Source organism: Calothrix sp. UHCC 0171 (genome assembly GCF_034931845.1).
Lineage (GTDB): Bacteria > Cyanobacteriota > Cyanobacteriia > Cyanobacteriales > Nostocaceae > Brunnivagina.
Window position 1 is genome coordinate 1 of record NZ_JAYGHN010000030.1, and the last position, 57671, is coordinate 57671.

Below are 57671 nucleotides of genomic sequence, written 5' to 3' on the forward strand. Positions count from 1 at the left end.
ATAAGCTGTTTTACATTTAAATTGCGTGATGTTGTGGGCAAGCCTGCCAGTAGGGTAAAAGCGAAGAGATAACCGTACTGACAAGATTATAGGTTTTTGCACAGACAATTTAGATATTGTTAACTTGCTCTCTCTACAAATACTAACTTTTTCAAAATTAAATGGATTCATCGAGAAGATATTCTGTATTCTTACTCCTGTGCCATTTATATATATATATATCTGTTTGATTTGGCAGAGAAAAATAATTAGCCAATGACTTTCTTTTGTATTTTTTGACTGAAATTTTCACTTTTGATTTTTATTTCCAACAATATTTTTGTAGGCTTATACTCATGAACAATAACTTTCTTAATCTTGATTCCCTGATTAATTTACAGCTTACAGATGCGACAGAATGGAATATTTCCGAAGCGATTTTTAACGCAGCACACTTACATCATCAAGAAACAGTATTTACTATTGGTAATGGCTATTTAGGGACACGTGGAACATTTGAGGAAGGTTACTTAGATGAAAATCCAGCCACCTTTATTCATGGGGTTTATGATGATGTCGCTGTTGTCACAACCGAACTTGTGAATGTTCCAAATTGGTTAAATTTAAACATCACAATTGCCGGAGAGACTTTCCAGTTAGATACAGGAAAAATCATCAACTATAAACGTAGCTTAGATATGCGTTTAGGTTTATTGAGTCGGGATATTCGCTGGCGATCGCCCAAAGGGCATACAATAGATTTACACTTTCAGCGTTTTGCTAGTTTAGCGGAACAGCATATTGTCGCTATTCGTTGTGAAATTACAGCCATTGATGCGATTTGTGATATTTCAGTTACAACTAGTTTGGATGAGAATACCACAACTCAAGGTATCAAACACTGGCAAACCATAAATCACAAGATTAGTAACAATATTATTGGCTTACATAGTCGGACTATTAATTCTGGGATTCAATTGGGTATGGCTACCAAGCTAACACTTGCAGAAGAAATTCCCGGAGAAATTGCAAATAACAATTCCACTCCCACATCAGAGAAGAAATTAACTAAAAACTTCACCTGTGTACCGGGAAAAAGCATATCCTTAGAGAAAATTACAACTATATTTACCTCGCGGGAAAGCGAAAATCCTCTAGAGTCGGCAGTGGAGAAATTATCCACAGCACCCAACTTTGCACACTTACTCGCTGCACATATCGCCGCCTGGGAACAAGTTTGGCAAAATAGCGATATTGTGATTGAAGGAGACATCCAAGCACAACTTAGCGTTCGCTTCAGTTTATTTCAACTTCTGGCAGCCACACCTCGCCAAGACGAAAGAGTCAGCATTCCCCCCAAAACCCTCTCAGGATACGCATATCGCGGGCATATTTTTTGGGACACTGATATTTTCATCATGCCCTTTTTAACCTTCACACAACCGCAATTAGCACGCAATCTGCTTGCATATCGCTATCACACCCTACCAGGAGCAAGACGTAAAGCCTTAGAAGCCGGATATCGGGGTGCGATGTATGCGTGGGAAAGTGCTGATACCGGAGATGAAGTGACACCACGTTGGGTGGAAACCTCCACAGGTGAAATCGTCCGTATTTGGTGCGGAGATATCGAAGTTCATATCAATACTGATGTTGCCTATGGAGTCTGGCAATATTGGCAAGCCACAGGCGATAATGATTGGATGCGATCGCGTGGAGCGGAAATCATTCTCGATACTGCGGTTTTTTGGGAAAGTCGCGTCGAATGGAATCAAGAGCGTTGCGGTTACGATATCCTGGATGTAGTTGGACCCGATGAAAACCATGATCGGGTTAATAATAATGCCTTTACGAATATTATGGTGAGGTGGCATTTACAGACTGCATTGCAAATATGGGAATGGTTAACGACAAATTATCCCGACACTGCTACTGAACTTACACAAAAATTAAGCTTAACAGATATTAGACGCGATCGATGGACAGAAATTGCCCAGCGTTTATTTGTGAATCAAGATGCTGAAACTGGTTTAATTGAACAATTTGAGGGATTCTTTGATTTAGAAGATATCAATTTGGCAGACTATGAACCCCGCACCAAATCAATGCAAGCGCTGCTAGGAATTGAAAGCACAAATCAAAAGCAAATCCTCAAGCAACCAGATGTGTTGATGATGTTGTACTTATTACGGAGTGTCTCTCCGCAAGTATCGTCAAATCTCCACTACAACCACAAAACCCTACTAGCTAACTGGAATTATTATCACTGTCGCACCGATCATAGTTACGGTTCTTCCCTAGGTCCAGCAATTCATGCAATTCTAGCTTGTGAGTTAAACCAGCCAGAGGAAGCCTACAACCGCTTTTTACAATCAGCATTAGTGGACTTAGCAGACACACGCAAAAATGCCCACGAAGGCATTCATGCAGCAACTGCGGGAGGAGTTTGGCAGGCTGTGATATTTGGCTTTGCGGGGATTCGCATGACTAAATTTGGTCCCCTAGCTTGTCCCAATCTTCCCCCAAGTTGGCAGCGACTCAAATTCAAATTAACGTGGCAAAATCATGACTACGAATTTGATTTAACCTCGGCAGATATTAGCCAAGAACCAGCAACAAATTCTCTTTCTCTGACTGTTTCTCAATTTCAGAATTGATGCGTTGTCTGTTTCTGTGCTGCAAAATAATTATGAGTAGAATAATTAGGCTTGTAGTTATGCTTTACCCATGCAATCAGTATTTGCTGTTAAAGTACAACTACAAACCTATATTTTATTAATTACTCATTATTCTGGTAATTCAAATTTTGGAGCACCTGTTTCTTCGGAAACCCGCTCAATTTCAAAATTTTCAATATTGCTTTCAAAACGATTAAATGTAACGCGAATTTCATGATAACCAATAGCGCTAGAAGCTCCTCTTGGGGTGCTGCATTTAATTCGCATCAAAGTTTGAAAACCACCAAATTCATCATTAATATAAAATCTGCGAGTACAATCAAAACCAATAAAGTTTTCTAGTGCTACTTGATTTAGAGCAGCTACTCCCATACGACTATTAATTAATGATTTAATTTCATCTACCTCTTGTTGAGGTGTCATCTTGCGCCATTTATTTTTAGACATATTATTTCCTAGCAATTCATTTAATTTAGACCAAGTTTTGGCACCAACAATTCCATCAGCGACTAATCCATGAGAACGTTGAAATCTAATGACAGCATCTTTGGTGGCAGCACCAAAAATTCCATCAATCGCACCCGCATAAAAATTGAGTTTTTTCAAACCTTCTTGCAGTTTGACAACTTCCTGTCCTCTAGAACCTTCTTTTAGCACGGTAGAAGTAGCGTTCATTTGTTTCTCCTTTAATACTTTAGGACTGTAAAATTTATTTGTATTCTGTGTATCTGTATTTAGAATCACTCTCTAGATTATTAATTCCGCAAACACAAGCATCAAATTTAGTAATTTTTTTGATAAATCTCCTTGCCGCAGAGCAGGGCTGTACAACAAATAACCTTCTAATCCTGCCAGTGAGTCTCTTGGAGATGATGTACCTCACACATTGGCAATACTACATTAGTTCACTTGTTGCATAAATTTGTACGGCAGTAATAATAGATTTATAACAGCAAATAATTAGTATATACCGATGAAGAGTTTAATCCGAATTATTGCCTCTACTGCTTGTTCCTTAATGGTTATCAGTTCGATTCATTCAACCAGCTTCGCCGTCAAATCGCATCTTGATGTCGCCACAGCAGCATCAGTCAAAGCTAGTAAAAAGAAATCCACATTACCAACAGTTGGTACGGTTAAAAAACTTGTCAACGGCGACTTAGCATGTTATGTAACCCTCGTTGATGACAAAGGTAAATCCTATAATCTTTACGGAGACTTTCGCTTTTGTGGACAAGAGAAAACTTACTTGAATAAAAAAGTCCGCTTAACTTATAAATTAACCAATATCGACAGTCCCCAATGTCAAGGCAGAGTACCCTGCAACAAAAAGCAAAGAGTAAATCTGGTTTCTAAAATGGAAGTTATTGGCGCTAAAGTTGGAACAAGTACAACTCTACCAAAAATTGGCACAGTGAAAAGAATTACAAACGGTGATTTGCTGTGTTATGTGTCGATTGTGGACGAAAAAGGAAAACAGCACGAACTTGGTGCTGATTTTGGTATTTGTGAACAGGAAAAAGCATACTTAAATAAGAAAGTACGTTTTACTTATGGATTAGCAAATGTAAACGATTGTCAAAGTGCCGAACCTTGTGGAAAAACTCGTCAACAGCAAATTATCGAGAAAATGGAATTAGTTCGCTAGGTTAAAATTAAAGTGCGATCGCACTTGATTATACATCAGCAAGCAATATTTTATCTATTCTAATCTAGTTGTTGGTCATTTTTTTGATGAACTACGAGATTAAACTGAATTAAAGGCGATATTCGATGAAGAAAGATGATTTAATGTTTTTTCGGTTGTTTACTTCATTATTTATTGGCATTGGTAGTGTATTTGCGATCGCAGGTATAATTATTGGAGTTAATATTAACTCACATATTCGTAATTCTCTGATTACACAAGGAACTGTAATCGATTACGTGCAATATACATATAAAGATGAAGATGGTATTTCTGTAACAAATTACCATCCGATAGTGCAATATACACCTATTAATGAGGAACCATTAGTATTTGAAGATGCTTCCAGTAGCAACCCACCAGCATATAAAAAAGGTCAAAAAGTCGAAGTCATCTATAATCCTAAACTAATAGAAGTAGCATCAATTCACTCTCGCTTCAACTCATGGTTTTTGCCTTCCATATTTACTGGCATCGGTACAATTTTGATATTGATTGGCTTGATTCCATTATTGAGAAGGTTTTTGCGTCGAAATTAATCTGGTGGCGCGGAATATTTTACCTTGACTATACTCAATTCAAAAACTAAAAAAATTAAACTATTTATAACTACTTCTCTCTACATTGATTCGTTTTGAATTTTTGGATAACCTCAGTTGGCAGAGAAGAATCTAACTTCGGAATACCATTGGAAGCATATAATTGCAAATTCTGTTTACCAATCGCAATTCCCAAAAATTCCATATCCCCAACAACATTATTTTTACTAATCAGAGATTTATGTAATCGCAACTTACCCTGTTGTCCTTGTCCCCGATTAATCTTCAGGGTAGAAAATCGTGGTATTGGGTTAGGTGGACGAGGTTCACCTGGATAGATAATATAACTTTGATTGTCTTGATATTCAATCATACAAACCTGCCCTTTCACAGTCGATGGGAAAACAACCATCGTTACAGCAGGTTGAAACATTTCCCAATTATTCATCCAATAGCCGAGAAAGGGTGCGATTTCGGGATTAACTTTAGACCATTGGGCGCGGTAAGTTTTCAGATTAGCGTCAAAAATAGGAGGTTTAATAATCTTACCTAAGCCAGCTAAGTCTAGTGTTGCTTGCATTTCCTCTTTCATCTTTTTCTGCAACTTAGCTAGTTCATTAGGTTTGAAAACCTGAATACTTTGACTACTATTTTTTGAGGGAATTTTTCTGGCGATCGCAGTTTGATTGAATGTTATTGTTAAAGTTGTACTCAAAGATAAACTTAAATATAAAACTGAATTAATTAATGTATGACCAAAATTAATTTTCATGCTAGTTTAACAAGTAACAATAAGATTTAATCTGTGATGACGTAGAAGATATTTTTTGTGTTCCTTTAACATAGCAAGGTAGGTTGGGTTAGACGCACGAAAGATTTTATGTAGATGGAAATATAAACTTTACACCGTTACCCAAGATTAAAATTTATTGTTTACCCAAAATATAATGCTGGTTTCTACTTCATTTCACCCAACTAAAATTAATACTAATCAGATAAGTATTTAGACTTTATATCTAATATTTTTGTAGATAGCCATTCTAGTCTTTCTACACCTTCTTCTAAAAATTCATCTTTTTTATCTTGGTTATCTTTTTTTGACATTGGCTTCCAGTTAGTACAATCAAATGTTAAACGAGGAAACCAACGTCTAGGCAAGCTATGATCTATACTTAAGCCATATTTATTCTGCCAGTCTTGATAGTTTGGATATTGGATATCATCCACAATTAGATAACGACAAGCATATAAAGAGTATAGTACGGAAGCCCTTGCATATTCAGATGCACCGACTTTACTATTAATTATGTAATCATCTAAGTCTGCCTTACGGGCATAAGATATATCTAAAATTATATAGCTATTTTGAAGTTTACCAAAACTGCTTATATTTGTATTAGCTTTTTTATATTGAAAGCTAAATAAATCAGATAAATCTGCAAGAATAATCTCCCAACTGGGATATAAATCTACTAATATATATTTCATAGAATTCTAATTACAACTACTGATACTTAATTTTTATTGATTGAATTACTTTTTTTCCTGATTCCAGTATTTCTAGTAAGTCTCCCTTCTGTTTTGCTTGTTCATAGCATTTTTCTGCCTTATTGATGGCAAATTCTATGAAATCTACTGGCAATAAAATAGTCATCCTTTGCAAGATGTTCCAAGATTGACGAATATTTGCCCAACCGATATTTTTATATCCCTCCTGACGAGCTAACTTTTTACTATTTTGACTGAGTGAATTAAATTTATCTGAATTTCTCTTTTGGAATTGCTTGTAATTAAGTCCATCTAATTGTTTTTTCCTATTCATTTGATTAGCTAATTATGTTTTGTTGATGATTATTTCTATATTTTGATTCAGACATTATCCAGCAAGCTATAGCTGTCCATATTTATTTTTATATTGTTGAGCTATATCAGTTGCATCTTCAATTATTTTTTCTGCTACTTCTAAATCTTCTCTAACAGATTCTTTTGAGACTGCACCTAGTTCGTCCAGAATTCCATCATCATCTTTTGTCACTTTGCCGAAAAGTTTACTCCAAAGCTGAATAATCTCACTTTTGGAAGGATTTAAGAACTCTAAAAGCTTTGCTTGGAGGGAATCAGCTTTGTTTTCTGCCGCAAGACGACGACCATTACTTGCTTTGATCGTGTTATTTTGATCAATAATAATTTGAATTACGGGGTCTAACTCCGGCTTTTGTGCAAGTATTGTGATCGTGCCTGCGGAAAGTTGTATAATTTTGTTGGGTAAATTGCTGGTTTTCAGTCTAGTTTTGATAATTCTCAGATTTTCTGTTTTCGTAGGTTGAGTAGACATTTTCTACTGCCATTATCTTATAATATTTTATTTTGTTATCGTTTACTATTATGATTCTGGTTGTTTATAATAAATAGCAGTATTAACACTGAATTTTTAACAGATAATTTAAATTTTACTTAAAATATAGTTGGGTTTCACTTTGTTCCACCCAATCTACAAAACTGTATGCAGATTTTTCCATGAATGACAAACCCCACCCAGAATAAATCTAGGTGAGGAAATAGATATAGATTATTTAGTGAATTACTACCCCAGCAAACTCATTCCCCGGTTCACCAAAGCATCAGCAGTCAAACCATTAAAAGCCATCAATTCACCTGCACTTGCGGTAGTTTCCCCACGCTTCCAAGCAAAAGTATCACGCTGACAATTACTTCTCAACATTACAGGCTCTAACATCGCAGATGCACCACCTGTAACACCAATTAAGGCATCCCCAGCAAACAATTCATTGAATTTAGCATCATTCATAAATCCACCGTCAGCTTCCGAACAAGTGTCCCAAGCGACATCACTAGCACGATATAAACGACGAGGATTAATTACAGAAACTATGCGACTTCCTATGCCTTGCTCTTGTAATTTTTGAACAGCTTCGTAAACAGGAACTAATGTAATGTCACCAATAACTGCAAAAACTACTGTTTTACTTCCAGGGGTTTCTTGAAGAATTACCGCACCATTTTCTAAACCTTCTCTTGTCTGAGCAAAAGTAGTTCTAATCGCCAAAGGCGACTTGCTGGCAGTAATCACAATTCCCTTATTCTTAGTAGTTAATGCCCAGTCATAACAAACTTGAATACTGTTGGCATCGGGTGGGAAAACAGGAAAAACATTCCCATTTCGCATCATTGCAGCAAAGTAAGCTTCAATTTCCGGACGTTGGTGAGTCCAACCATTGCGCCCTTGCTCTAATGCTCCGGCGGTATATAAGGTAATTGTCGAAGGTGTGGGACGACGTAATTCTGCCATTGCTTGGGTAACGGTTTGCCATATGGGTAATCCATTGATGGCAAAGGACTCGTAGGAACACCATAATGTTCTCGCACCCATTAAGGCTAAACCGGCTGCTAAACCCGCACATGCGTCTTCGCTGAGGGGTTCGTAAACTTGTCCGCCTGGTGCTTGATTATACAAATCATCTTGGACAGGGTGGTTGATTTTCAAAGCTTGGTTGATATTGGCAATCCCCGATGCTTCATTTCCGTCTGCGTTGGTGACAATGAAGTTTTTGTCTTTTTGTCCGACATAACCGACTAATCTGCCCATCGCGGTGGTGGAAACTTTTGCTTCTCCTCCAACTGCATATTCTTCCAAAGGTAATTTACCAATGTCAGCTAAGGGTAAAACAAATTCGGTGACGGCTGTTTTTGATGCGGAACCACCACCTGCTGTTTCCAGGTTTGTGCGTACCAATTGCCAAGCGGCGGCAGGTAATGCGATCGCCTTTAATGCTTCAATAATATGTGGTGCGTCGAGGGTATCTTTCGGATAGAGGTTATGGGATTTGGCTCCGCGTGCATGTACCCCTGCACCTTTGAGTTGTTTAATGATAAACACGGTGAGTTTGCCACCTAATGCAGATTTCGCGGCTCTATCGACTCCCGTTAATATTGCTTTGGTAAATTCCATTCTCTTGGGAATTGAGAAGGCGGTGCTATCTACATAATCACCAGGTTGGTTTTTGTCGTCGAAGTCTTTGGCATCAACTAAGATAACTTCGTCAAAACCATTACCTTGCCAATAGGCAATCATCTCTGCGTTGGTTTTGGTGGACACCATGCTGTGGTGTTCTTGGCTAAATCCATTCCACACCAAGACTGGCAAGAAATTTGTCACTTCCGGGTATGCTGTATGGAAATGCGCCATGCCACTCATGATGTAGGGTTCACCTAAACCGCCATCCCCAACGGTGAAGGGGAAGAGTTTGTCACGGTGGAGTAGTGCTGCGGACATTGCGAAGTGTTGTCCTTGTCCTAAGGGACCTGCGGGTGCGAGAATACCAGGAATGTAACCAGAAAGATGTCCCAAAAGCCCGTGTTTTTCGCGGAAGCGATCGCGTAATTGTTGTACTGTGGATATACCCATGTCTTCGAGCGATCGGTCTAAGAACATGGCACTATAAAATCCAGGGGCGTGGTGTCCAACTTCGGTAATAATATTTTTGTGACCGAGCATGACAAGTGCTGCATACGCCTCTGCTTGGCTGGCAAATCCACCGGGATGCCCGGAAGCTTTACTGCCAGTAATTTGTAGAGTCAGATAGCGCAATGCATCGGCATAGAGAATAGTTTGATATACTGCGGCATCTTCTTGAGGATTCACAGTCCCATTAGCTACTACGCTTTCTTTTCCATACCTATCAAATTCCGGCAGAGGTTCCCCAAAATATTGGATTCCTTCACAAAAATCGGGAACTGCTGAAGTTTGTTTTGGGGTTGTTGCTGTCATGCTAAGTACCTTAAAAATATGCTGTACGGATAGAGCCTTGATTTCCCATTTGGTTTTAGATTGGTGATGTTAACGGCTAAAAACTTGGCTGGGCTTGGGTTAAAACCGTTAAAAATCTAAAATTTACATGAATGACAATGCTTGTTCAATTTAACAAAAATTTTACAACTTCCCGACCATAGAGATTTATTTGTTTTTCACAAGCAAACTATAAGTAAACCTAGGGGTTCGCCAACCCAGAATTGACGGTTGAGACTGACTCGGAGAGAGGGAGACGCGGAGATTTTTGTCCCTGTAAAGTTACTTTGGTGAACTACCTAAGGTTGACATACTCACCGTCCTAAAGGAGCGGTGATTCTTGACGCTTCACTGACTGACGCTACCGAAGTAGTCTTACTCTGTCTCCGCGTCCGTTTAGAGTCGTGGCAATGCCCTATCCCGACTTTGTTTATATTTTTTGCTGCATTTTCGTCTCGGTCGTGTTCAGTGCCACAATTTAAACACTGAAGCTTCCGAACTTTCAAATCAAGCTTACCCCATTTATAACCGCACTCAGAACAAACTTGGCTTGTAGGTTCCCATCGACTTATCACGTGAAAATCACGATTAAGCTTCTCAGATTTGCCTTCACACAATGTTCTAAATTCTCTCCATCCTTGAATGCTGATAGCTCTAGAAAGCCTGCGGTTTTTAACCATTCCTGACACATTCAAGTCTTCCAAAACAATAGCTTGATTTTCGCTAACGATTTTGGTGGATAGTTTGTGTAGAAAGTCTTTGCGAGTATCTGCTTTTTTGTTGTGCAGCTTTGCAATTTTAATTCTAGTCCTATCTCTACGCCGTGAGTCTTTTTGTTGCCTCGCTATCTTGCGTTGTAGTTTACGAATTTTGCGGTCTTTCTTTGAGTAATCGGGGCTTTCCGCTTTCTCCCCATTGCTCATAAAAGCAAAAGTTTTTATCCCTAAATCAATACCAATACTTTGGTTTTTAGCATCAATATTGATTGGTTCAACCTCTACAACAAAGCTAAGAAAATAGCGGTTAGCACAATCCTTGATTACTGTTACAGAACTAGGCGATGATGGTAATTCTCTAGACCAAATAGGTCTAACATTACCAATTTTGGCTAGATAGACATGAGAGCCTTGAATTGAGAAACCTGTCTTTACAAACCGTGCTGATTGCTGATTAATTTTCTTTTTAAACTTTGGACTACCTACTTTCTTTCCTTTGCGTTTTCCTTTTAAAGAGTCGAAAAAGTTTTTATAAGCTACTCCCAAGTCGGCAACTGACTGTTGCAAGGGGACACTGGAAACCTCGGACAACCAAATACGTTCATCAGTCTTTTTGGCTTGGGTAATTACTAATTTTTGCAAATCGTTATTACTTGGCAGCTTTTCTGACTGTTTACAGAGAGCCAGAGCATCATTCCAAACTACACGGACGCAACCAAACAACTGAGCTAAACTCCGTTGTTGTTGGTCTGTAGGATAGAAACGATATTGATACCTGGCTTTCATGGCTTTCTGTTTGTGTGATATAACTAGTATACCACTATAGATAAGATATTATATGCCTTTCCAAAAAAATCATCAATACCGATGGAAACCAGAAAAAGAATGTTCTCTCGATAAAAATCCAATATGCTTTAAAGGACGTGTCGGACAAAAGGAATCATTGAAAAATATTCCAGACTGGCAGGATAAACTTAGAGATTATGTTGATGAATTAATCAATAAAAAGCCGTCCTAGAAGGACGGGGCTTTAGACCCAATTTTTTCGGTAAAAATAAATAAACGTTTTCTACATGCATCAATTAGCACTAATATTTTATTGTTGCAACAAAATTTAATGTTTGTTGAGAGGTTTAAATGGCAAAACAGAAGAAAAGCCGGAAAACCTTTCTTCTTCAACTATGAAACTTCCAAATGGTCCCCAAAGTCCTGCGATCGCACAAATGCTTCAGTGGGTTGCGATTCCCATGTCGTTGATGACAGCCTGTGCAAAGCGCTATGGGGATATTTTTACCCTGAATCTAACTATACCAATTGTGATTGTGAGTAATCCCCAGGCTTTACAGCAGATATTAACTGGCGATACTAAAGAATTTTCAGCACCGAGTGATTGGAATAAGCAGTTTGAATCTTTGCTGGGTAAGAATTCTGTGATTACAATTGCTGGGGAAGCACACAAACGACAGAGGCAATTGTTAACACCAGCATTTCATGGTGAAATGATGCAGAGCCATGCAAAAACAATCCGTAATATTACTGAAGAAATTATTCAATCTTGTCAGGAAAATAAAACCTTTTGTGTACGCTCTGTGATGCAGCAAATAACATTGCGGGTGATAATGCAGGCTGTGTTTGGGTTGTACGCAGGCGATCGCGCCCAGGAATTGGAAAGGGTTCTCAGTGCGATCATGGATGCTGGCGCAAATTCACCTTTACGAACACTGTTTCTTTATTATCCGGCATTGCAACGCGATTTAGGTAAGTTGACACCTTGGGGTACTTTTTTGCGTCGCCGAGAATATGCGAATCAATTAATATATGCGGAAATTAGAGAACGTCGGCAAAATTTTGATGCTTCACGTACTGATATTTTAAGTTTGCTGATGGCGGCGCGAGATGAAAATGGTGAAGCCATGACAGATGAAGAACTGCGGGATGAGTTAATGACTTTATTAACGGCAGGGCATGAAACTACAGCAACTGCTTTAACTTGGGCTTTATATTGGATACATAAGTTTCCTTCTGTTCGCTATAAATTACTCGAAGAATTGCAGAATTTGGGTGATGAATTTGATATCAATACTATTCATAAACTACCTTATTTAAATGCTGTTTGTAATGAAACCTTGCGAATTTATCCTGTGGGAATGCTCACTTTTCCTAGGGAGGTAAAAGAAGCTGTGAATTTGTGCGGTTATGATTTAGAACCAGGGACAATTTTAATGGGTTCGATTTATCTAACTCATCAACGCCCGGATATATATCCAGAACCGCAGATATTTAAACCAGAAAGATTTTTGGAACGGCAATTTTCACCATACGAATTTTTACCTTTTGGTGGAGGTGTCAGACGTTGTATTGGCAATGTCTTTGCCTTATTTGAAATGAAAATTGTCTTAACTACAATTCTCTCAAAATTAGATTTAGAATTAGTTACAAAACAAGATGTCAAACCGCAACGGCGTGGATTAGTTACAGGACCAAATCAACAGATTAATTTGATGGTTAAAGGCAAAAGGTGACAAGAAATGGGGAGATATAGAAACAGATACAGAAATAATTTCTATATTTTTCTAATCTCCCATACTTAATCCCTAAGCTTAATATTTCTCAACTTTTAGTGAATATTCTTAAGAAAATATTTAACATTCTCAAATAAAAATCTGGGCTTGAGTATCTACAATTGTTGTATGGCAACAACACAAGATGTTAAAAACTATTTAGCTTATTGGTTTCAACTTGGCAAAAAAGTTGTAACTAATGATGGGGTGGCAACAATTTTACCTCATGAGATTTTCACGAGCGATCGCTATAGTCAAGAGTTTGAAGAATGCTGGCAAAAAATCATCACCAATGCTAGCAATTATCACCTGGAAGGAACACATCAAACAATTGGCGAACTGCTGCAAGCAGAATGGGAAATGCATCCTTGTGCGCGATGTGATATGCCAGTGCCCATGCGAAATATTGGTATGCCTCCATTAGTATGTACCTGCCACGACTTAATTGGCTGGCCCAATACTGAAATACCAGCACCGCGAGGTCCCATTAATAATCAAAATCAACTCGTCGCCATTCGCGATCGCCTGAAAAATGTACGAGTTTCCTAAAACTTAAACCTTAATTCGGAATCAATAGTTGAAAATAATGATATTTAGTTATGAATACTAAGTATTGTTGATAGTATCCATATCATATTCTTCCCAGGGTGCAGTATTTGTACCTTGATTTTTTAGAGATAGTAAGTTCAGATTCTCAAATTTTATATTCTCTACCTCTTCCCTTTCCATGCCACTATATAGAAGAGAAGGTGATAATTGAGCAAACAAAAGGCAGATAGAAGGCTGTGCAGATAACATTTCTAGGGACGAGTTCCGGTGTACCCACGCGATCGCGCAATGTGTCAAGTGTTGCCCTGAGGCTATCTCAAAGGGCAGAATTATGGCTGTTGGATTGCGGTGAGGGCACGCAGCATCAAATACTCAGAAGCGAACTCAAGGTCAGCCAACTGTCCCGGATTTTTATCACCCACATGCATGGCGACCACATTTTTGGTTTAATGGGATTGCTTGCTAGTTGCGGCTTGGCTGGGAATGTAGACAGAGTTGATATCTACGGACCAGCAGGATTAAATGACTATCTCCAAGCTTGTTCTCGTTACTCCCACACCCATTTTTCTTACCCAGTTAAGGTTCATACAGTCAAGCCTGGTATAATTTACGAGGATGACGAATATACCGTAGTTTGCAATCAATTGCACCATCGGGTTACAGCCTTTGGTTACCGCATCGTCGAAAAAGACCGCACCGGACGTTTTGATGTCGAAAAAGCCAAAGCCATGCAGATACCACCTGGTCGAGTTTACGGACAGCTCAAACGGGGGGAAACTGTTACCCTCAATGATGGGCGAGTAATTCACGGTAGCGAACTTTGTGGACCAACGGAAATCGGTCGTAAAATCGCCTACTGTACGGATACAGTATACTGTGATACTGCTGTGGAATTAGCCGAGGATGCAGATGTTCTCATCCATGAAGCCACCTTCGCCCACCAAGACTCGGAAATGGCATTTCAACGCTTGCATTCTACCACCACAATGGCAGCCCAAACTGCTTTGGTAGCGGGGGCACATCGGCTAATTATGACCCATTTTAGCCCTCGTTATGCCCCTGGTAATGCGATCGAACTCAAAGATTTATTGCAGGAAGCGCGAGCAATTTTTCCCAAAACTGAAATGGCATACGACTTTATGAATTATGAAGTGCCACGGCGACGGGCGAAAGAATTAAGTGCGGTAAGCTCGGCAAATAATTAAAAAACTTGCATCTTGTGACTTTTCGGATCGAAACCGCGTGAAAACTTCGTGCTGGCATCGTAGATTGCATCAGTTAAGTTTGCACCGTATAACTTAGTATAGTGGAGCCGTGCCCCACGCAAATTAGCTTGCGTCAAGTTCGCTCCACTCAAATTAGCTCGTGTCAAATTTGCCCGTGCCAAATTTGTATTACTCAAATTAGCTCCCCATAATCTCGCTTGAGCTAAATTAGCTGCTGTTAAATCTGCTCCCCAAAGATTAATTCCTGGTAGATAAGCAGCAATTAATTTTTTTTGACTTAAATCAACTGCTGGGAAATTGCGTTCTCCGGCAGCATAACGTCGTATCAATTCCTCAGTATCCATAAATTTGAGATTTTGGATTTTCTACTTTAAATTCTAGCGAAAATAGCATTCATTTCTCGTCTTATTTCTCTTTTGCTTTGCTTGGCTACGAGTATTAAGTAAAGATATGTTGGCAAAACATGGGTAATCAGCGATTCATCTGATTTTGGCAGGTGTGAGGAGATAATTAGATGAGTTATCCAGTTGTCAATATCTTTTTTCAATAATTTACAAAGAATTTTAACAGACAATTAGTATCATACTGTGTTATCTAATAGACTCGGAGTTTAAGTTTAATCAACTTTAATCACTAGTTAGGAGTAATTGATTTGCAACAAGCAGAAAATCAACGAAAAATTAAAATTATCTCTACCGGGAAATATCTACCAAAAAAGAAAGTTACAGCAGCAGAATTAGGAAAAACTATTGGTGTCAGTGCTGAATGGATAGAGAAAAAATCAGGTGTATTAGTAAGGCATTTTGTTGATGGGGAAACAGCATCGCTAATGGGTGCATTTGCCGCCAAAAATGCTCTTGAAGAAGCCAGTTTATCAATTCAAGACATCGACTGTATTATCAGTACCAGTGGAATTCCCGAACAAGCAATTCCCTGTAATGCTGCCTTAATTCAAGAACAGCTAGGTGCAACTAATCTAGGAATTCCGGCATTTGATATTAACTCAACTTGCTTAAGTTTTATTACTGGTTTGGATACAATATCTTATTTAGTTGCAGCAGGTAGATACAAGCGAGTTTTGTTAGTCGCTACTGAGGTTTCTAGCTATGGAATCAACTGGAAAGATAAAGAAAGTTCAACATTATTTGGTGATGGTGCAGCAGCAGTAATTATTGCTGAATCGGATGATGACAAACATAATAATGCTCCTCAAACTAGTTCCCATATTATCAATTCATGTATCGAAACTTATAGTAAAGGGGCACATATGACGGAATGTATTGGAGGAGGAAATAAATACCATCCTCGTGAATATGGCAAAAATCCCGAAGAATTCTTATTTAGAATGGATGGAAGGGCTGTTTTTCGTTTATCGTCACAAATTTTGCCGGGATTTGTTGAGAGATTATTAGCACCAACAGGATTAAAAATAGCTGATTTAAAAATGGTAATTCCCCACCAAGCCAGTCTCATGGCAGTGCGCTTACTTAGTAAACAATTGGGTATACCCGCAGAAAAAGTCATGATTATTGCCCATAATCATGGTAACGCAGTTGCCGCATCAGTACCAATGGCATTGCATGAAGCGATCGCACAGGATAAAATTCAACGTGGTGATAAAATCATGTTATTGGGGACATCCGCAGGTTTTTCTGTGGGGGGAATAATTCTTGAATATTAATTTGAATAATAAATTAATTCATAATATCTTACTTACCGGAGGACGCGCACCAGTTACTTTAGAATTAGCGCGATTTTTTACTACTGCTGGTTATCAAGTTTTTGTGGCTGATAGTATCAAGCATCATCTATGTACGAATTCGAGATATGTATTTAAAAACTTTTTAGTTCCTCAACCCAGATATAATTCTACCGCTTATATTCAAGCATTATTAGAAATAGTTAAACAGGAAAATATTCATTTATTAATTCCCACTTGTGAGGAAATTTTTTATATTTCCCATGGACTTATAGAACTAAACAAATATTGTCAAGTTTTTGCAGAAACAGTCCATATACTGAATCAATTACATAATAAATGGGAATTTATTTGCCAAGTTAAAAAATTAGACTTAGTGACACCACAAACTTGGCTAGTGAAATCAAAGGCAGAAATAATTGATATTTTACAATCATCAAATTCTTTCCATAAATTAATACTCAAACCAGTTTATTCGCGTTTTGCAAGTAACATACATATTTTATCTCCAAAAAATTATCAATTAAGTGTTCAAGAAATAGAACATATTCAAATTAGCAAAAATAAAACTTGGGTTGTGCAAGAATTTATTTCAGGAAAACATTATTGTAGTTACAGTATTGTACACCAAGGTAAAATTACAGCACATGCTGCATATCCAACAGTATTTACTGCTGGCAAAGGTTCCTGTATATATTTTGAGGCTGTAAATCATCCACAAATTTTACAATGGGTAAAAACATTTGTGGAATCTCTAAAATTCACTGGACAAATTGCATTTGATTTTATCGAAGCTAATGATATTCTATATCCTTTAGAATGTAACCCACGAGCAATTAGCGCAATTCATCTTTTTCAAGTATCAGATAAATTAGAAACAGCTTTTTTGAATACAACTAGCGAAATTATTCAACCTCAAATGTATCAAAGAGCTATGATTTCAATGGCTATGCTCGTCTATGGCTTGCCTGATGCAATTAGATATCATCAATTCCGTCAGTGGTTGAAGATATTTTTTAGCACTAAAGATGTTATTTTTCGCATATCTGATGTGATGCCATTTTTCAGTATTTTTATAATTCTCTGGCAATCATTATTAATGAGTTTCAAAACGGGTTTAAGTCTCATTCAAGTTTCTACGCAAGATATTGAATGGGATGGAGAAAATATAGAGCTACTTATGATTGATAGAGAAAATTAATAATTCAGAATTCAAAATCAATTTTTAGAGTATTAAAAAAACCTCACCTCTCTGTATTATAAGTTCATAGGGAGGTTAAAAATACTTTTCTAACTCACATATCATTCAAATTTGCATTATATTTGATAAAAATCAGATAGAAGACAATGAAAAATTATATATATAGTGATTGGTATATTGTTTGTACTTCGCGTGAATTAAAACATCAGCCAATTGCAAGAACTATTTTAGAAATACCTTTAGTATTATTTCGAGGAAGTAATAGAAAACCGATTGCATTATTAGATAAATGCCCACATCGAAATGTACCTTTATCTCAAGGATGGGTGAGAGATAACCAAATTATTTGTAGATATCATGGCTGGAAATTTGATACAGATGGTACTTGTCAGGAAATTCCGGGATTATGTAATGTAAGAAATAATAGCAAAAATAATCACAAACTAAACGCTATTTCTTATCCTGTAATTGAACAAGATAATTTTATTTGGGTGTATTGCCAAGTGAATGAAGAACCCAAAACACAGCCTTTTAAATTTCCATTGATTAAGCAATGTAATTTTTCCACATTTTACTGGCAGACAAAAGAAATTAAAGCTGCTTTTGTTAATATTGCCGAAAATTTTTTAGATGCAACTCATACCCACTTTGTTCATGCTGGGTTAATCAGAAATCAAAACCGTAAAAATGTAAATGTACAAATTACTCGTAATGCCAAAATGGTAGAAGCTATATATTTAGGAGAACAAAATATTTCTGGATTAATCTATCAATTATTAGCTCCAGGATGTCAAGAAATTGTCTCGATTGGTAGATTTATTTTACCTAGTATAGCTCAACTGGAATATCGTACAAATAAAGAAGAATATAAATTATTTATTTCTCTATTTTTAACACCAATTTCTGAAAATTTAACCAAATTTTATGCTGTTGTCACTTTTCGCTGGGGTTTACCTAAATGGCTGGGTAAACTGATTGCAGTCCCTCTATTCTATATAGGAGTACAGCAAGATAAAAAAATATTAGAATTACAAGCCAGAAATATTAAAAAGTTTGGTGAAGAAGATTTTGCTTCCACAGAAATTGATCTGATTAAACCGCATATCTCCTACTTGCAAAAAATGTCTTTATGTGATGCTAACAATCTCATTATAAAAGATGTAATTTTTAAGAAAAATCTCATTATAAAAATTTAAATTCAACTGAGTTGCTAATCGATTCCCTGCAAAAGATGGTGCATTAAACAATCTACCATGCGATCGCTTGACATTGGTATAATTTCTTTACCGTACAACATTTCCTGAGTCATCATAAAATGTACCATTGATCCAATCACCATTCTTACTGTCGCTTCCGTATCAGGTATGTTTAGCTCTGGGTGCCTATCTAAATATTCGCCAACAATTTCTAGCGTCGGTGTCATAATGTCATGAATCCAAGCCTTTGCTAGTTCCGGAAACCTCCCCGACTCCCCAATTAATACCCTCACAAACGCTTGGTGTTCACGATCGCTTATCATTTTATTTAGGGCTTTAGTGATGACAATTCGTAGCACCACCGCAGGTTCTCCTTCCAATGGCACAGTTGCAAAGGTATCCCGAAATTTTTCTTCTGCTAGCTGATGTATAAGTGCTTTAAATAACCCTTCTTTATCTTTGAAGTGACTGTATACAGTTGCTTTTGACACACCTGCCCGTGATGCCACTTTATCCATACTTGTCCCCGCATAGCCATGCTTGAGAAACTCCTGCATCGCTCCTGTAAGGATTTTTTCAATTTTTTCTGCCGTACTTTCCCGTTCTGTTTCACTCACTTTTATCTGTACCAGTTTTAACTTTTCTTACACCATTACATAGAGTAATAGCTGCAATAACTATAATTATTTTCAATTGACATTCTAAACTAGTCGGTTTAGTTTAGTTGTATTATAAAACAAAATCAAAAGCCAACGGTTTAGTCATCTAACCACAAGTGGTGTTATGCTGCCAACTCCGAAATTAGAAGAATCTCCTGCACCTCAACCGAATTCGCGTCCACCATCTGCTATTTTTTTCATTGTGGCGGCGTTGTTAGTAGGTGGTATTGGTATTTTTGTAGTCAACCGAATGCGAACTGCCAATGCTCCACCAAAGCGAGTACCAGTAGTCAATGTACCGGAAATTAAAACCGTGACTGCCTTGGGAAGACTGGAGCCGCAGGGTGAAGTCATTAAGTTATCCGCACCCACCTCCAATCAAGGTAGTCGTGTCGAACAACTTTTAGTCAAAGAAGGCGATCGCGTCACCAAAGGACAGATAATAGCAATTATGGAAAATCGCGATCGTTTGCAAGCATCTTTAAAAGAGGCTGAAAGAAAAGTGGCTGTAGCCAAAGCCCAGCGAGAGCAAGTCAAAGCAGGAGCGAAAAAAGGCGAACTAGCAGCACGCAGTGCAGATATAAACCGTTTACAAACCGAATTAACGGGTGACGTAAATACACAACAAGCCACCATTGCCAGACTCACAGCCGAACTGCAAGGACAAAAACAATCTTTACAAGCCACTGTTGCCCGCATTGCAGCTGAACGACGCAATGCTCAAATAGAAGTACAACGCTATGAAAACTTATATAGGGAAGGGGTAATTTCCAGCCAAGAAGTCGATAGACGCAGATTAAGCGCAGAAACCTCAACTCAGCAACTTCTCGAAAGCCAAGCAACTCAAAACCGTACTATCGCCACCTTAGAGCAACAAATCAGAGAGGCAAAAGCCAATCTCAACAAAACAGTTGGGAGTATGCAACAGCAGATTAAACAAGCTCAAGGCACATTAGCACAAACTGCCGAAGTTCGTCCTACCGATATTGCAGCAGCAGAAGCAGAAATCAATAGCGCTCAAGCAACAGTAGAACGCATTCGTGCGGAACTGGCACTAGCATACATCCGCGCCCCTAAGACTGGACGAGTTTTAAAAATTAACACTCGTGCCGGGGAAACAGTGGGCAATGAGGGGATTATCGATTTTGGGGAAACAAATCAAATGTATGCGGTAGCCGAAGTTTATCAAAGTGATGTGAGTAAGGTAAAACAAGGGCAAAAAGTACGCATAACTAGCGATTCTTTACCACAAGAATTGCAGGGAACAGTCGATTGGATTGGGTATCAAGTTCAACGTCAGAATATCATTAATAGTGACCCGTCAAGTAATATTGATTCACGTATTGTGGAAGTACATGTACGTTTAGATAACGATTCTAGTGAGCAAGCAGGCAAATTTACTAACCTGCAAATTCAAGCAGTAATTGATATTTAGTTGTTGATTTGTAGGTGAGGAACATGATATTTGAATTGGAGTGCAAAAATGAGCAATATGATTCAATCTCCAGAACTGCAAGCAGCATTAAATGCCAATACGCCAAGTCAAAAGCTACGGGAATTAGTCAAAAGCAAAAGTAAAAATATTCGTCTAGCGGTTGCTCAAAATCCAAATACACCACCTGATATTTTCGTCGAATTATTTCCTGAATTTCCCATTCAAATCTTAAATAATCCCATCATTGATTTATTATTACTAGAAAAACCTAATTTCCTGGAAGAACTCTACTATCCCAGTCGAGATGTTAATCCTTTGATGGCAAGTAAAAGTATTAATCCTTTTAGAATTGATGGACTCCCGTTATTTTTTATTGAATGGGCTGCCAAACATCCAGATGTGTATATTCGTTATGATGTTGCCAGAGGAAAAAATATACCTCATCGTATTTTAGAAAATTTTGCTCAAGACAAAGATGAAAATGTCAGAATTGGTGTTGCCGGGAATGAGTATACACCTAGTTATATATTAGAACAATTAGCTGAAGATCAAGATATTGATGTGCGTGAAAAGATTGCAGCTAATCAAAGTACACCCAGTTTCATCTTAGAAAGACTAGCTGAAGATGAAGATGTAGTGGTGAAAGTGAATATTGCTCGTAATCTCAATACACCAGTTCACACTTTAGAACTATTATCTCAAGCAGAAAACCTTGATATAGATATTCAAGTCAGTCTTGTAGAAAATCAAAATACAACTAGTCAGATTTTAGAAACTTTAGCTCAAGATGGAAGCTCAGGTATTAGAAGTGATATAGCCCGCCATGCAAAAGCATCTATTAATATCTTAGAGTTATTATCCAAAGATGAAAGTGAAGATGTGAGAAGTCAGGTTGCTGGTAATAAAAATACACCTCTAAAAATTCTCGAATTACTGGCAGAAGATTTATCTTCCGTAGTCAGAAGGCAAGTGGCAATTAATCCAGTTACACCTGTAAAAGCTTTAGAAAAATTAGCGAAGGATGAATCACCATTCGTCAGAAGAAACGCTGCTGAAAATGAAAACGCTCCCGCTCATATTCTGGAAAAATTAGCTCAAGATAAATATGGTTTAGTACGTAACAGTGTTGCGAAAAATAAAAATACACCCAGTTATATTCAACAAATTATCAATTCAGTAGTCAAGCCTCATTAATCAAAATCTAAAATTCCAAATCTCAAATTATATATGCTTTCTCCTCTACACAATTTACAACGTCGTACTCCACTAGGCTGGTTACAACTAACTCGCCAAAAGGGACGCTTTCTTGTTGCCTTATCAGGTATTGCCTTTGCTGACATATTAATGTTTATGCAACTAGGATTTCAAGCTGCATTATTCGACAGTAACACCCGACTACACCGCAGCATGGAAGCAGATATTTTCCTCATCAGCCCCCAAGCACGAAACTTGGCAAATATGTCTACATTTACGCGACGTAGGCTATTTCAAGCCAACGATGTACCAGGAGTAAAGTCAGCAGAACCGATGCATGTTAACTTTATCGACTGGAAAAATCCCGAAACTGGTAAAAAATCAACACTACTAATAATGGGTTTTAATCCCGATAAATCAGCAGTTAATTTACCTGAAGTGAATCAACAGCTGAATCAAGTCAAGCTTGCAGATAGTGTTTTATTCGATCGCGCTGGACGTGGAGATTACGCAGAAGTAATTAAAAAAGTTGACCAGGGTAAAAAAGTAAATGCGGAGATTGAACGTCGCACTGTTAGCGTGAGTGGCTTATTTAAAGTCGGAGCCTCATTTATTGCCGATGCAACATTAATAACCAGCGACCAAAATTTCTTAAGATTATTTCCCCGACGTGAAGCTGGTAGCATTAGTATTGGTTTAGTCAAATTAAAACCAGAATCAGACCCCCAACAAGTCGCTGCCAACTTAAAAACTTATCTTGGGAATGATGTCCGAGTTCTGACTAAAGAAGAATTTATTACCTTTGAAAAAAACTACTGGCAGGAAAGCACCTCCATTGGCTTTATTTTTAACCTGGGAGTCATGATGGGCTTCATGGTGGGGGTAATTATCGTTTATCAAGTTCTCTCCACCGATGTTAATGCCCATATGAAAGAATATGCCACATTTAAAGCCATGGGTTTTCGTAATTCTTATTTATTGAGTGTGGTGTTTGAAGAAGCGATTATTTTAGCAATTTTAGGTTTTATTCCTGGCATTTCCGTTTCCTTGGCATTGTACACAATGACTAGTAATGCCACAAATTTACCAGTAATTATGACCTTAGCTAGGGCAATTCAAGTCATGATGATGACGGTGATTATGTGCATGATTTCCGGCGCTGTTGCCACCCGTAAAGTCCAATCCGCAGACCCCGCAGATATGTTTTAAATTTGTCAAAGACACAGTAATATCACCGTCTTTCCCACCACTTACGATTAAAAGATTAAAAGTTAGTTTTCCGCGTCCCTAATCTCCAAGTCATATCATGTTCAGCGAATCACTTACAGTTAAAATTTCTCCGCATCTTCGCGTCTCTAAGTCTCCATGTCAGTCTTAATAATAACTGTTCAACCGGACATGATGTCAAGCTCAATCATCCTCTTATTCAGCAATGTCAATTTATGGAATCCGTAATCTCTGTCAAAAATCTTGACCATTTCTTTGGTAAAAATCAACTTCGCAAACAGGTGTTATTTGATGTCAGCCTAGAGATTTCTGCTGGTGAAATCATCATTATGACAGGTCCCTCCGGTTCCGGCAAAACGACGCTACTAACGCTTGTGGGTGGCTTACGTTCCGCACAATCTGGCAACTTGCGCGTTTTGGGACAGGACTTAGTAGGAGCCAATGCCAGGAAACTCACACAAGCACGTCGTCATCACGGTTACATTTTTCAAGCACATAATTTACACGGAAGTTTGACCGCATTACAAAACGTGCGAATGGGTTTAGAAGTACAAAAGGGTATTTCATCCAGAGAAATGAACCAACGCGCGATCGCCATGCTGGAACATGTAGGATTAGGTAATCGTGTTAATTATTACCCAGATGATTTATCAGGGGGACAAAAACAACGGGTGGCGATCGCACGGGCACTCGTTAGCCATCCGAAAATAGTATTGGCAGATGAACCAACGGCAGCCCTCGATAGTAAATCTGGTCGCGATGTTGTCAATTTGATGCAAATGCTCGCCAAAGAACAGGATTGTACTATTCTACTTGTGACCCACGATAACCGTATTCTCGATATTGCCGACCGTATTGTACATCTAGAAGATGGAAAGCTAGCTAATGATACAAATTTAGCACCAGCTAGCTAAAATCACGTAATTTAACCGTAAATCAACATGTAATCAGTTCAGGTAAATGTTGCATTTATACAACTTATATACATAATATTAAGGGCGGTTTAATTTAACTATAAATCAATCCGCCAATTACTTGCTTCTGCCGGAAACACAGACAAGAAGCCCTTAGTCTGTTTTTCACAGCAGTCAGAAATTGTTGTGCAACTCTATGATCACAATCGACCGTAATAGTCAGTCGCCAAGCTCACAAAATCATTGGATTAATGCAGCTGTCAATGGCTTAAATCAAACTTTTAACAAATATATCCGAGCCGCCAGCATCACCGCAGGCATGGTAACTTTACCCATTGCTTTTGCTTTCCCAGCCAATGCTTTGCAAGTCCAAATTAATCCCCAAGCTCCCCGATTGGGAGATACCATTTCCGTAGTAGTTAGCTTGGATAACCAGGCTAGTGGTGACAGTGTGACTGTAAGTCGTGGTAGCGACAACTACACAGCCTATGAAGTTGCTCCCAACAAATACCGTGCTTTTATCCCGACTACACCTCTGGAAAAAGCAGGTGGTAGAACAATTACAGTGACAGGCGGTGGTGAAACCAAAAAAATCCTCGTTGAAGTCAAACCGCGTACCTTTAAAGTTCAACGTATTAATTTACCCCCTGGTAAAGCTGGGGTTTCGGCAACCAAACTTGAACTGCAACGGGCTTCCGAATTTCGCGCCGTACGTACTCCCGAAAAATTCTGGAACGGTACGTTTATTAAGCCAAGTAATGCCCGCATGACTACCGCATTTGGAGTGCGTCGCTACTACAACGGTGTATTCGCCAAGGATTACTACCATCGTGGTCTAGATTTTGCTGGAGGAACTGGTTCTCCTGTTATCGCTCCCGCCGCAGGGCGTGTTGTTTTAGTAGGAACTGTCAAAGAAGGGTTCAGAGTCCACGGTAACGTCATTGGAGTTGATCATGGACAAGGGGTAGCAAGTATCTTTATGCACCTGAGTCAAATCTTGGTCAAGGAAGGTGATATGGTCAAGCCCGGTCAAAAAATCGGCACAATTGGTTCGACAGGCGCATCTACAGGACCACACCTACATTGGGGCTTGTATGTAAATGGCAAAAGCATCGACCCCATTCCTTGGCTCAATCGTGCTGTTGAATAGTTAAGTTGAGTAGTAAAAATGTATCTAGATGCATTTTTGCTACATAATTTATGTGTAAACTGTTTACAATTGAGCAAAATAGAGCAAATATAGATTCGATTGGTATCCGTCCCTACCTAGCTTGGGTGGCAAGACAAATTAAAGATGAGTGCTATGAGTATAGGAAAAATTGTAGAACACGCTCTCCAAGATGGTTATCTAACACCAGCTATGGAAGCTGAAGTTGGAAGAATCTGTGACCATGCCTCAGAGCTATCAATTGAGGAGTACATGGCGTTAGACAGGCTGATGGGGGCACTATTAACCGGTGAAGTAGTGGCGGTACCTCGCAAACAGTTTATTAACGTCATGGAAGATTTGGTGTTGACTGAGGCTGTTGCTCGTGTTGCCGAAATTGAAGCGACTAGTGAAAGAACCTTAGATGTTGGAGATATTGCTGCTTACGCTCTCAACCGCCTTCCCCCCCTCTATGCAACTACCGAAGAGGGTGCTAGCTGGCAGCGCCAACGTGCCAAAGCTGAATTGCAAGATTTGATTAGCCAGCAAGTTGGAGAAGCGATCGCCCGGAACCTGGATCGACCCAATGATGATAAAACACCAGTATTGGCGAAAAATACCGGTAATGAACTGGTATCTCAAGTTAGTAAGTTACTCCAAGCTTACGCCCCTAACTTTGAACAAAAAGCACAACCTTAAGTTAAAAGTTAAAGTTAATAGTTATATAGTCAATTTGGCAATACTTGATGGTTAATGGTTAATAGTTATTTGATAACTTTAATTAACTTTAACTAATCACCAACTAATGTCTGACTTCTACAGGTGTTCCTATTTTGATTTGGTTATACAGCATCCGGACATCCGGATTACGCATTCGCAAACAACCATGAGATACAGGACTTCCCACTAAGCTGTCATCTGGCGTTCCGTGAAAACCAATTTCACCATCCTTATCGGACAGAAAACCGATCCAGCGATCGCCTAAAGGACTATCTTCACCTGGTGGGAAAACTTTCCCCGTAATTGGATGTCGCCATACTGGATCATGTTGCATATGGAAAACTTTAAATGAACCTGTAGGTGTCTCCCAACCTTTTTTACCAATACCTGTGGGATAACTCGCTATCACTTCACCCATTCGGTAAACATAGACACGGCGATCGCTTAAATCTACAACTAATCGCGATTCTCTGGATATAGGGTTTTGTTGCGAATTCAAAGATGACTGCTGGGGAGATGAAGCTCTGGCAGAATCATTACTACTACTGCTTCGATCTAATTGGAGAAATTTCGCCAGTTTATCGGTGATTGATGTTTCGTTATTGGTGGAATTTTGAGATTGTTTTGATGACGGCGTTGCTTCCATCGAAGTTGTGGAACTAGAAATATGCAAATGTACAGCTATAGTCAGCAAGGCTGTACTAAAGCAGAGCAACATAACTATACGCGCTACAGGTTCATTTCTCACCATTGCCATCGCCCATCTTTGCTAACATACCCAATAAATACATTAAGTTACATATCTTTATCAAGACAGACCTTAAATACATCAAGATATTTCCTCGCCAGAGGTTTTTTCTTTTTTCGATTGTAATTTACACAATCTAGAATATAACTCTGTTATCACCACAAAACTGCTTGCCCCTGGAAATTAATAGTCCGATGATTCACCAGAACATCAAAAATTTATAAACTTTTCTCTATTCCCTCATGAATATTCCAATACTAGTGGGCACACTAGGGTTAAGGCAAATACACGACTGATTGTATTTGCAAAGCTTCGGATCGAAATTATTTCCCAGGAACTTGGTGGGTGTAAAGAACAATCTTTATAGATGGTGTGGATGAGATAAAAATTATGTTTGAAAAATTAATTCTGGCGATCGCAATTACATTTTCCCTTAATTTGTGTTTGCATATCCGTGAACCCAGCACAAATAATACATACATAACTGTTGACAAAAAAGTTAATTCAGCGCCAACAATTTTAGTTAAGGACTTGGGAACTGCTGAGGAGTAGAAATTGGTGATTGAACAAAAATATGCACAGAGAATACAGGGACGTTGGCAAATGCTGAGTCGATGTTGCCTGATTGCGGAATAATTTTGTCACTTGAGGACTACCACTGAATTACCCCGCTTCCATTTCACTCTCTTTGCCTCTCTGTTTTAATTTAGTATTATAAAATACTTTGCATTTCAGTATTTATTGTTTTTATTTTTTCCTGGAAAATATTATTTCTAAAGCTAAATGGCTAAATAGCCATGTATTAGCTTCTCTAATTTTGCTGCATTTATATACATCGGTGTTACAGTCAAGAATCCGTCACTACCTTGAGGAACTAATAACAAATTAGCAGGTCTAATAGATAGGGATGTTAAAAAGCCAGTACGATCTATGAGTCAATCGATTACTGTATCCTGGTCAACAATAGATACCAGGCTTCCGGAAAACAAGGAAGTGCAAGTTGACAAACTCTCAAACCACGACTTAATTTTACGCTGTCAAGCTGGGCTGCGTCCCGATCGTGCTGCGTTTGAAGAATTAATGCGTCGTTATCAGACTCAGGTTGAAAGAGTTTTGTATCACCTAGCACCAGACTGGGCTGATCGAGCCGATTTGGCTCAGGAAGTTTGGATTCGAGTTTTTCGGAATATTAGCAAATTACAAGAGCCATCCAAATTTAGAGGTTGGTTAAGCCGGATTGCCACCAACTTGTTTTATGACGAGTTACGGAAACGCAAACGGGTTGTCACTCCTCTGTCGCTCGATGCTCCCCGCTCGGTAGACGACGGCGAAATGGATTGGGAAATTGCTGGGGATACCCCAGGACCGGAAGAAGAACTAACTACTCGCGAGTTTTACGAACAGCTACGCGAAGCGATCGCCGACCTACCCGAAGTATTCCGGACTACGATTGTCCTCAGAGAAATCGAAGGGATGGCATACGAAGAAATTGCCGAAATCACAGGTGTTTCTTTGGGTACAGTCAAATCTCGTATCGCTCGTGCGAGAACCAGATTACAAGCACAATTGCAAAACTATCTTGATGCCTAGGCTTGTACTAGCAGTCGAATGTAAATGCAATTTTTAGTCAATCACGGGACTCTAGAAATAAGTTGAACAAAATAAACAAATCAAGTAGAGTGCTTCTGCCAAAAGAAATAAACACAATTTCTCACCTTTGTCCGCTCTGTTTACCCGTGTATGAATTGGTAATAGTGTTAAGATGAATACTGATTCTGGATTTAACTACCGTTCTCATTCAGCAGCCTCTCAACCAGGGCTGGATGAAAATGTTGTCAAGCATACCAACGATTTAACGGGTGCTATGGATATGGTGAAGCGCGATCGCTTCGAGTTATTAAGTGCTTACCTCGACGGCGAGGTGACAGCAACAGAACGCAAGCAAATCGAAGAATGGCTGGCAAATGACCCGTCATCTCAAAAGTTATATAACAGATTGTTAAAACTACGGCACGGACTGCGGACTCTCCCGATTCCCCAACCGGAAGTGCCCGTGGAAACAACGGTCGAAAAAGTTTTAGAACGCTTGCAGCGTCGGCGTTTAAGATTAGCCAGTATATTTGGCGGAACTGCGATCGCAGCTTGTGTTCTTGGCTCGATTTCTGGTTTGTTTAATGGTGAAACTAGCAGATTCCAATTTGCACAAAGACCAATTGAACAGGTTAATGAACAGGTTAAATCAAGCCCAGTTCAACCAGAAGTTGCAAGTTCGTCTTTGATGGTTGCAATTAATGGTCCAGTTATTCCAATTCCCAAAACGGAAAAGCTGGAGCCGAAAAATTTTAATCGGCAACAAACGCCAAATCATGATAACAGTCTTTATTAATTAGGCAATAATATGGCTAGCCCAGTTGGTTCTGGCATAATTGCTGCATATTAATACTGTCACCAGTCCACCAACCATCAGTTTGTCGGACACCATTTAGCTGATACACTTGACTTTTTGTCATCAAGTAAGTCCAAGCTAAACCAAGAAATTGCTGGGTTTGAGAAGGTTGGCTTTGAAAAGAAAAATCTATATTACTTTCTAGATTGAATACTTCAATCTGCTCTCGCTGATAAAGGTTTTCTGAATTTTGCCTAGAGGGATGATAATCTTCTAACTCATCTAGCTTCGTCAAAGCCTCTATATTAGCGAATGTAAGGAGATAGCCGTAAACTCGGTTGTCTCCTTTTATCATGGCTGGATATCCCTGGGGTAATGCAAATAATTCGCCGAATGTATAAACTGGTTTGGTATCGACAATCTTGCCCGCGCAATATTCTGCATAATTTTCCTCGCCGGGTTTCAATGTACCGTAAACGAATACTTTGATCACCACTCATCCTCAATTCTAGTTTTAGTAATTTTCTGCTGGCAATTCCAATTTCTTCAGAATCACCCTAGATAATCTCAACTTGTAAAAGTTAACCAGCTAAACTTTCGATTAAATGCCAATAGCGGCTATGTTCAATTTCCTGCTTAATATAGTCAAATACTTGTCGGCAATGATTATCAAACTGAAGCGGCAATTCTTCATTTTTAATCACTAAAGTCATACGAGTTTCTGATTCTGTAGCAGTTGTTTTGTCAATTAATGCTTCCACTGTGACTAATTTGGAGAATGCAATACTACCAGGAAATTCACGCGCCATAATGTAATCGGCGGTGTAATATTGCACATTCAACCCACAACTATCTAGAAGCTGTATGAGTGATGGTTGAAGATTTTCTACCGAAACAGAAAGAAGAAAAGAACATGTATACCGAGCCATAATAGCCCCAAGCCTTGTAACACTGCATACATCCTATAATACCTGACTATCTCACAGGTAAGTATTTTTCAACTGATTCTGATTTTCCCTGCCCTTTACCCCTTACCCTTTTACCTTTAACCTAAGCATTAAGTGCTTTGCTAGAGGTTTTCATGAAAGTCGCGATTACAGGTGCAACAGGATTTGTCGGAAGTCATTTGGTTAAACGACTCCAGGCACAAGATATAGATATAGTAGTATTAACTAGAAATAGCGATCGCGCTGTCAAGCTGTTTCCCAAAAGTTCATTTCCCAAAGTGGAGATTGTGCCGGCAAGTACAACTACATCGGGTAATTGGCAAAATACCATCTCTGGATGCGATGCGGTAGTTAATTTAGCTGGCGAACCGATTGCAGAGGGACGTTGGACACAAGAACGCAAACAGCAGATTCTCAACAGTCGAAAATTGGGAACTGCAAAAGTCGTCGAAGCGATAATTAATGCTGATGCAAAACCCCGCGTTTTAATCAATGCTTCGGCAATTGGATTTTATGGAACTAGCGAAACTGCTAGCTTTGACGAAAATAGTCAATCGGGTAATGATTTCCTGGCACAAGTTTGTCAAGCTTGGGAAGCGGAAGCGCAAAAAGTTCAGGATGTGGGTGTCAGGTTAGTAATTTTGCGTTTCGGTATTGTTCTGGGTAATGGTGGTGCTTTAGAGAAAATGATTACACCATTTAAATTGTTTGCAGGTGGTCCTCTTGGTAGTGGAAAACAGTGGTTTTCCTGGATTCACATTGATGATTTAGTGAATCTCATTATCCAATCACTGACAAAAACTAATATGGAAGGTGTATATAATGCGACAGCACCTTGTCCAGTTCGCATGTCGGAATTATGCGACGCAATGGGAAAAGTAATGAATCGTCCTTCATGGTTACCTGTACCAGCTTTTGCACTTGAAGGGTTGCTTGGTGAAGGGGCAATAATGGTACTTGAAGGACAACAAGTAATGCCAAAACGTACCTTGGAAAGCGGGTTCACTTACCAATACTCAAAGGTGCAGCCGGCTTTAGAGGAAATATTAAAATAGTTAATGGCGCTAGCTAACGATTTGCGGCAAATTTTTTAGAAACCCAGCTAATCACACCGCTCAGAATCGCACCACCCATCAAAATACCGATCGCAGGATTAAAAACGGGTTGCCAAAGCCGATGCCACAAATCTAAACCAAGATGGATTCCGCTAGCATCCCCAATAACTGCGATCGCAAACCAGCCAAATCCCAAAAATACTAAAAAAACATCGGCTACAAGTATTATATTTAGCCAGTTCAAAAATTTTTCTTTCATAAATGTTTATTGTTTGTCAATGGGGTATGGGCAATAACCCATGACCCATTACTTGTCACCCATTAAGCATTAACTAAGTCAAGATTCAAATAACCATTGCTTGACTTTTGTTAAACTTTTCCATTCCGGCTTTCTCACAAAACCATCTTCAATGCTTTGCTTGAGTTCATCACGCCATTCTTCATTGACAAAAATCAACTGTTGTGCAAATTCCACATGTTCGCGCAGTCCTTTTTGTCCGGTTTCTAACATTGCCAAAGCCAAGTTAACCCGTGCTTGGGGGTCTTGGGGGTTGATTTTGACGGCTTTTTGGGCAGCTTTGTAGGCTAAATTTGCTTTTTCATCAAGTAGGTATAGCCAAGCCAAGCAAGTCCAGGCAGAACTGCTTTTGGGGGAGCGATCGCATACCTCTTTAAAAACAGGAATGAGTTCGCTGACGCTTTCACCGGCTTTATAGCGTTCTAAACCTGTATCAAATAGGGATTCAACAGTTTGAGTCATAGTAGCTTCATCGTTAGTCGTTGCTTATTGGTGATTGGTTAATAGTTACTGTTTATGAGTGAATATCCAATGCCCAATGCCCATTAACTAATAACACATCAGAAATGTCAAACACCAAAGGATTTGCCGCAACCACAGGTTTGAGCAGCATTCGGGTTGGTAAACTGGAATCCACCACCAATCATGGCATCGCTGTAATCGAGCATTAAACCATAAAGATATAATAAGCTCTTGCGATCGCTGACTATTTTGAAGCCATCATAGTCAAACACTTCGTCGTTAGGGGTAATCTTACTTACGTCTTCAAAATCCATGATGTAAGACATACCGGAACATCCACCTTGGCGGACTCCAACCCGCAAACATAGGTCTTGATTTTGCTTATCACGCAAAGATTTAACTTGTTGCAACGCAGCTTCGCTTAACAGGATGCCTCTTTTTTGAGATTCGGTTACTTGTGTCATTGCTTTTTTACTCCTTAAGTTTAGTGATTAGGGTTAGGATTTAGAGATTAGAGGATGTGGGATTAGAGGTGAGGAGGTAGAAAATAGATGTATTTTTATTATTAATTATAGAACGAATGCTGAAAACCCTATGCGATCGCAGCCTGGGGAAGTTAGCTAAATTCTCCTGGAAGCAGAGGGCTGCTAGAGGATGGAGACTATAAAATACAGAATACAGAACGAATTAGCCTTGAAATTCAAGCCTTTAAGTCAATATAAATAGTTTGCTTAAGTTTGCTGATTTCCCTATCCTCTGTACTAGCCTAATATTTTAGGTATCTTGGGAGTTTTGAACTGAATGGGAGTTTTGTCTAATGAACTTCCCATTTTTCTCGAAAATCATGTTCTCGAAAACCCAAAAAACAAAAACACCATCTCTCGCTTGTTTAGATTCAATTAGTTTATGACAAGTTTTAATCGCTCTACCAGTCGTCGGTTGAAGAAACTACCTCAGATTCCTTCTGTGTGGGAGGGCGATCGCCGTCCATTATCAAATATGCATTCTCCACAGCCTGACGAAGATAAAGGGGAATGCATTCTTTGGGTGGATGGTTCGCAAGGTATTGTTCGCGGCATGGATGTTGTGGCACCAGATACGGGACCTGAGGCAATTGTGCGGACATTAATGCGGGCAATGGAAAATCCCCATAGTCCAGCAAAACCATCACGTCCACAACGAATTGTGGTGCGCGATCGCGAAATCCAATTTTACTTACGTGGTGTTCTCCAAGACTTGGAAATTGCCATAGACTACGTACCAGAATTACCTTTAATAGATGAATTATTTCGCGGATTTGCTGAACTCATCGACAGCCAAGTCCCGGACTTACCACCACAATATGCCCAAACCTTACATGAAAAAGCTTATGCGATTTGGGAAGCATCACCGTGGAATTTTTTAGAAGAACAACAAATCATTTCCATAGAAATTAATAAATGGGATATAGGCACTCTCTACGCCTCAATTATGGGGATGTTGGGGATGGAATATGGTATTTTACTATATCGTTCTGAAGAGTCGCTCAAACGCTTTCGATCTGAAGTTTTAAGAGATAATGAATCGACCGAAGGTTTGGAAGAAGCTTTTCTCAAGCAGGATTGTTTATTCTTGACGTTTGAACATCTGGAAGAAGACGATAATGAGGTTTCTGAAGACCTTGCCGATTTACCATTATCGGAAATTAACCCCACCTTCGGAAACATTCATCCTTTAGAAGGATTGCGCTCTGTTTTATACGATGAAGAAGCATTGGTGGTTTATGTGGCACTCGAAAGCCTATTTCGATTTGTTCGTGATCATCGCCGCCAACTGAATAGTTCAGAATTTCCAGCCCTCAACCGTCGCTATCGAATTAACTTACCAGAAAATGAAGAAACCAAGTTAGTCAGCGTTAATGTTGCAACGATGCCAGAATTAGCCGCCGAATTAGAAGAAATGGCTGGTGATGATGACGAAGAGGATGATGGTGAGTCGATGTTTCGGTCGTTGCGGGATGATTTAATTCCCGAAGATTCGTTTTTGAGTTTGGGTGTCGTCTCCTGGGAAATGCTTGATTATTTACGCAAAGGTGTTACATATCAAAAGGCTGGGGAAATTCAGGTAACGGGGGATGGATTGCCTGTGATTTTAATTCAAACTTCGCGCCCCAAAGCGAAAACTGTGATTGAAAGTATTGAAGCAGCTGGTGGACTCAAAGCCATCTGTTTTAACCCAGGTGCAGACCCTTTGGGTGGTGAAAGTTATGACCTTGGTTTATTGCAAACTAATAATGGCGAATTATTTTTATTTGGAGAATTTGAGGATGAAGACCCCACCCACGTTGAAGCTCGTAAAAAATGGAACCAACGCTGCAAAAATACTCAGGGTTATTGTGGTTTGATTATTGCCAAAGGACTGACGGGTGCAAGTCGTGGGAATCCCCAACTACGTGACATGATGGCATTATTTGAAGCGCGATCGCTCTCTCCCCATGACCTGGGTATTGGCACTTTACAACTTATGCCCCAACTGCAAATTGAGTGATTTCTAAAATTCAAATTACGACAAAATTATGGTTCCGTCGTCAGGGTAAATAGTTGCCCCGATAATGGAAAATCTTGCTGAAGAAGAATTTTCTTGGCATTATGTTTCTTCAGAGTTTACTAATTTTGTTGTCCAATCAAGCAATCGCCTTGGCAAATAATAGCAATTCTCTAAAATAAAGTAACAGATGATGACGCGGGGACGCGGAGATGGAGAGACACGGATATTTATGTATTGCCAAATTTTGGAGAGAGGGTATAGGCAAACTAAAATTAGTAAATCTTGAATATTTTCAGCAAGTTAGTTGATTCATATCGATTCCGGTAAGTCAGTTATTATTAGTTTTTCTCAGCGTCCCTCTATCTCGCCATTTCTGCGTCAGTTTTATCCTTGGTATGTAGGCAGACATGATATCAACCATTTCTATCACTCGACTTTCATCAGCATTCAAGGATTTGAGGTTGTGGTTTGAAATTCCGTTAATTATCTTCAGTGATATTCTTTATATATAGAAAAAATAAATTTTATATAAACCAGGTAGATTGATGAAAATTAATCGCTAAGTTGTTAATTTGTACAGGATTAATAGTATGTTTTTGTATTAGTTATTGCGATTGATCACCGGGGTCATACTAAATATAATTTGAGGGGAAAGAGAATATGCTCGGCTACAACTTAGTAGCTCGATTGTTCTAGTTTAGTTCATTTACGGGAAACTACTGTCCGTGAGAACGTCAGATAAATATTAGGTGTACGTAAGACTATCAGCATGAAAATCCAAATGTTACTAATTTCCTTATTTTCCCCACTCAAAGCGCGCTATTGGTGGCTTGGTATTCTCCTATGGATGGCAATGCTTGCACCTGCTCAAGCTTCGGTGATTTTGCGTGTGGCAATTGAGCGCGATGTCAACCAAGTTAAGGTTGGTAGTTCGACGGCTGCGGCAGTAAAAGATGGTAGTGGTAGGACTCTGGGACAGTTACCAGCCATGAGTGCCTACTACGCGCAAACCGTACCTGGTGGTGGGGTAGCTTTAGATAAATGGCGATCTGGTTTATTTTGGATTGAGCCAACGGGTAAGGGTTTTGTTTATATTGGTGACAAGTGGTATCGTGGGCGTACCTTGGTAGTACCGACAGGTAAAGGTGTTACTGCGGTGAACTGGGTTGATTTAGAGGAGTATCTCTACAGCGTCATTGGTGGCGAGATGGATGCACGTTGGCCCCAAGAAGCCTTGAAAGCTCAAGCGATCGCAGCTCGAACCTATGCTATTTATAAACGGGAGCAACAACGTAATGACCCTGTTTTTGATCTCGGTGATAGTCCCGACAGATGGCAAATTTACAAAGGTGTCATCAGCGAATCCCCAACAACTTACGATGCCGTTGATAAAACTGCGGGACAGGTTTTAACCTATAAAAACCGGATTATTCTCTCTGTCTTTCATGCTTGTTCTGGTGGGCATACAGAAAATGTGGAAGATGTTTGGGGCGGAGACGAAGGTCGAAACTATTTGCGGGCTGTTCCTGATTTTGACCAGAATATTCCCGAATGCTCTTGGCAGCGTGCTTTTTCGGCAACAGAAATTAGCCAGCGCTTTCCTGAACTGGGTAAGGTAAAGGAAATGAAGGTACAAACGGCATCGCCATTTGGCAGTGTTAAAGCTTTACAAATCATTGGAGATAAAAGTTCTAAAGTGCTACGTGGTGAAGACGTGCGTACTGCCCTCAAGTTGAGAAGTACCCGGTTTACAGTCACTAAAACCCCTGATGGTAATTTTGCCATGCAAGGTAAAGGTTATGGTCATGCCGTGGGCATGAGTCAGTGGGGTGCCTACAATTTGGCATTACAACGGGCGAATTATTTGCAAATTTTGGCTTATTATTTCCGAGGTGTTTCCCTATCCCCAATTCAAGCAAAATAATTATTCCCGACTTCCTTCTTCCAATCGTTTAACTTCCTGTTGGAGTAAGTCCTCTTCGGTGGAGTAAGCAAGATTTTCCGTGCCAATATATTTTTCTGATGCAAATTGGTTGGCAAAAGCGATTTTATTTTGTAAATCTTCGTCGGCGCTACTTAATACTTTGGCACGGGAAATGCGATCGCGGTTTCTTTCGGCAACTTTAGTATTGCGCCATCGAATCCAGAAGTACCTAACTAAAGGTATAGCGAGGAAGCCCACACCGTAAGCTAGTAATAACCAGTAAATGCTTTGGACAAATGCCACAAGTCCACCTAATTGGGCGGCGACAACTCCACCCCGTAATAAGCTACCAAGAATTAAAGCAGCAATTAAATTGACTGCACCTAAACCTGCACTCAGCATGATTTGTCCGGATGTTGCCGCACTGAATCGCCAGGGAAATTCTTCCAAGTAAGATGCGATCGCATGACGGCGTTTTTTGACGGCGCTGATTTGTAATTCTGGAAAATAATAAACTATCTGCCCTTCGGGACTCACTTGGGGTTTTCCATTAAACCGCATGAGTACGGGCAGCATGTAATCTTCGTATTCTTGTTGGTACTTTTCGCCAATATCATCTAAATAGGGTGAAATTTGCTCGGCGACAACAGCACCACGATTACTGCTAATGACTGTACCAATTTCTTGCCAGCGACGTTCTTCTAAATTGGCATTGGGATTACCATCGCCAAATAAAAATGAAAATATGGCTTCAAAAAAATTCAGTTCGCTTTTTTCGCGACGGCGTTCTTGGTAGTGTGTGTTGTAACCAGGACTCAGATACCAAAATAAATCGGGGAAAAAGAAAAATCCTCCACCTCCTCCCCAACTACTGTTATTATCGTTGTCGCGATCGCTATTCATTGCCGCAATAATCAGGAAAATTGCGATCGTAATTAAGGCAATAGAAGCGATTAATAAGGCTCCGAAGGAAATACGAATTAGGTAAAATACAACACCCCAGATTTTTTTACCCCATTCCTGTAACTTGATTTTAAAATACTTATTGCGTAATATATCGCGAAAATTCTTGGGAAATAAGTATACGATGTCACCTGTATCTGCAACCTGTAAATGTCCCCCCGCATCCGATGCCAGGGCTAACAAACCTTGATTTGCCTCTGCAACATTTAAACCTGCCTGGGTTGCTACGTCACCAACAGTAACGCGGTAGCCAAGCCGTTCAACCGCCTGCATAATGGTGGGATTAGGAGTCATGCCTGCGTTTTCCTGTGAAAAAGTCTTCCTATCTCAAGTATAAAGTTTGATTTTAATTGCTGTTGGTGTGTTGGGTTGTTCCCGTTCAAATCCCTGGCTTTTTAAAAAATTCGGGGGATTTGGGGTTGGGAACTAAGCAATTTTCTTTGGTTGGTTAGCGATAATCCCCACTAAATTCAACTTCTCCAAAATTTCTTTAGCTTCGACAACTTCTGTACGGGTGACTTGCCCCATTCTTGCCACTAAGACGATCGCATCACATAATGTTGCCAAAATTCTCGCATCGACTGTTCCCAAAATTGGTGATGTATCAACTAAAACTAAGTCATAAATTTGCTCGAAGTATTCTAACAGTTCTCTCATTTGCCGGGAACTCAGTAATTGCACTGCATCTTCGGGGAAGGGACCAGCTGTAAGCACATCGATCGCCGGGTGAACTGGCTGGATGTACTCTTGATATGGTGGGTTCGCTTCATCGACGAGGAGTAGGGATAAGCCCCAATCGTTGGAAAGGTCAAGTTGTTCATGCAGACTGGGGTTCCGTAGATTTGCGTCAATGATCAGGACTCGGTGGTGCATTCGTGCGGCACTAACTGCTAATCCCAGTGCAACTGTTGATTTACCTTCTCCCACCTGGGCTGATGTCACCATCAGGGATTTGTAGGGTAACGGTGAGTTGAGTATTTGGATGTTTTGATATGCCATGTCGATGGTTTCATGGGATGGTAGTGATGCCATCGTCACTGGCGAATCTATAACTAGGGTTCTAGTGTTTTGAGTTCTGCTTTTGTTTGTATTTTTGAATACTGGGATTGGGCGTTTCGGTTTCTTGGGTGGGAGGAGTTTCGGCACTATACCCAGTAAGCGAAGATTGGTGATGCGTTGTAATTCGTAGGGTACGTAAAGTTTGTCATTGAGCAATTCTAAAATCAGGGCGATGATAATACCTAAAATTGGTCCCAAAAGTAGACCGCCACCAAGTAGCATCATCCTACCGCTACCTATGTAGGTGCCTTTTTCAGGTGCTTCAATGATTTGCCAATCAAAGCCTCCTTGGGCAATTTTTAAGCCTAGGGATTGTTGCGCTTGCATGAGTTGTTCCAGGGTTTTGCGGCTGGTTTGAACTTCGGGTAGCAAGCGGTTGTATTCGGCTATCAAGCTGGGGTAGCGACTGAGTTCGGTTCGCAATCGCTTTTCTGACTCTGTGAGACTCTGTTGATTAGCAATTAATCCTAATGCTGTTGTTTGTACCTGAATCATTTCTTCTACTAGTTTGAGGTCTACTCCGGCGAGTTGTCCTTTTCCTAATAGGGGTTCGTTATTGTTGGCTGGTTGATTGACAGGTTGATTGAGAGATTGATTGAGGATTTTCTCAATGGTGCTATCAACTGCGGAGTTGTTGGGAGGAGATGTGCTTTTTCCGACTTGGTCACTGAGCGATCGCCCGACTTCTTGCCGCAGTAATGATAGTTGACTTTGTCTCTGTTCGAGTAACTTCTGGACTGCTGGGGAGTTATCTGTATAACGAATTCTTTCTTGTGATATTGCTAACTCTGTTTTCTGAATTTCATTCAGTAGGGTTTGATAGCGAGTTGATTGACTTAAGCGGGATGAAACTAAGGCACTGCGAGGAGATGCTGCTAATTTCTGCTGAATTGCTGTGTATCTGGCTTGGGAATCTTGCAACTGTGCCTGTGTAGTTTGTAACTGTTTTTGAGTATCTGCCAGAGATGCTAATAAGATTTTGGATTGGGCTTCAGGATCGAGTATTTTGTGTCGATTGCGGAACAGTTCTAAATTTCGCTCGGCTTGGGTAACTTCACTTTTGACTTTGGGTAGGCGTTCGTTAACAAACGCCATTCCTCTAGATAAGCGCGTTTTTTGCTGCTCAATGTTGTAGTCTTGATAAACCTGTTGGAGTGCTTCGAGAACTTGTTGGGTTTTGATGGGGTTTTTGTCTTTATATGTGATTTCAAATACCTGGCTGGGAATCCGATTGATACCACTTCCTGATTCCACACGGGCTACACTTAGTGGTGGTTTTTTGCCTTTTTTATTTTTTTCGCCTTTGATATCTTCAACTTTCATCTGCGGATATTCAGAACGCAGTTTGGCTACAGCTTTTTCAATTAATTGATTACTCAACATTAACTGCAATTGTGCTGTGTAATCTACTACTTCTAAATTTGCGTCTGTAAAGTCGCTATCTCCATCCCCTGGAGAATTTCTTGACCTCGTGCTTTCATAGATATTGGAGCTAACGAGCATTTGCATGGAACTTTGGTAATTGGGCTTGGCAAGTAGTGCCAAAACTCCTGCTGCTGACATTACCAAACAAGATATGCCAGCGATGAGAAAGCGACGGCGATGTAAAATTTTTAATAGTTGTCTTATATCAACTGCACTTGATGAAGATGTAGCGACCAGTTGTTCTTGTTCTAAACCAGTATCAGCCACTATCAAACCCCTTTTTTATGGAAATTATTTTGTAATAATGCGTTGACTTACTGAAACGATTCTATCAATTTTGATGTGCTAGATGTGATAGTTATTAGTCTCTAAAAGTGGAATTTACTTAAACTAAAATTATGCCATTTATTCGGCGATCGCTGAACAATTCTTAAGCATATTTTTCTCTATTTCGATCATCATTTGCCAAGAAATCATCCAATTATAGACCTGATTGCATTCTTGTCATCCGCCAAAAGGTAGAATATTTTTTATACATTCAATATTTGCCTTAACTTCATTTTAATTCGCCAATTGAGGCTAGGATCAAATTGGGTAGACTGGGTAAATTTGTCGGCTTGGGTATCACGAATAGTGAATGGCGGATGTTCGAGGGGAAAGCTAATTGCTCTGGCGGGGTGATTATCAAATAAACTATTTACAGCTTTGCTATTCAGGGCATTGGGACTAAAGCCAATGTTAGTAACTAAGTTGGTATTGGGAATAATACTTAAACTGTTTTGGAGCCAAGATGTGAAAGTCCAAGCATAATCCCAGGTATCGAGATTACCTTGATGGCAACTTTGAAAGATTCTCGACCAATATTTTACTGCTCGATGATCATCAAGTAAATCTTCTAACCATTTACCCTCACGAATGGTTTCCCAATGCTGCATTGCTAAATCATATTTTTGCCAGGCTCTACGCCAAGTTGCCCAGCCCCAAATCAAGGGGTAACGTGAAAAGTAGTAGCTATATTCATGGCGTTGAGGATGAGATTTTTTTGATTGAGCAAATTGAAAGTTATTACCAGAAATTGTCATAATTCTGGTATCATTCTCAAAGCGTGCGAGCAATTCTTCACAAAACGGGAAAAAGTGGGGATGAGGTAAACAATCGTCTTCTAAAATGATGGCGGTTTTAACTTGTGCAAATACCCAATCTAAACCACTAGATACTCGTTTTTTCGTGCCTAAATTTGTTTCTGAATAGTTACAAAGTATTTGACAATCCCAATCCATCTGTTCAATAATTTTGCGAGTTGCTGCACATTTTTCCACATCATCTGGGCAATGCTGGCGAATACCATCAGCAATCACAAACAGTTTTGCTGGCTTTGCTTCACGGATGGCATTAAACACCCTTTGGGTAGTATGTGGACGATTGAAAATTATCAAAGCGATCGCAGTTTTCATACTATCAGGAATAGAAAAGGACAATCGGCAAATTAATAACTATTAACTATTAACTATTAACTCCAATCTCATGCTGCATTTGATGATATTTCCAGAGTTTACCGCGCTGTTGCAACAATTCTTGATAGCTGCCTTGTTCGACTATTTTGCCTGATTCGAGTACAATAACTTTATCTGCCTTGTAAATTGTCGATAGTCGATGAGCGATCGCAATTACGGTTCTACCACTAACTAATTTTTCCAAGGATTCCTGCACCAAACGTTCGGATATTGAATCTAAAGCACTTGTGGCTTCATCTAAAATCAAGATATCTGGGTTGCGAAGTAATGCCCTGGCAATGGCAATCCTCTGTTTTTGCCCTCCCGATAATCTTACGCCGCGATCGCCCAATTTTGTCTCCAATCCTTCCGGCATCTCTAAAATAAATTCTAAAGCATTGGCTTGTCGCGCCACTTCTGCAATGGCTGCATTGCTCACTCCTTCGAGTCCATAGGCAATATTTTCCCGAACCGATGTATTAAAAATAAATGTATCCTGACTGACAACTGCAATTTTTTGCCGCCAAGTACAGAGTTTGTACTGATTCAAATTCACGCCATCAACAAAAATATTACCAACTGTTGGCTCGTAAAATCGAATGAGTAAATCGGCTAAAGTTGTCTTTCCTGAACCCGAAGCCCCGACAATGGCAATAGTTTTACCTTGTTCAATAGTTAGGTTAATCTCTTCCAAAATGGTATTGTTGCTGTCATAAGCAAAATCAACATTTTCAAAAGAGATTCCCTGTTTCAATCTGGTAAATTCCACTTCACCATCCCTAATATAGGTTTTGTTGTCGGTACGTAAAAGTTCGTGAACGACTCGCAAAGAACCTGCAAAGGTGGCAATAGTGCCCCAAGAACTGTTCATGTGGGCGAGAATTGGTAGTAAGCGAAATAGGGCAAATAAAAATGCCAGCAGGGAGATGATATGCAAACTACCGTCACTCACAAGTGTAGAGACGGCGAAAATGATAATTCCGATTAATATTGTTGTTGCTGTCGCTTCTGCCAGAGGAAGCACGCTACTACCAATCCGGTTACTCTGCATATATGCTTTCGCAAACATTTGTGAGGCTTTGTCGAAGCGCTTGCCTTCAAATTCTTGACTCCAGGAAGCCTGTACAGTCTTCACACCATTAATATACTCCGTTGCAATTGCTGCCATATCAGCCCCCGTACTTGTCATCTCAAAACTCGCTTCACGTACCCATCGAATTAGGTTGGAGACAGCCGCAGCCAGTAAACTAAATGCCAGTACAGTTGCGAAAGTGAGTTGCCAGGAAATCAATAGCATTACCAATGCATAGGCAATGATGACGCAGCTTTTAGTCACAAAGTTAATAATTTCATTAAAAGCTTGGTTAATATTACCGACTTCCAAGGAAAAGGTATTGATTAATTCTGCACCACGATTTTGGCTGTAGTAACTGAGATTAAAGCGTTGAAATTGCTCAAAGATTCGCCGTCTCAAGGCATCAACTAATTTAATTTCACAAGTTTTTGCCAGATATTTTCCTAAGTAGGCAAAAATTGCTCTCATCCAGACAGTAAATAAAATTAAACCCGATATTTTGTAGATACGAACCGTTGCGCTTGCTTGTACACCTAAAAACCAAATATCAAACCACTCCAATCCTGTATGTATAGGTGGTTGATTCGGGTTTGTTAAACCTTGTAATAGGGATGCGATTAAACCGACACCTGTTGCTTCCAACACTGCTGCAATTAGGGTAAATAAGATTGCTTGGATAACTTTTGTGCGAAAAGGTTTAAACTCACGCAAAATCAGATAGTTATCCTGCCAAAATTTGCTAGTTGCCAACAGCTTGTGAATTGCTTGAGGAAGGTTAATAACCATTTGGGTTTAAAAATTTATAATACATAATTCAGGAATGAAAATATAGAATTTATGTGATATTAAAATATTATATTTGAGAGCATCGATAAGGATGTAGTCGAAATCTAACTGTTCTGATGATTTTAATTTCTAGAATTGTAATCAATAATTAGAGGATAGCGATATGATTCCCATTAATTTTGCTGGGATTATACTAGTACGGAAATGAAATCTAGCAAATAAAAGCAAATGGGAATATGGGAATTAGCTTTTTAGTCTTAACTCACGACTTCTCCAGACTGGAGTCACTCTAATTAACCAGGAAATCACCTGCCATTGTATTTGATAAGGTCGATATTTTGCAAAAAACTTGAGAGCCGAAATTATATGTATAAAAGTCAGATAATTAAATTTAGAGCTAGTGCTAGCTTGTCTGTATAAATGTAAGGCTGAAGCTTGTGGTTGATAAAGCACTCGATAACCATTTTGCCATGCATCTACACACAAACTTACATCTTCAAAATAGAGGAAAAACCTTTCATCAAATAATCCGTATTTGGCAATATACTCTCCCGAAATCATCATAAAAGCTCCAATTCCCCAATTAATCTCTACAGCTTTTTTGGGTTGGGGCATTTCTGCATAGTAATAATCAAAAGTGTATATAAACCGGAGAAATTTTTCGCCGATAAAATGTTTGAGAAATAAATAAGTGAATGTCGGGAATCTCCGAATCGACTTTTGCAGTGTTCGATCAAGATGCAGTAACTTGGGACAAACAATTGCAATATCTGGAGCAGAGTATAATGTATTTTGCAGGTATTTAATAGTTTCTGGCTGAAATACGACATCAGGATTTACTAATACATATTCACGGCTGGGGGATGCTGCAACAGCTTGGTTATTACCTCTGGCAAAACCTAAATTTCGTATTCCTTGAATACCGATAAACGTATCTGGATACTTCTGAGCAAACTCATTCATAATTTTGGGTGAGTCATCTGAAGAAGCATTATCATACACCACTACTCTAGCCAAAGATGAACTGTATGTTTCCACTGCCATTAAACAGGATTCAATTGAACCCCGTAATGTTTTGGCTGAGTTATGGGAAACAATGATAAAACTGATATCGCACTTAGCTGTCATGATGAACACCCTTATCCATGTTAATGCCGGGATAGCAACAAGAATACCTATAAATTATTGAAGTAAATTTCTGTTAACATTGTTGCGATCACTCTTGCAAGTCTGAACTCTATCTAAAGTTAGATTTAGCCACCAAAGCTAAATAATCGCAATCACAATTTACTTGTTATCATTTTTACAAATCATCTAGTTTATAATGTTGACTGAATTGGGGTATGAAATTCACAATCAGGTATCTTCAAATTCTTAATATTTCAGAAATTTTGCCAGAACATCTCCCCAGCAAGTTCTCTCTGCGCTTATACAGGGAACAAATTTATATTTGTATACAGTAACACTAGACAATCAAGAATTTGATTTGTTATGGCTATAAATGAAAAGTTTATAAATGTAACTGTCACCATTAGGTTATCATACTAGGATAGTAAGTATGTTTTGTCAATCTTCAATCCTTGTTGAACAAAGTTTTGGCAACTCAATTATTACTAATCTTGGACTTTTTTTATACAGCGATTTGATTTGATAACTTGCTCATTAATCAGCTTATATTCTTTAAATTACGTTGAATATTCCTTATATCTCCTACGATATTTTATATTAAAAAGTATTTTAATTTACTTAACAAATATTAGATGACAGTGAAATTATTGATTTTTAGACAGAAAATAATTAAAGATTTTGTAAAGATATTTGGATGATTACGGATATAAACACAATCGACATGTAAAATAAGGCTTAGTAAATTCTGTAACTGATTTTACTTATCTAGAAGAAAATTCTGGATATTACCCGCAAGTGCCTTCACTTGGGGCAGTAAGTAATGATGATTGACATAGATTAAATGAAAGCATTTCCGATTCTCAAATTATTCATTGTTCCTTGACTCAATCTCTGACTGCCTTCACATTAATTATTGATTTTCAGTTATCTAAAGTTCAGAGTCTGAGAAACATAATTTAAGTCAGTAACTCTCAAGTTTCAGCAAGTAATCTTAGTATTCGTGTAAAAATAAATTGAACAAGTAGTGTGGAGAGTAGTTTCCGGGGAGATGTTCTTCACGGAAAACTCCGAGACATCTTGTCCACCTTTGGAAAATAGGAAGTGAGATGCTTGCACTACTTATTTTTATATGATTCCTTAGTGGCGAAATGTCAATATTCCCGATTGATTGATGATGGCTGCGACTCTGGCTGTGACTTATCTCAGGAGGACAATTTGACTGTGAAAGCAAATACCGAAAATGACAGTTGGGATTATCACATTACGAATCCTCAAAGCTGCAAACAAGATGGAAATTTGTCAGAGTTAAAATCCAATTTTGGTTATAAAGTCAAACAGAAAAATCGTTTTTTGCTGGTGAGGCGGATAAGAAATACAGACAAAGCCCATTTACTAGCCGAACGAAATGAGCAATTTTTGGCTGGATGGTTGCAATTTTGCTCTGCAGCTGTGGTAATTCTTGATCCAGAATTGAACAAACACCATATTCAGACATGGGCAGACATCTGTCAAAGGTATGGGAAAGCGGTTTTTTTGCAAATACCACGATACAATCAGCGAGTAAATTATCCAATAGCTTGCTTACTGAAGCGGGTATTTGATTGGATTATTGCAGTGATTTTGTTGTTCGTCGTGAGTCCTATATTGTTAGGATTATTGTTATTGAAGCCTTTGAGTTTCTCGGAAGAATTTACATTGACGAATAAATGGTGCGTTGGTGAGCGTGGTAGGCTTTTTCGCCTGCATGAATTTCGTCATCTAACATCGAATCAGATTTATCTCAACAGTTGTCTGAATAAATGCTTACAGAATCAGAGTTTGAGTAAGTTACCAAAATTATTGAACGTACTCAAAGGACAAATGAGTTTAGTGGGTAGAGAACCTGTATCATTAGTGGAAGCATTAGAAATCGAATCAATTCAGCGAAGTTATTTGAATTGCATACCTGGGATTATGAGTTGGTGGAAATAGGAGTTCAAATTCAGAGTTTGGATGAAGTTAGAAAGTTCAAGTTTAAAGGTTCAATTCTAATCGTCAATTCCAGTCTGAAGTTCAAATTTTAAGTGCAAATTTTAATTTCAAATGTGAATGAAGCTTATGTCAGGGTATTTTCTCAAAAATCAGACAGCAGCAATCAAAGAATACTATGATGCGTATGGTTATGTTGTAATTCAGGATGCTATACCCGTCGAGAAAATAACAGCCTTTCACAATGCATATGAAGCCTTCAAAACATCTAAAAACTATTACTTCTTATCGCAGGATACTAACCAAATCGAGAAATTAGAAATAAATTCCCAAGGATTTATTGAACACTCAATTTTGAACCCAATTGATTTAGTATTTCAAAATACTTTTAATCAAGCAGCATTAAATATCATCACATTGCCCCAGGTTTCTCAGTTATTAACAACTCTGAGCGATCGCCAACAGCATATCATATGGCAGACAATGTTTTTTGATAAATCTACAGGTACAGTTGCCCACCAAGACCATTATTACTTAGATAGTGACCCACCGGGGAATTTAATTGCTTGTTGGTTTGCACTTGAAGATATTCATGCTGATGCTGGGGCTTTTTTTGTCATTCCCAAGAGCCATAAAGGGAAATTAATTACTCGCAATGCAAATCATGATCATTTTAGTAATCATGAAGAGTATGTTAGTCAGATACAAACATTAATTAAAGAGGAAAACTATCAGCCTCAAGCAATGTTATTAAAAAAAGGTTCGATTTTATGTTGGCATCCATATCTTATTCATGGTGCATTTCCCAACCAGAATCCACAATATTCTCGTAAATCACTGACTGCACACTTTTTGCCAGAAGGCTATGGAAGATTAGGTAAAAATTTACCAACACAAATTTCTTCTGAAAATCCAGATATTTTAGTCTGGAAAAAGACAATAATTGAACGTCTCAAAGCTAGCATTCGTCATTTTCGTTTTCAGACAAAATACCACTTCAGAAATAAAAAAACACGCGCCAAAATGGAAATGCGTTCCTCAGAATATGAGGAGGTAGTAAATTGAAAATTGCTCAAGTTGCCAAAGCTGCCATTGAAAATTTCAGTCATCACCAAATTGGCACCTGTAATATTTGTGGAAATGTAACTTTTTTTGTTTGTATTGATGCAAAAACAGCGCGCAACAATATGTATTGTCCCTTCTGTTATAGTTCTTCACGGAAGCGACATGTGGCAAAGGTGATATTAACTCAAATTGAAAAACAAAAAAATCTCCAGAAAATATCATCAATTGCCCAACTAGCAACAGTCAATAATTGGAGTTTCTATAACACTGATGTAGATGATGCCTTTTTTAAATATTTATATCCCAGTGATTCATATGTCTGTTCGAGTTTTGAACCAAGTATTCAACCTGGAACAGAAATCAGAAAACAAGTCTATTGTCAATCCTTAGAAAAGCTCACATTTGCCGATGCTAGTTTTGATTTTGTGATTACCGAAGATGTCTTAGAACATGTGAGACATCATGAACAAGCTTTTCAAGAATTGCATCGAGTATTAAAACCTGAGGGATATCATATTTTTACCATTCCCTGTAACTTTGATCAAGCAACCATAACACGTGTGGACACATCAGGAGACGAAGATATTCACCTGTTACCACCAGAATATCATGGCGATCGCCTCAGAGGGCAAATACTAGCATATCGAACTTTTGGAATCGATATATTTGAGCTTTTAGATAGAATTGGTTTTAAAACTCAAGTAGATTTCTCTAGCTATATCGATAGAAAATCAGGAATTTTTGATAGTTACGTTTTTTGTTCGCAGAAAATCGGGTAAATAATAATGCATCCTCTCATCCTCAGTACATTTGATATTAGTGGTGGTGCCGCAAAAGCAGCTTTCCGCCTCCATCAAGGATTGAGGAAAATAAATATTGATTCGACAATGTTAGTTCAATATCAAGAAAGCAGTGAAAATCACATTATTGGAGCCACAAATAAACTCGAAAAATACCTCAACCAAGGCAGACCAACATTAGATAATTTACCATTAAATAGATATCAAGGTCAGGGTTATGGTACATTTTCACCACAATGGGTTCCCGACTTAACGAAAAGTAAAATTGCTAATTTATCGCCAGATATCATCAATTTGCATTGGATATGTGGCTATATCCAAATCGAAAGCATTCCTCGCTGGAATAAACCCCTAGTGTGGACATTACATGACATGTGGACATTTACAGGCGGATGCCAGTATAGTCATAATTGCGATCGCTATATTAAATCCTGTGGCGCATGTCCGCAACTCCACAGTGACAGAGAAAAAGACATATCGCGGTGGATATGGGAGCGTAAAGCCAAAGCTTGGCACAATCTAGACATTACCATTGTCACACCAAGTCAATGGCTAGCCAATTGCACCCGTACAAGTTCATTATTTTCACAAGCCAGTATCAAAGTCATCCCTAACGGTATTGACATTCAACGCTACAAGCCTTTAAGTCGCACATTTGCCCGTGAATGTTTGAATTTACCACAAGATAAACAACTGGTGCTAGTGGGAGCAAACTCACTTTACCTCCAACGTAAGGGTGCTGACTACCTCCACAAAGCATTAGAATCCTTGCAAACGCGATATACAAACAAAATAGAACTCATTGTTTTTGGCACATTACCCAGCGAAATCCAAAGGAAATTTAAATTAGATTTAGGATTTCCCATTCACTACATTGGCAACCTCAAAGACGATATCTCTCTCGCCTTAATCTACGCAGCTAGTGATGTATTCATCGCCCCATATATCGAAGATAACTTGCCCAATACCATCATCGAAGCCCTAGCCTGTGGAACACCATGCGTTGCCTTTGCGATTGGTGGAATTCCCGAAATAATTGAACATCAAAAAAACGGATTTCTTGCTCAACCTTTAGATGCAGAGGAATTAGCAGTTGGAATTATTTGGGTTTTAGAAAATAATCAGCGTTGGCAAAAACTCAGTCAAAATGCTCGCCAAAAAGTTGAAAGGGAATACACCCAAGAAATCCAAGCAAAAAGCTATCTGCAATTATTTACAGAAATCATAAATAATATCCCTGAAGCATTGCCTAAGTCGAGATGAATAATTCTATTTACTTAATATGCCAATCCCAATTATCAAAACCGAAATCAACTACTTTTACTACACCCTCGTCTTCTATTGCATTACAGTCTTATATCTCATCCCATATAATTTAGAAATACCCCATGCTAAACTCTTTCTACCAATACTCGCAATTATATTAATTTTTCAACTACTTTACTATCGCGATAAACTACAAATCAGCGATATCATCATCACCTGTCTAGTCTTCATCATCACCCTAATTAATACTTCCAGCTATCAATTATTTAGATATAGCTTACCTATTTCTTTAATTGCGATCGGATTTAGTGGTTTTCCTAAAATTAAAATTAAAAAATCATATTTAACAATATTATGTTGGTTATCAACTATTACCATGATATATCAGATGGCAATCTATCGTCGGATTGAATTTGATGGTTCATTACGTATTAGCTTAAGTAATGAAGATCCAAATGTTTCCGGTTTATTTATGCTGTTATTTTTTTTCTTATCTATTAAAGCTAAATTCAAACCAGGAATAATCCTCACATTAGTATCATCCTGCTTATTTCTCAGTCGTAACTATTTTTTCAGTTTAATTATATTTTTTACTATCTTATGTTTTGAAAAACCTTTTGCCAAACTAGCAAGTAAAATTAACTTTGTCGTCATTTTTATTATTGCTAATATCTTTGGTGTTTTAGTGGGTGAGTTTTTTCTCAATTTTGTTGAAGTTGGTTACGAATATGATACAGGTTCAAATCGATTATTTGCAGTTAATGATGCATCTAACTTATTTCGATTTGAAGCCAACAGATTTCTGATGCAATCTTACTTAAATGATTGGCGGTTAGCATTAAAAGGTTATGGAGAAAATTATGAAACAATATTTAGACCAATTGGAGCTATTATTCATAACTCTTTTCTAGAAGTCATTGCCTATACAGGTATTATTCTCGGTATTATCTATTTTTGTATACTCATCCGAGCAATTAGCAGTTATTACAAATACGATAACTATAAATATATTTTCTCTTATTTATTCTTTAGCTTATTTTTACACAGTGCATTTCAAGGAGTAACACCATTTCTCTTCATTAGTATTCTTGCCTTATCACTTGAAGAAAATAAACCCCAAAATCTGGTCAAAAATAGATAGTTGTATGCAGCAATAATCATGAAAATATCAATAATTACACCCACATTCAATTCTGAAAATACAATCGCAAAAACAATAACTAGCGTAATCTCCCAGCCCCATAAATTTGAACTTGAATATATTATTGTCGATGGAAATTCTACCGATAAAACCTGCGAAATAATCACAAAATATTCAGATTACATCGATATTTTTATCTCCGAACCTGACTCTGGTGCATATGATGCAATGAATAAAGGTATATCCCTTGCCAGTGGAGATATTATCGGTATTATAAATTCAGATGATTGGTACAATCATAGTGCAATAGAAATAGTAGAAAAAATATTTGCTAGCCATCCTGAAATAGATATTCTCTATTCCCCAATTGATAACTATTATCAAGGAAAATATGTTGCTACATTCCTTCCAGGTGATTTAGAAAAATTACTAATTCGTTTCACTTTAAATCATCCCTCATGTTTCATCAAAACATCAGCTTATCAATTAGTGGGTTTATACAATACTAATTTCTCTATAGCTGCTGATTACGATCTAATTTTGCGTTTATTTTTAGCCAATTGTAATTTTCATTATGTAGATACTCCACTAGCAGCTTATTCTCTTAATGGTATGAGTTCATCGACTAATCCAATCACGAGAGCAAAATTAATTTATGAATCCTGGCAAATCAGTCAGCAGGCAAATACCCATCCCCATAGTAACTCACTGGTGCAGCGTCATCGAACTTACACTGCATGGGTGTTTAATGAAATATTTGCTTTACCAGCACGATATTTTCTCAACCCCTTAAATGCTAGAAAATTAAAAATAGCAATTAATAAATATATTCATAAATATATTAAAAATTCAGTTAGTAATGACTTTGGCAAATGGTAATTACTAAAGATAAAATTAATACAAGATAATGTCAAAAATACTTTTTATATCAGCACATGCACCAACTTATAAATATCCCCAAGCTGGGCAAAAAATAGCTTTTAATAATCTTCAAGAATATATTGATTTAGGTAATGAAATAGATGTTGTAATTATCGCTAATGAAGTAGAAATTAGTTCTGCTACTGATTTAATTGATTTATTAAATAAATTTAATTCAAAAAACAATAAGAATCACAGTATTTACTTTTATCCACTGAATATAGTTAGAAAACTTATTAGCTGTTTAAATTATCTAAATATTCCCTTAAAATTTGCCACGCGATCGCAAAATCAAATATATCATAAAATTCGAGAGTTAATTACTATAATTACCTACGATATTATCCATTTTGAATATTCACACGCGGCGGTATACTTACCATTAGTCAGTTCTCTAATTAAATCAGAATTGACAAAAATAGTAATTAGTATTCACGATATTGAAACTCAAGCTTTTTTAAGAAAAACAGTAAATAACCCTATTTTAGGTATTGAATTAGCCAGGATATTTAATTATGAAAATCAAGTATATAGCAGTGCAAATAACTTATGGGTATTATCGGAGAAAGATAAAAATATCTTGACTGCTTTATTCTCAATTCATCCAGAAAAAATATTAGTAAAACCTCCTAAATTGAGTAATTTTATCTATCAAGTTTGCCGAAAACCAGAAAACATTGAAAAGAAAACTCTACTTTTTTGGGCAGCAATGAATCGTTCTGAAAATGAAACAGCAATCCTACAATTTATAGCTAATTGTTTTCAGGATTTATTAGCCAAAGATTCTGAGTTTAAACTGTATATAGTTGGTGCCAACCCTTCAGCTAAAGTTCAGCAGCTAGCAAATCAAAACATTATTGTAACTGGCTTTGTCGAAAACCCCAGTAATTTTTTTGAACGGGCGGAAATGGGAATTGTACCTTTACAAACAGGTGCAGGTATTAAGTTAAAGACATTGGAAATGTTAGCTGCTGATTTACCGGTACTTAGTACCAGTATCGGTGCTGAAGGTGTAGATAGAGAAGGAAAAAATTTAATTGTCAGTGATAATTTTCAGGAATGGGTGAATTTAATTATTAATCATTAAATATTACTTATTCCTCATCACTAGCCATACCTAAACCAGCTAAATATGAAGTAGTCCATGCACTCTGAAAATTAAACCCACCTGTGACACCATCAATATCTAAAACCTCCCCAGCAAAATAAAGTCCGGGAACTAACCTACTTGCCATTCTCTTGAAGTCAACTTCCTTTAAATTAACTCCACCACAAGTCACAAATTCGTCCTTAAATACACCCTTACCATTGACTAAATACTGCCCTTGAGATAATTCTTGTATGAGTAAATTCAGGTGTTTCTTGGAGATTTCTGCCCAACGGATTTCAGAATTAATTCCCACACGAACAACCATATATTGCCACAGACGATGGGGTATATCAATACCGCGATGTAGGAGAATTGAACGTCTGGGTACTTCTGCTTTCGTTGCTAGTAACTTATCTCTGATTTCTTCTGGTTTCAGTTCAGGTAACCAATTTACCGATAAAACCGCTTGATATTTACTTTCATGAAGCGCTCTAGCACCCCAAGCAGATAGTTTTAATACCGCAGGACCACTCATGCCCCAATGTGTAATTAATAATGCCCCTGTTTGTTCCAGTTGCGGCTGTTCGGGAATATTTAAACGCAATTTAACAGGATTGATACTGACACCAGCCAACTCCCGCAGACTTTCATCACGAATATTGAAAGTAAATAACGATGGTACAGGTGTGTTAATTATATGTCCAAACCCTTCAGCTATCCTATAACCAACTGGATTACTACCAGTAGCAATTAAAACACGATCGCATTCTAATTTTTCCCCAGATTTCAAAACCACTGTAAATTCGGAACCGATTTTATCTACCGAAACGACTGATGTACCCGTACAAATTTTCACACCCGCCATTTTTGCAGCGCTCAGTAAACAATCAACAATAGTCTCGGAACTATCAGTGATGGGAAACATACGTCCATCAGCTTCAGTTTTCAACTGCACTCCGTGCTTATTAAACCAAGCCACAGTATCTTGAGGTTGAAAGCGGGAAAAAGCACCAATTAAAGCCTTATTACCCCTGGGATAATTTTGCACCAAAGCCTTAACATCAAAACAAGCATGGGTAACATTACACCTACCACCGCCAGAAATGCGTACTTTGGTTAACAATTGCTGACTAGCTTCGAGTATAATAACTTGAGCAAAGGGGTTGATTCTAGCAGTTGCGATCGCACCAAAAAAACCAGCTGCCCCACCCCCAATCACAATAATTCTTACATGTTGCAAGGAAACTATTCCTACTTAACTAGAGATTTCACGATTCTTTCTTCAGACTTCTAACTTCTTTTAATCTATTCCTCAACCTCTGCAAATTGCTCCTTAGTTGCACCACAAATCGGACAAACCCAATCATCTGGGATATCTTCAAATGCGGTTCCTGGTTCGATGCCACTATCTGGGTCTCCCATTTCTGGGTCGTACTCATACCCGCAAACGCTACATATATATTTTTTCATAACTTGCCACCTTCGCGACATCTGGGAGCAACTTTCATCTTACCGAGATTAAGTATCTAATTACTTATTTTTGCAGGCGTTTTCTATCTAATGTTATGTAGTAGCATAGTAGATGGGGACACAGGAAGATGCGATTATGACAGCAACTACTTCAACAGTTCAACAGTCGCAGATATTTTATCCTAGTTCAGACGGCGAACCAGTGGCTGAAACTTATACTCACCTCTACGCAATACTGACAATATTAGAAGTGTTGCGACAATATCTTAAAGGTCGTCAGGCGACTGTGTTAGGAAATCAATTTTTGTATTATGCAAAAGATTTTCCGAAATTACGAGTCGCTCCAGATGTAATGGTGATTTTTGATGTCGCCCCAGGTGGTAGAGATAACTATAAAATCTGGGAAGAAGGAAAAGTCCCTTCTGTGATATTTGAAATTACATCTCCCAGCACAAAACAGCAAGATACTGAATCTAAAAAAACTTTATATGAGCAACTAGAAGTTCAAGAATATTGGCTTTTTGATCCCAAAGGCGAATGGATAAAAGAACAACTACGGGGATATCGCCTTCGAGGTGATGATTACATATTAATTAACGACAATCGTTGCGAACCTTTAAATTTACGTTTAGCTGTTGAAGGTCAATTACTCAGTTTTTACCGGGAAGACAGTGGAGACAAATTATTAATTCCTGATGAATTAGTTGAGAAGTTGGCAGAAGAGACTCAAGCCAGACAAGAAGCCGAAGAACGTGCTACACAAGCAGAAGAACGTACAAGAGAAATAGAAGCATTATTGTCACGCTATCGTCAAGAATTTGGAGATTTAGCTGAGTAAATACAATACTTATCTAAAAACATCTCGTTTTTGATTCTAGAGACATTATTTATTATCAATGTAAATAAATACTGTCTCTAAATTTACTTTCTAAATACTAAAACTCAGCACTTTGTGGTGTTCTCGGAAATGGAATCACATCCCGAATATTTCCCATCCCCGTCATAAATTGCACCAATCTTTCAAACCCCAAACCAAAACCTGCATGGGGAACTGTACCAAATTTACGCAAATCCAAATACCACCACAAATCTTCTTCCTTCATCCCTTGTGCGGCTATTCTTCTTTGCAATACATCTAACCTTTCTTCCCGTTGTGAACCACCAATAATTTCCCCAATTTTCGGCGCGAGAATATCCATTGCGGAAACTGTTTTCTCATCATCATCCAAACGCATATAAAATGCTTTGATTTGTGCCGGATAATTAGTCACAATCGTTGGTTTCTTAAATAATTGTTCACACAAATATCTTTCATGTTCCGATTGTAAATCTGTACCCCAACTCACAGGATATTCAAACTTGACATCGCCCTTTTCAATAGCTTTTTCTAAGAGTTTAATCGCTTCAGTATAAGTGATACGTTCAAACTGATTATTAATAATATTTTCGGCGGTTTCCACAACTGTCTTATCAATCCGCTCTTGGAAAAATTGCATATCTTCGGGACATTTTTCCAACACATACCTAAAAATATGCTGGAGAAATGCCTCAGCTAAATCCATATCTTCTTTTAAATCGCAAAAAGCCATTTCTGGCTCTACCATCCAAAATTCCGCCAAGTGTCGGGATGTATTAGAATTTTCGGCGCGGAAGGTGGGACCAAATGTGTAAACATTAGCAAAAGCCATCGCCATCACTTCGGCTTCCAGTTGTCCACTTACCGTTAAGTATGTGGGTTTACCGAAAAAATCCTTGCTGTAATCAATAGTATTTTCCTTCGTATGGGGAATATTTTTCAAATCGAAGCCAGTGACACTAAACATTTCCCCTGCACCTTCGCAGTCACTCGCGGTAATGATGGGGGTATGTACCCAGAGAAAACCGCGTTGCTGAAAAAATTCGTGAATAGCTGTTGCACAAGCATTACGAACACGGAATACAGCCCCAAAAGAGTTTGTTCGGCTGCGTAAATGTCCAATATCGCGCAAAAACTCGAAGGAATGACGTTTTTTTTGCAACGGATAGGTTTCTGGATCTGCTTCCCCGTATACTTTAAGGCTACTGGCTTTAACTTCGATGCGCTGTCCTTTGCCTTGGGATGCGACTAAAACCCCATCAACTTCAACAGAAGCACCTGTATTTGCCTTTTTGATGAATTCCTCGTAACCGACAACATCTTCGTTGACAACAACTTGCAAACTTGCCATCGACGAACCATCATTTACTTCAATAAAAGCAAAACCTTTGAGTTCTCGTTTGGTACGTACCCAACCTTGAACTTTGATATATTCATCAGGTTGTCCACTTCGTAATATTTCCGCAATACGTTTTTCGATCATATTTTGTACTCAAAAAATAATAATTTTTGTGGTGTGATTATTGCAAATTTTAGACTTCAGATTTTGGAACTTAAAAGAAAATATCATCTAAAATTTCAGAGAGAGCGCGATCGCGACTACTTCTAGAAGCCTCTGCCACCCACCCGCAAGCTGCACCCAAGTGAAATTAACCGACAGATGACTTTAATAACCAGCCTATAATAACGCCCAATCCACTAAAACGGACAATCTGCCAAAACGGGTCTTTAAGACTACGCCAAGTAAATAAGCGACTTTCTAGGTTGATTTCCAGGACTTCTAACTGTTGTTGAATATACTTTAACTCCGCTTTCATTTCTGGTAACTTACTTTGACGGAGTTCTTCTGCCCGTTGTTGCAGTTCCGCTTGCAGATTGCGATCGCACTCCACTTGCTGATAACGTTCCTTCAACGCTACCAAAGCTTGCTCAATTTCTTCAAGTCCTTGCTTAAATTCTAAAGACTGATTGTCTTCACCCGATGACTCAGATGGCTGTTTCGATGGCTTCATGCACGGTTTCTTAACTACAACTAATCCAAATTTGGTTATAGTCGAACCTGCACTAACAAGCAAATATTATAATTGACAATAGTATGGGTAGTTAGTTATTTGTTTATCTATCGCTATAATTACCCAAAGTTCAACAAAAAAGTACCCAACCAAAAATATTCAAGGCGCAATCATCGCCAAATAAAACTAATGCCCACTTAATTCCTCTCGCCCCTTCTCCCTTTCACCCCTCTTGCCAAATCCTCAACTACCATTTAATATGACTCAATCAACACAACAGTTGAAAAATCAGCAATTACAAGAATTCAGTGACTTAGAACTTGCCCAGCTATTAATGCAGCGTCTAAGCATTACGGAGAAAGACTGGCACCGGCTAAAATCTAATCGCCAAGCTCGCGCTAGCGAACAAGCTGCCGCCGCATTAGTCTATTTGCTGAAAGACCAAAAAGAGGAAGCATTACAGCGACTCGAACAAGCCACTGGCTGGTTAGACCGCTCTCTCTCAGCACCTCCCTGCCCTACTCATGGAACTCCAAAGAGTTAGGGTTTAGAAGTTACTAAGTTTAGATACCGCAAGCAAGAAGTAATGAGTTAGTGGAATTAATCCGAAACTTAATTCTCCAAAAATTAATTCACGAATCTTAATTCTCAACTCTTAACTCTTCATCGTTAT

The 57671-nt window shown here is 38.6% G+C and carries 56 protein-coding genes (1 of these 56 running past the window's edge); 31 read left to right on the forward strand and 25 right to left on the reverse strand.

Features of this window, described 5'->3' with window-relative positions:
- The first annotated feature begins 335 nt into the window (after positions 1–335).
- Positions 336–2636 (forward strand): glycoside hydrolase family 65 protein, encoded by a 2301-nt coding sequence (locus tag VB733_RS19875; protein WP_323341791.1) that lies wholly within the window; start codon positions 336–338, stop codon positions 2634–2636.
- Between the two features lie 129 nt (positions 2637–2765).
- On the opposite strand, the gene VB733_RS19880 is transcribed toward VB733_RS19875, so the two are convergent.
- Positions 2766–3401, reverse strand: coding sequence for a peptidoglycan-binding domain-containing protein (locus VB733_RS19880; RefSeq protein WP_323341792.1), 636 nt, complete (start codon positions 3399–3401; stop codon positions 2766–2768).
- 229 nt (positions 3402–3630) lie between these two features.
- Here VB733_RS19880 and VB733_RS19885 point away from each other — a divergent pair, with 229 nt between their 5' ends.
- Positions 3631–4305, forward strand: a complete 675-nt coding sequence (locus VB733_RS19885) for a hypothetical protein (RefSeq protein ID WP_323341793.1) — start codon at positions 3631–3633, stop codon at positions 4303–4305.
- A 125-nt stretch (positions 4306–4430) separates the two neighbouring features.
- Positions 4431–4883, forward strand: a complete 453-nt coding sequence (locus VB733_RS19890; RefSeq protein WP_323341794.1) for a DUF3592 domain-containing protein — start codon at positions 4431–4433, stop codon at positions 4881–4883.
- Between the two features lie 70 nt (positions 4884–4953).
- Here the strand turns inward: VB733_RS19890 and VB733_RS19895 are convergent, their stop codons facing one another.
- The 6 genes from VB733_RS19895 to VB733_RS19920 form a co-directional block, all read right to left on the reverse strand.
- Positions 4954–5655 carry a hypothetical protein gene (locus tag VB733_RS19895; protein WP_323341795.1) on the reverse strand — a complete coding sequence of 234 codons (702 nt, stop codon included), beginning with the start codon at positions 5653–5655 and terminating at the stop codon, positions 4954–4956.
- 215 nt (positions 5656–5870) lie between these two features.
- On the reverse strand, positions 5871–6371 hold the full coding sequence (locus VB733_RS19900; protein WP_323341796.1) for a hypothetical protein: 501 nt from the start codon (positions 6369–6371) through the stop codon (positions 5871–5873).
- 16 nt (positions 6372–6387) lie between these two features.
- Complete coding sequence (locus VB733_RS19905; protein WP_323341797.1) at positions 6388–6705, reverse strand: hypothetical protein; 318 nt, start codon at positions 6703–6705, stop codon at positions 6388–6390.
- Between the two features lie 66 nt (positions 6706–6771).
- Complete coding sequence (locus VB733_RS19910; RefSeq protein ID WP_323341798.1) at positions 6772–7218, reverse strand: hypothetical protein; 447 nt, start codon at positions 7216–7218, stop codon at positions 6772–6774.
- Between the two features lie 249 nt (positions 7219–7467).
- On the reverse strand, positions 7468–9672 hold the full coding sequence (locus VB733_RS19915; protein WP_323341799.1) for a phosphoketolase: 2205 nt from the start codon (positions 9670–9672) through the stop codon (positions 7468–7470).
- A 332-nt stretch (positions 9673–10004) separates the two neighbouring features.
- Positions 10005–11192 carry a transposase gene (locus VB733_RS19920; RefSeq protein WP_323341800.1) on the reverse strand — a complete coding sequence of 396 codons (1188 nt, stop codon included), beginning with the start codon at positions 11190–11192 and terminating at the stop codon, positions 10005–10007.
- Positions 11193–11244: 52 nt separating this feature from the next.
- On the opposite strand from VB733_RS19920, the gene VB733_RS19925 reads away from it, so the two are divergent.
- The 4 genes from VB733_RS19925 (at position 11245) to VB733_RS19940 (ending at position 14721) form a co-directional block, all read left to right on the forward strand.
- The gene (locus VB733_RS19925; RefSeq protein WP_323341801.1) at positions 11245–11424 is read left to right on the forward strand and encodes a hypothetical protein; all 180 of its coding nucleotides are present in this window, start codon (positions 11245–11247) and stop codon (positions 11422–11424) included.
- Between the two features lie 163 nt (positions 11425–11587).
- Positions 11588–12928, forward strand: coding sequence for a cytochrome P450 (locus VB733_RS19930; protein WP_323341802.1), 1341 nt, complete (start codon positions 11588–11590; stop codon positions 12926–12928).
- 168 nt (positions 12929–13096) lie between these two features.
- Positions 13097–13516 carry a hypothetical protein gene (locus VB733_RS19935; RefSeq protein ID WP_323341803.1) on the forward strand — a complete coding sequence of 140 codons (420 nt, stop codon included), beginning with the start codon at positions 13097–13099 and terminating at the stop codon, positions 13514–13516.
- Positions 13517–13752: 236 nt separating this feature from the next.
- The gene (locus VB733_RS19940) at positions 13753–14721 is read left to right on the forward strand and encodes a ribonuclease Z (RefSeq protein ID WP_323341804.1); all 969 of its coding nucleotides are present in this window, start codon (positions 13753–13755) and stop codon (positions 14719–14721) included.
- Here VB733_RS19940 and VB733_RS19945 read toward each other — a convergent pair.
- On the reverse strand, positions 14718–15086 hold the full coding sequence (locus tag VB733_RS19945) for a pentapeptide repeat-containing protein (protein ID WP_323341805.1): 369 nt from the start codon (positions 15084–15086) through the stop codon (positions 14718–14720). The genes VB733_RS19940 and VB733_RS19945 overlap by 4 nt on opposite strands.
- Positions 15087–15394: 308 nt before the next feature.
- On the opposite strand from VB733_RS19945, the gene VB733_RS19950 reads away from it, so the two are divergent.
- The 3 genes from VB733_RS19950 (at position 15395) to VB733_RS19960 (ending at position 18838) form a co-directional block, all read left to right on the forward strand.
- The gene (locus VB733_RS19950; protein WP_323341806.1) at positions 15395–16423 is read left to right on the forward strand and encodes a beta-ketoacyl-ACP synthase III; all 1029 of its coding nucleotides are present in this window, start codon (positions 15395–15397) and stop codon (positions 16421–16423) included.
- Between the two features lies 1 nt (position 16424).
- Complete coding sequence (locus VB733_RS19955) at positions 16425–17642, forward strand: ATP-grasp domain-containing protein (RefSeq protein WP_323341807.1); 1218 nt, start codon at positions 16425–16427, stop codon at positions 17640–17642.
- 146 nt (positions 17643–17788) lie between these two features.
- Positions 17789–18838: an aromatic ring-hydroxylating dioxygenase subunit alpha gene (locus tag VB733_RS19960; RefSeq protein WP_323341808.1), complete on the forward strand. Its 1050-nt coding sequence runs from the start codon at positions 17789–17791 to the stop codon at positions 18836–18838.
- Positions 18839–18852: 14 nt separating this feature from the next.
- Here VB733_RS19960 and VB733_RS19965 read toward each other — a convergent pair whose 3' ends face one another.
- A complete protein-coding gene (locus VB733_RS19965) occupies positions 18853–19470 on the reverse strand; it encodes a TetR/AcrR family transcriptional regulator (protein WP_323341857.1) in 618 nt (205 codons plus the stop codon).
- Between the two features lie 151 nt (positions 19471–19621).
- On the opposite strand from VB733_RS19965, the gene VB733_RS19970 reads away from it, so the two are divergent.
- The 6 genes from VB733_RS19970 (at position 19622) to VB733_RS19995 (ending at position 26113) form a co-directional block, all read left to right on the forward strand.
- Positions 19622–20932, forward strand: coding sequence for an ABC exporter membrane fusion protein (locus tag VB733_RS19970; protein ID WP_323341809.1), 1311 nt, complete (start codon positions 19622–19624; stop codon positions 20930–20932).
- 48 nt (positions 20933–20980) lie between these two features.
- Entirely contained in the window at positions 20981–22126 is a 1146-nt protein-coding gene (locus VB733_RS19975) for a HEAT repeat domain-containing protein (RefSeq protein ID WP_323341810.1), read from the forward strand.
- A gap of 33 nt (positions 22127–22159) precedes the next feature.
- Positions 22160–23335: an ABC transporter permease DevC gene (devC, locus tag VB733_RS19980; protein ID WP_323341811.1), complete on the forward strand. Its 1176-nt coding sequence runs from the start codon at positions 22160–22162 to the stop codon at positions 23333–23335.
- 233 nt (positions 23336–23568) lie between these two features.
- Positions 23569–24267 carry a DevA family ABC transporter ATP-binding protein gene (locus tag VB733_RS19985; RefSeq protein ID WP_323341812.1) on the forward strand — a complete coding sequence of 233 codons (699 nt, stop codon included), beginning with the start codon at positions 23569–23571 and terminating at the stop codon, positions 24265–24267.
- Positions 24268–24463: 196 nt separating this feature from the next.
- The gene (locus tag VB733_RS19990) at positions 24464–25417 is read left to right on the forward strand and encodes a M23 family metallopeptidase (RefSeq protein ID WP_323341813.1); all 954 of its coding nucleotides are present in this window, start codon (positions 24464–24466) and stop codon (positions 25415–25417) included.
- A 153-nt stretch (positions 25418–25570) separates the two neighbouring features.
- Positions 25571–26113 carry a late competence development ComFB family protein gene (locus VB733_RS19995; RefSeq protein WP_323341814.1) on the forward strand — a complete coding sequence of 181 codons (543 nt, stop codon included), beginning with the start codon at positions 25571–25573 and terminating at the stop codon, positions 26111–26113.
- Between the two features lie 103 nt (positions 26114–26216).
- On the opposite strand, the gene VB733_RS20000 is transcribed toward VB733_RS19995, so the two are convergent.
- On the reverse strand, positions 26217–26891 hold the full coding sequence (locus tag VB733_RS20000) for a L,D-transpeptidase (protein WP_323341815.1): 675 nt from the start codon (positions 26889–26891) through the stop codon (positions 26217–26219).
- 381 nt (positions 26892–27272) lie between these two features.
- Here VB733_RS20000 and VB733_RS20005 point away from each other — a divergent pair, with 381 nt between their 5' ends.
- The 3 genes from VB733_RS20005 (at position 27273) to VB733_RS20015 (ending at position 29268) form a co-directional block, all read left to right on the forward strand.
- Positions 27273–27434 carry a hypothetical protein gene (locus VB733_RS20005; RefSeq protein ID WP_323341816.1) on the forward strand — a complete coding sequence of 54 codons (162 nt, stop codon included), beginning with the start codon at positions 27273–27275 and terminating at the stop codon, positions 27432–27434.
- Positions 27435–27812: 378 nt separating this feature from the next.
- Complete coding sequence (locus VB733_RS20010; RefSeq protein WP_323341817.1) at positions 27813–28472, forward strand: sigma-70 family RNA polymerase sigma factor; 660 nt, start codon at positions 27813–27815, stop codon at positions 28470–28472.
- A 172-nt stretch (positions 28473–28644) separates the two neighbouring features.
- Positions 28645–29268, forward strand: coding sequence for a transcriptional regulator (locus tag VB733_RS20015; RefSeq protein WP_323341818.1), 624 nt, complete (start codon positions 28645–28647; stop codon positions 29266–29268).
- Positions 29269–29284: 16 nt separating this feature from the next.
- Here the strand turns inward: VB733_RS20015 and VB733_RS20020 are convergent, their stop codons facing one another.
- Positions 29285–29761, reverse strand: coding sequence for a gamma-glutamylcyclotransferase family protein (locus VB733_RS20020; protein WP_323341819.1), 477 nt, complete (start codon positions 29759–29761; stop codon positions 29285–29287).
- An 88-nt stretch (positions 29762–29849) separates the two neighbouring features.
- A complete protein-coding gene (locus tag VB733_RS20025; RefSeq protein ID WP_323341820.1) occupies positions 29850–30197 on the reverse strand; it encodes a hypothetical protein in 348 nt (115 codons plus the stop codon).
- Between the two features lie 152 nt (positions 30198–30349).
- On the opposite strand from VB733_RS20025, the gene VB733_RS20030 reads away from it, so the two are divergent.
- Complete coding sequence (locus tag VB733_RS20030) at positions 30350–31270, forward strand: TIGR01777 family oxidoreductase (RefSeq protein WP_323341821.1); 921 nt, start codon at positions 30350–30352, stop codon at positions 31268–31270.
- Positions 31271–31283: 13 nt separating this feature from the next.
- Here the strand turns inward: VB733_RS20030 and VB733_RS20035 are convergent, their stop codons facing one another.
- From VB733_RS20035 to VB733_RS20045, 3 genes are all read right to left on the reverse strand, one after another.
- The gene (locus tag VB733_RS20035; RefSeq protein ID WP_323341822.1) at positions 31284–31529 is read right to left on the reverse strand and encodes a hypothetical protein; all 246 of its coding nucleotides are present in this window, start codon (positions 31527–31529) and stop codon (positions 31284–31286) included.
- Positions 31530–31607: 78 nt separating this feature from the next.
- The gene (locus VB733_RS20040; protein WP_323341823.1) at positions 31608–32030 is read right to left on the reverse strand and encodes a hypothetical protein; all 423 of its coding nucleotides are present in this window, start codon (positions 32028–32030) and stop codon (positions 31608–31610) included.
- 107 nt (positions 32031–32137) lie between these two features.
- Complete coding sequence (locus VB733_RS20045; protein WP_323341824.1) at positions 32138–32494, reverse strand: iron-sulfur cluster assembly accessory protein; 357 nt, start codon at positions 32492–32494, stop codon at positions 32138–32140.
- A gap of 442 nt (positions 32495–32936) precedes the next feature.
- Between VB733_RS20045 and VB733_RS20050 the strand changes: the two genes are divergently transcribed.
- Together VB733_RS20050 and VB733_RS20055 are read left to right on the forward strand one after the other, a co-directional pair.
- Positions 32937–34556, forward strand: a complete 1620-nt coding sequence (locus VB733_RS20050) for a DUF6930 domain-containing protein (protein ID WP_323341825.1) — start codon at positions 32937–32939, stop codon at positions 34554–34556.
- Positions 34557–35325: 769 nt separating this feature from the next.
- The gene (locus VB733_RS20055) at positions 35326–36480 is read left to right on the forward strand and encodes a SpoIID/LytB domain-containing protein (protein ID WP_323341826.1); all 1155 of its coding nucleotides are present in this window, start codon (positions 35326–35328) and stop codon (positions 36478–36480) included.
- Here the strand turns inward: VB733_RS20055 and VB733_RS20060 are convergent, their stop codons facing one another.
- The 5 genes from VB733_RS20060 to VB733_RS20080 form a co-directional block, all read right to left on the reverse strand.
- Positions 36481–37737, reverse strand: a complete 1257-nt coding sequence (locus VB733_RS20060) for a hypothetical protein (RefSeq protein WP_323341827.1) — start codon at positions 37735–37737, stop codon at positions 36481–36483.
- A 132-nt stretch (positions 37738–37869) separates the two neighbouring features.
- Positions 37870–40194 (reverse strand): polysaccharide biosynthesis tyrosine autokinase, encoded by a 2325-nt coding sequence (locus tag VB733_RS20065; RefSeq protein WP_323341828.1) that lies wholly within the window; start codon positions 40192–40194, stop codon positions 37870–37872.
- Between the two features lie 263 nt (positions 40195–40457).
- The gene (locus VB733_RS20070; protein WP_323341829.1) at positions 40458–41405 is read right to left on the reverse strand and encodes a glycosyltransferase family 2 protein; all 948 of its coding nucleotides are present in this window, start codon (positions 41403–41405) and stop codon (positions 40458–40460) included.
- A 25-nt stretch (positions 41406–41430) separates the two neighbouring features.
- Positions 41431–43281, reverse strand: coding sequence for a heterocyst formation ABC transporter subunit HepA (gene hepA / locus VB733_RS20075; RefSeq protein WP_323341830.1), 1851 nt, complete (start codon positions 43279–43281; stop codon positions 41431–41433).
- Positions 43282–43524: 243 nt separating this feature from the next.
- Positions 43525–44409, reverse strand: coding sequence for a glycosyltransferase family 2 protein (locus tag VB733_RS20080; protein ID WP_323341831.1), 885 nt, complete (start codon positions 44407–44409; stop codon positions 43525–43527).
- Positions 44410–45519: 1110 nt separating this feature from the next.
- Between VB733_RS20080 and hepC the strand changes: the two genes are divergently transcribed.
- The 7 genes from hepC (at position 45520) to VB733_RS20115 (ending at position 52657) form a co-directional block, all read left to right on the forward strand.
- Positions 45520–46380, forward strand: a complete 861-nt coding sequence (gene hepC / locus VB733_RS20085) for a heterocyst development glycosyltransferase HepC (RefSeq protein WP_323341832.1) — start codon at positions 45520–45522, stop codon at positions 46378–46380.
- 126 nt (positions 46381–46506) lie between these two features.
- Entirely contained in the window at positions 46507–47442 is a 936-nt protein-coding gene (locus tag VB733_RS20090) for a phytanoyl-CoA dioxygenase family protein (protein WP_323341833.1), read from the forward strand.
- Entirely contained in the window at positions 47439–48221 is a 783-nt protein-coding gene (locus VB733_RS20095) for a class I SAM-dependent methyltransferase (RefSeq protein WP_323341834.1), read from the forward strand. Before VB733_RS20090 ends, VB733_RS20095 begins: the two co-directional genes overlap by 4 nt.
- 6 nt (positions 48222–48227) lie before the next feature.
- Positions 48228–49505 carry a glycosyltransferase family 4 protein gene (locus VB733_RS20100; RefSeq protein WP_323341835.1) on the forward strand — a complete coding sequence of 426 codons (1278 nt, stop codon included), beginning with the start codon at positions 48228–48230 and terminating at the stop codon, positions 49503–49505.
- 19 nt (positions 49506–49524) lie between these two features.
- Positions 49525–50649, forward strand: a complete 1125-nt coding sequence (locus VB733_RS20105) for a hypothetical protein (protein ID WP_323341836.1) — start codon at positions 49525–49527, stop codon at positions 50647–50649.
- An 18-nt stretch (positions 50650–50667) separates the two neighbouring features.
- Positions 50668–51528, forward strand: coding sequence for a glycosyltransferase family 2 protein (locus VB733_RS20110; protein ID WP_323341837.1), 861 nt, complete (start codon positions 50668–50670; stop codon positions 51526–51528).
- A gap of 28 nt (positions 51529–51556) precedes the next feature.
- On the forward strand, positions 51557–52657 hold the full coding sequence (locus VB733_RS20115) for a glycosyltransferase (RefSeq protein WP_323341838.1): 1101 nt from the start codon (positions 51557–51559) through the stop codon (positions 52655–52657).
- Between the two features lie 7 nt (positions 52658–52664).
- Here the strand turns inward: VB733_RS20115 and VB733_RS20120 are convergent, their stop codons facing one another.
- Positions 52665–53900: an NAD(P)/FAD-dependent oxidoreductase gene (locus VB733_RS20120; RefSeq protein WP_323341839.1), complete on the reverse strand. Its 1236-nt coding sequence runs from the start codon at positions 53898–53900 to the stop codon at positions 52665–52667.
- Between the two features lie 65 nt (positions 53901–53965).
- The gene (gene rd, locus VB733_RS20125) at positions 53966–54130 is read right to left on the reverse strand and encodes a rubredoxin (protein ID WP_323341840.1); all 165 of its coding nucleotides are present in this window, start codon (positions 54128–54130) and stop codon (positions 53966–53968) included.
- A 136-nt stretch (positions 54131–54266) separates the two neighbouring features.
- Here rd and VB733_RS20130 point away from each other — a divergent pair, with 136 nt between their 5' ends.
- Positions 54267–54968, forward strand: a complete 702-nt coding sequence (locus VB733_RS20130) for a Uma2 family endonuclease (protein WP_323341858.1) — start codon at positions 54267–54269, stop codon at positions 54966–54968.
- Between the two features lie 97 nt (positions 54969–55065).
- Here VB733_RS20130 and asnS read toward each other — a convergent pair whose 3' ends face one another.
- The gene (asnS, locus tag VB733_RS20135) at positions 55066–56469 is read right to left on the reverse strand and encodes an asparagine--tRNA ligase (protein WP_323341841.1); all 1404 of its coding nucleotides are present in this window, start codon (positions 56467–56469) and stop codon (positions 55066–55068) included.
- A 166-nt stretch (positions 56470–56635) separates the two neighbouring features.
- Positions 56636–56998 carry a hypothetical protein gene (locus VB733_RS20140; protein ID WP_323341842.1) on the reverse strand — a complete coding sequence of 121 codons (363 nt, stop codon included), beginning with the start codon at positions 56996–56998 and terminating at the stop codon, positions 56636–56638.
- A 259-nt stretch (positions 56999–57257) separates the two neighbouring features.
- On the opposite strand from VB733_RS20140, the gene VB733_RS20145 reads away from it, so the two are divergent.
- Entirely contained in the window at positions 57258–57542 is a 285-nt protein-coding gene (locus VB733_RS20145; protein WP_323341843.1) for a DUF6439 family protein, read from the forward strand.
- A 125-nt stretch (positions 57543–57667) separates the two neighbouring features.
- On the opposite strand, the gene VB733_RS20150 is transcribed toward VB733_RS20145, so the two are convergent.
- Positions 57668–57671 carry the 3' portion of an anti-sigma regulatory factor gene (locus tag VB733_RS20150; protein WP_323341844.1) on the reverse strand. It continues 455 nt past the right edge of the window, so the window shows 4 of its 459 coding nt (coding positions 456–459); the start codon falls outside the window, past its right edge; the stop codon is at positions 57668–57670.

Excerpts from the sequence above, each read along its gene's own strand:
- VB733_RS19875 (WP_323341791.1), top strand. The coding sequence starts at position 336 with ATGAACAATAACTTTCTTAATCTTGATTCCCTGATTAATTTACAGCTT.
- VB733_RS19885 (WP_323341793.1), top strand. The coding sequence starts at position 3,631 with ATGAAGAGTTTAATCCGAATTATTGCCTCTACTGCTTGTTCCTTAATG.
- VB733_RS19890 (WP_323341794.1), top strand. The coding sequence starts at position 4,431 with ATGAAGAAAGATGATTTAATGTTTTTTCGGTTGTTTACTTCATTATTT.
- VB733_RS19895 (WP_323341795.1), bottom strand. The coding sequence starts at position 5,655 with ATGAAAATTAATTTTGGTCATACATTAATTAATTCAGTTTTATATTTA.
- VB733_RS19900 (WP_323341796.1), bottom strand. The coding sequence starts at position 6,371 with ATGAAATATATATTAGTAGATTTATATCCCAGTTGGGAGATTATTCTT.
- VB733_RS19905 (WP_323341797.1), bottom strand. The coding sequence starts at position 6,705 with ATGAATAGGAAAAAACAATTAGATGGACTTAATTACAAGCAATTCCAA.
- VB733_RS19910 (WP_323341798.1), bottom strand. The coding sequence starts at position 7,218 with ATGTCTACTCAACCTACGAAAACAGAAAATCTGAGAATTATCAAAACT.
- VB733_RS19915 (WP_323341799.1), bottom strand. The coding sequence starts at position 9,672 with ATGACAGCAACAACCCCAAAACAAACTTCAGCAGTTCCCGATTTTTGT.
- VB733_RS19920 (WP_323341800.1), bottom strand. The coding sequence starts at position 11,192 with ATGAAAGCCAGGTATCAATATCGTTTCTATCCTACAGACCAACAACAA.
- VB733_RS19925 (WP_323341801.1), top strand. The coding sequence starts at position 11,245 with ATGCCTTTCCAAAAAAATCATCAATACCGATGGAAACCAGAAAAAGAA.
- VB733_RS19930 (WP_323341802.1), top strand. The coding sequence starts at position 11,588 with ATGAAACTTCCAAATGGTCCCCAAAGTCCTGCGATCGCACAAATGCTT.
- VB733_RS19935 (WP_323341803.1), top strand. The coding sequence starts at position 13,097 with ATGGCAACAACACAAGATGTTAAAAACTATTTAGCTTATTGGTTTCAA.
- VB733_RS19945 (WP_323341805.1), bottom strand. The coding sequence starts at position 15,086 with ATGGATACTGAGGAATTGATACGACGTTATGCTGCCGGAGAACGCAAT.
- VB733_RS19960 (WP_323341808.1), top strand. The coding sequence starts at position 17,789 with ATGAAAAATTATATATATAGTGATTGGTATATTGTTTGTACTTCGCGT.
- VB733_RS19970 (WP_323341809.1), top strand. The coding sequence starts at position 19,622 with ATGCTGCCAACTCCGAAATTAGAAGAATCTCCTGCACCTCAACCGAAT.
- VB733_RS19975 (WP_323341810.1), top strand. The coding sequence starts at position 20,981 with ATGAGCAATATGATTCAATCTCCAGAACTGCAAGCAGCATTAAATGCC.
- devC (WP_323341811.1), top strand. The coding sequence starts at position 22,160 with ATGCTTTCTCCTCTACACAATTTACAACGTCGTACTCCACTAGGCTGG.
- VB733_RS19985 (WP_323341812.1), top strand. The coding sequence starts at position 23,569 with ATGGAATCCGTAATCTCTGTCAAAAATCTTGACCATTTCTTTGGTAAA.
- VB733_RS19990 (WP_323341813.1), top strand. The coding sequence starts at position 24,464 with ATGATCACAATCGACCGTAATAGTCAGTCGCCAAGCTCACAAAATCAT.
- VB733_RS19995 (WP_323341814.1), top strand. The coding sequence starts at position 25,571 with ATGAGTATAGGAAAAATTGTAGAACACGCTCTCCAAGATGGTTATCTA.
- VB733_RS20000 (WP_323341815.1), bottom strand. The coding sequence starts at position 26,891 with ATGGCAATGGTGAGAAATGAACCTGTAGCGCGTATAGTTATGTTGCTC.
- VB733_RS20005 (WP_323341816.1), top strand. The coding sequence starts at position 27,273 with ATGTTTGAAAAATTAATTCTGGCGATCGCAATTACATTTTCCCTTAAT.
- VB733_RS20010 (WP_323341817.1), top strand. The coding sequence starts at position 27,813 with ATGAGTCAATCGATTACTGTATCCTGGTCAACAATAGATACCAGGCTT.
- VB733_RS20015 (WP_323341818.1), top strand. The coding sequence starts at position 28,645 with ATGAATACTGATTCTGGATTTAACTACCGTTCTCATTCAGCAGCCTCT.
- VB733_RS20025 (WP_323341820.1), bottom strand. The coding sequence starts at position 30,197 with ATGGCTCGGTATACATGTTCTTTTCTTCTTTCTGTTTCGGTAGAAAAT.
- VB733_RS20030 (WP_323341821.1), top strand. The coding sequence starts at position 30,350 with ATGAAAGTCGCGATTACAGGTGCAACAGGATTTGTCGGAAGTCATTTG.
- VB733_RS20035 (WP_323341822.1), bottom strand. The coding sequence starts at position 31,529 with ATGAAAGAAAAATTTTTGAACTGGCTAAATATAATACTTGTAGCCGAT.
- VB733_RS20040 (WP_323341823.1), bottom strand. The coding sequence starts at position 32,030 with ATGACTCAAACTGTTGAATCCCTATTTGATACAGGTTTAGAACGCTAT.
- VB733_RS20045 (WP_323341824.1), bottom strand. The coding sequence starts at position 32,494 with ATGACACAAGTAACCGAATCTCAAAAAAGAGGCATCCTGTTAAGCGAA.
- VB733_RS20050 (WP_323341825.1), top strand. The coding sequence starts at position 32,937 with ATGACAAGTTTTAATCGCTCTACCAGTCGTCGGTTGAAGAAACTACCT.
- VB733_RS20055 (WP_323341826.1), top strand. The coding sequence starts at position 35,326 with ATGAAAATCCAAATGTTACTAATTTCCTTATTTTCCCCACTCAAAGCG.
- VB733_RS20060 (WP_323341827.1), bottom strand. The coding sequence starts at position 37,737 with ATGACTCCTAATCCCACCATTATGCAGGCGGTTGAACGGCTTGGCTAC.
- hepA (WP_323341830.1), bottom strand. The coding sequence starts at position 43,281 with ATGGTTATTAACCTTCCTCAAGCAATTCACAAGCTGTTGGCAACTAGC.
- VB733_RS20080 (WP_323341831.1), bottom strand. The coding sequence starts at position 44,409 with ATGACAGCTAAGTGCGATATCAGTTTTATCATTGTTTCCCATAACTCA.
- VB733_RS20090 (WP_323341833.1), top strand. The coding sequence starts at position 46,507 with ATGTCAGGGTATTTTCTCAAAAATCAGACAGCAGCAATCAAAGAATAC.
- VB733_RS20100 (WP_323341835.1), top strand. The coding sequence starts at position 48,228 with ATGCATCCTCTCATCCTCAGTACATTTGATATTAGTGGTGGTGCCGCA.
- VB733_RS20105 (WP_323341836.1), top strand. The coding sequence starts at position 49,525 with ATGCCAATCCCAATTATCAAAACCGAAATCAACTACTTTTACTACACC.
- VB733_RS20110 (WP_323341837.1), top strand. The coding sequence starts at position 50,668 with ATGAAAATATCAATAATTACACCCACATTCAATTCTGAAAATACAATC.
- VB733_RS20115 (WP_323341838.1), top strand. The coding sequence starts at position 51,557 with ATGTCAAAAATACTTTTTATATCAGCACATGCACCAACTTATAAATAT.
- rd (WP_323341840.1), bottom strand. The coding sequence starts at position 54,130 with ATGAAAAAATATATATGTAGCGTTTGCGGGTATGAGTACGACCCAGAA.
- VB733_RS20130 (WP_323341858.1), top strand. The coding sequence starts at position 54,267 with ATGACAGCAACTACTTCAACAGTTCAACAGTCGCAGATATTTTATCCT.
- asnS (WP_323341841.1), bottom strand. The coding sequence starts at position 56,469 with ATGATCGAAAAACGTATTGCGGAAATATTACGAAGTGGACAACCTGAT.
- VB733_RS20140 (WP_323341842.1), bottom strand. The coding sequence starts at position 56,998 with ATGAAGCCATCGAAACAGCCATCTGAGTCATCGGGTGAAGACAATCAG.
- VB733_RS20145 (WP_323341843.1), top strand. The coding sequence starts at position 57,258 with ATGACTCAATCAACACAACAGTTGAAAAATCAGCAATTACAAGAATTC.